Below are 57,671 nucleotides of genomic sequence, written 5' to 3'. Positions count from 1 at the left end.
ACAACAAATAGTAAGAAGAGAAATAATGGATGGAAACGCTGTTGGAGACCATACATTCACTCACATTTACTCTGAATTATATCCAGATAATAAGATTGATGTTCCTTACTTCATGAACCAAATTCAAGAAACTCAACACTTACTTACTGAAGTATTAGGACCAAACTTCCATACTGGAATAGTTAGATTACCTGGTGGATATATGTCAAGAGCATTCTACCATGATCCAAACTTAATTAAATTTAATGAAGCATTAGATAAAGACAAAGATACTGCATTAGATTGGACAGCTGAAACTGGAGATGCTGGTACTACTAAAGCATTAGATATTAATCAATTAATTCATACAATGGATGGAGATATTCACAATCAATCTAACCCTAACCAAGTTATCTTATTAATGCATGATGCTGGTGCTAAGGTTGATACTGTTAAAGCTCTACCAACAATTATCCAATACTTCAAATCACATGGTTATGCATTTAAAGTAATAGAAAATCCAACTCCAGAATCATTCGTTGGAATACCTGCAAAAACTGATACTTATTCAAACCAAGGTGAATCATTAACAACTAAAACAGTAGTTAAAGATGGTAAAAAAGTAACTGAAAAAGTTTCTGATTATAAAGGTAAGGGATACCAATATAATTAAAAATTTATCTCATATAAATTTAAATTAGAAAAAGCAAACCTTAAAAGGTTTGCTTTTTTTCATATATAAAAATATTCAAATAATAATTTTAATATAAATATATAATAAATAAGTTTGCTTTTTTCATATACAAAAATCTTCTCACTTAACTAGATAGAATTTTTAATTCTAGTTTTTTATAATATAAACTTATTTAATAAAAAAAGTCTATAATTTTAAATTCTACTTAGTTATAGCCCCGTTATTTTACTATCTTATAATAAATTTTAGATGTTAAATTATAAACTATAGAATATACTATTAAAAATATTACAACTGTTCCTATTGTCATTAAAATAAAAATACTATCTTGTCTTAGGTTTAAAGTATATAATATTTTTTTAATCATAGGATATGCAAAGAATAAATGAATACTAGCAAGGGCAACTGGTGATAAAAATACTATTGAAACTTGTTTCTTTATAATTTTTCTAATTTCCTTATCTTCCATTCCTACTTTTTTCATTATATTAAATCTTTCTTTATCTTCATATCCTTCACTTAATTGCTTATAATAAATAATTAAAATTGTAGCAAAAAGAAATACTGACCCTAAAAGTAATCCTATAAATAAAAAGCTTCCATATAAACTATCAAAATCTTTTTTAGCTATTATAACATTATCTACTAATACATTTATTTTATCTTTTTTTAACTGACTTTTTATAAAGTTACTTTCACTTAATATATTGTTTTTATTAGCAACATCAAACTTATAGATATAAGTAAATTTATCACTTAAATCATTATCATTTACTATTAATATATAAGTTGGGACTATATCTATTTCTGCATCTTTATCATAAAATTTTCCTACATTTTCTAGAGGTTTTACATCATATTTTTCTCCGTTAATTTCTATATCTTTATAAGAAAATTTTTCTCCATCACTAAAAATTAAAGCTTCGTTTTTATTTAATGTTATATTCTTATTTTCAAATTTATTATAGTCACTTAAAGGAATTTTTACTATAATTGAACCATTATCAATTGATAGATTACTAGTTTCTTTATTTTTGTTATTAAATCTATTTCCTTCTCGTATATACATATTATTTTGATATTTATAATTTAATATAGAGCTCTTATCTACATCAGCTTTATCTATGATTTCATCTATTTTTTTAACTGTTTCTAAATTAGTTTCTCTTGCATATACCTCTATATCACTACTATATCTTTTATTAAAATAACTTTCACTTCCTATATAAAGAGAAAGTGTAGATGATAAAATTATTATTACAGCTGTACTTAAAATACATATATTAGCAAGTCCAACAGCATTTTTCTTCATTCTATAAATCATAGTTGATATTGAAATAAAATTATTTGTTTTATAATATATTTTTTTATTTCTTTTTAGCATTTTTAATATAAATATACTTCCCCAAAGAAATAAATTATAAGTTCCTATCATTACTAAAATAACTGCTATAAAAAACATGTTTATAGCATTAATAGGATTATCTACATTAAATGCTAAGAAATATCCTCCAACTAAGCATATTACTCCTAAAAAAAGAGAGAGCTTTTTAATCTTAGGTTCTTTTTCCCCAACATTTTTACTTTGTAATAAAGAAATTGTTTTTGCTCTTATTATTTCAAAGCTATCCCATAAAAATAAAATTATATTTAAAACTAAAAATAAACTTACTGTATAAAATATTGCTTTACTTGATATATCAAACCCTAGTTTTACTCCTTCTCCTATAAGCTTTAAAAATACTAAATAAAGAATTTTATCCATTGCAATTCCTAGTATTAATCCACCAATTATAGTAATAAAACTAGTTATAACTCTTTCTAAAAATATTATTTTTATTATATGCTTTTTATCTAAACCTAAAACATTGTATAAACCAAGCTCTGTTTTTCTTTTCTTCATGATGAAACTATTAATATAAAATAAAAATATTACTGAAAAAATTGCTGTAACTAAATTTCCTAAGCCTAACATGTTTTTTATATTTACACTTCCAACTAAACTATCTATGCCGCTATTATTTCTAACAGATTGCATAATATAAGCCACTAAAACAATAAAACTTGTAATAATTAAATATGGACTATATACTCTACTGTTCTTCTTTATATTATTTTTTGCAAGGTTAAAATAAAACATTTTATTCACCACCTCTATGAAGAACTGTCAAAGTATCTAAAATCTTTTCATACATTTCATCATCTCTCATGTTTCCTTTATATATTTGATGAAATACTTCTCCATCTTTTATAAACAAAACTCTCTTTGCTGTACTTGCAGCTCTTGCACTATGAGTAACCATTAATATAGTTTGTCCTGAATTATTTATATCAGAAAATATATTAAGTAATTGCTCTGATGATTTAGAATCTAATGCTCCTGTTGGTTCATCTGCTAATATAAGCTTTGGTTTTGTTATTAAAGCTCTACATACAGCAGTTCTCTGTTTTTGCCCTCCTGAAATTTCATAAGGATATTTTTCTAATAAACTTTCTATATTTAACCTTTTAGCTAAAGGCTTTATCCTTTTTTCCATTTCTTTATAATCCATTTTACTTAAAACTAATGGAAGAAAAATATTATCCTTTACTGAAAAAGTATCTAAAAGATTAAAATCTTGAAAGACAAATCCTAAATTATTACGTCTAAACTCTGAAAGCTTACTTTCTTTAACCTTTAATATATTCTCTTCATTTAAATATATTTCTCCACTAGTTTGCTTGTCTAATGTTGCTAAAATATTTAAAAGAGTTGTTTTACCAGACCCAGATTCCCCCATTATAGCAACATATTCTCCTTCTTCTACTGAAAAAGTTATATTATTTAAAGCTTTAACTTTGTTTCCACCAAATCTTGAAGAATATATTTTTTTCAAATTATTTACCCTTAATAAACTCATAATCTCCTCCTTAATCTTCTTTATGAGTTAATTATAAAAAATCTCTAATCCTTAAACCATAACTCCAGCTTACATACTGTCTTTTAATCTTACATTTTTGTAATATATCTTAAAATTTCAAATTTTCCCCTATAAACTTTTATAATATTCTCTTTTGCCTTTACATTTTATAATATATCGTAATAGTTCGATTCTTTTGATAAATCTGATTCAACAGCAAAAACTTTGGATTTTAATAGTCCAACATAATATCCATATTTAATTTTATTTTTACGGTAGTTCCTATATTTTCTTTAGATTCAACTTCTAATTTATATCCTAACTTTTCAAATATTTTTTTAGATAAATATAAGCCTATTCCAGTAGATTTCTTGTCCATTCTACCATTATAGCCAGTAAATCCTTTTTGGAATATTCTTGGTAAATCTTCTTCCTTTATTCCTATTCCTGTATCCTTAATGTATATAGTATTATCCTTAACATAAATACTTATCTTCCCCTTCTTTGTGTATTTAATGCTATTAGATAATATTTGTTCTATTCCAAAAGAAAGCCATTTTTCATCAGTTATTATCTTTAAATCACATTCTTTATATTCTAAAATTAATTTTTTTCTTATAAATAATTTAGAATATTTTTTAATTGAATTTTTAAGTATTTTACCTAAACTTTCTTCCCTAATTATTAAATCTGATTCCCCATCTACAAATCTCAAATATCCTAAAACCATTCCAACATATTCTTCAACCTTAAATATTTCTTCTAATAAATCTCCTTTCTCTTCTGAATTAGAATTTTGAAGTATAAGATTTATCCCTGCTATAGGATTTTTAATTTGATGTGCCCAAAGAGTGTAATAATCTATCATTTCACTTTTATCTAAATCTAATTTAGTCTTTAATTTTGTATTTTCTTTATATAGCTTTTCAATTATAGCTAAGTAATTCCTATCAATTAAAGTTTGTTTTATTTCTATATTTTTTAATTCAAGATTTTCTTCTATAAACTTCAATTCATTGTGCTTATTTTTATATCTTTTAAAATCAATAAAAGAAATTATAATTAAAAATAATATTACTAATCCACTAGAATATAATATAGGTTCTAAATTAATATCATATAAAAATAAAACACTAGAAAACATACCTATCATAATTAAAACAATAATTCCTTCTAAGAATTTATCTTTTATATAATTTTTAATCATTTATTCCACCATATATCCCATACCCTTTTTTGTTTTTATTAAATCATTTATCTCTAAGCTTTGTAGCTTTTTTCTAAGCCTAGCTATATTTACAGTTAATGTATTATCATCAATAAAGCTATCACTATCCCACAATTTAATCATAATATCTTCTCTTGAAATTACTTTTCCTGCATTTTCAAATAATATCTGTATAATCTTAAATTCATTTTTAGTTAACTCTAATTTATTTTCTTTATATGTAATACTACATTCTTCAATATTTAAAATTACATTTTTATTTTCTAAAATATTAGTATTCCCTCTAAATTCATAACTTCTTCTAATAAGTGCTTGAATTTTAGCTACTAAAACATTTATATCAAAAGGCTTTACTATAAAGTCATCTCCCTCCATATTCATAGCCATTATTATATTCATGCTATCACTCATAGAAGAAATAAATATTATTGGCACTTTAGATATTTTTCTTATTTCTCTGCACCAATGATATCCATTAAAAAAAGGTAATCCTATATCTAACAAAACTATATCTGCCTTAAATTCTATAAATTCATTTAAAACATTTTTAAAATCTTCAGTAATTTTAGATTCATATCCCCAATTATCTAAAGCCTTTTTTATCTCTCTACTAATTATCAAATCATCATCAACTATTAAAACCTTATACATTTAACCACCTCTTCAATATTATACCATCTCAAAAGTAAAATTTTGTATATTTATCTTCTTAACTCTTATATATATTTTTCATTAAATAAAACATATAAAACTAAATATCTAATAAACAATAGACAACCTAATATAAATTTATATGAAAATTTTAATTGTCTATTAGTTTCAATCAACTAATTCAAAATAATATAAAAAGGATACCAATATTGGTATCCTTTCTTTTTAATCTATAACTTTTCTAAAAAAATAATATTATAATTTAAACTTTTTATTTATTATCTCAATAATAAACTTTATGTTTTTACTCCTCATTTATTATTTCAATAACATTTAGCTTAGCTGCTTTTCTAGCTGGAATTATACCTGCAATAGTTGATACAACTACAGTTACAATAAATCCAAGCCATAAGTTTGCCCATGTTAGAATTATATGAAAATCCTTTCCTGAACTACTTAGATATATATTAACAAGCCATATTCCTATAACTGCTAATATACAACCAACTATTCCTCCAATTATTCCTATAAATACTGCTTGTGCTAAGAATATTGTTACTATATTTCCTTTTTTAGCTCCAATACTTCTCATAATTCCAATCCATTTTTTCTTTTCTTGAATTGTCATAGTCATAGTATTTATAAGCCCAACACTTGCAACAATTATTACAATTATTGCACCAATATCTAAAACTCCACCTACAAAGCTAGTAAATATACTTGCAAGACCTACAACTTCACCTAAGTTAAAAGTTGTATATCCTAAATTATTATTTATATCATTCATAATAGGATTTATATATTTTTTAGCAGTTGTATTTAAAGTTACCATAGAATAATTTGGAGTAACATCTTTAACATTTTTTCCTGTATAATAAGCTTGCATTTCATTTGTCATACTTTCAAGTCCCATTATACTTCCTGGATAATAAGAATTTTTATTTTCATATACCCCTTCAATAGTTTTTTCTATTTTCTTTGAAGGCATAGTAATTCCATCTATACTTGGCATTGAAAGTATTAAAGTTATTTTCTTTCCTATTACAGAATTAAAATCTTTTACTCCCATTTGCTCTAAATATTCTTTTTTAACTAAAACACCATTTTGATTTCCTGTTAAATCTTTTCCTGCTATTACTTTTACTTGGTCTGTGTATTTATAATTTGAGTCATAGCCTAAAACTACAACAGATTCACCATCTTTTTTAACACCATCTATTTTTACTTCTGATGCACGACTAGCTTCATAAGCAACTACATTTTTAACTCCTTCTATTTTGCTTAAACTCTTTAAAGTATCATCTGTTATTTTCTTTTCATTACTTTTTTCTTTTGGATTAAGCTGAACATTTTGAGTATAAGGTAATAGTTGCATTCCATTATTTGATTGCTCCTGAAATTGAAGTGCAAAGTTATTATTCTTATCATATTTTTGTGGAAGAACCATAACTTGACTCATATCTCCAAAGCTTTCTATAAAACTAGATGCTGTTTTATTTATAGTATCTCCCATTCCTTGCATAGCTACAAGTAACATACATCCAACTGCTATAGCTATTCCTGTAAGAATACTTCTTGTTTTTCTTTTTCTAACATCTTGAATTCCTATATTTATTCCATCTAATTTTTTCATAACTATCCCCTCCTATTCCCTTAATGCTTCTATTGGGTCTAATTTAGAAGCTGTGCTAGAAGGATAGATTCCTGCAATTACAGATACAATTACAGAGAATAATATAGTTGCTAAAACAAGCCACCAAGGAGCAAATTTCATTAGCTGTACTGAAGTTCCTTTTTTGATAAGCCCATCTATAATAGCTCCACTTATTATTCTAAATAAAATACAGCTTATTATAGCTCCAATAACTCCACCAACAAATCCTATAGCTCCTGATTGTACTATAAATATTTTTCTTATTTCTGAACTACTTGCACCAACAGCTTTCATTATTCCAATACTTTTCTTTCTTTCATGAACAGCCATTATCATAGTATTAACTATACCAATACCAGCAACTATAATTACTATTACTCCTAATATTGAAAGAACAAAAGTTATGTTGTTAAAGCTGTTATTTATTTCTGCTGTTTTATCACTAGTTGATTGAGCAAAATATCCAATATTTTTAACATTATCTACTATACTATCTAAATCATTTATATTTTTTCCTTCAATAGTTACACCATTATAACCATAATCTTTAAAGAATTTATTAGTATATTGCATAAATCCAGCTATCTTTTCTACATCTTCTGTATTCATAACTAATTTATTACCATCTGGCATATACTTACTCATAACCCCTACTACTTTTAATTTCATTTTTAGAGGTTTTACAGGTGTTCCATTAATATTATTTATGTTTATTGTTATATCTTTTCCAACTATATCATTAGGATTATTTATTCCTAAGTCTTCTAAAAGACTTTGCCCTACTAAAACTTCATTATTTTCTCCCTTTTGAAGAGTTTTACCTGCAATAATAGGTTTAAAGTTTATATCCTTTGAAGTTGTCTCTGCATTTTTAACATCGCTATTAAAATATATATCATAATTTAAGTTATATCCTTTAATACCAAATGTTCCATAATAAGTTTTTCCATCTCTTATTATTTCTGCAACCTGTGCTCCTATATATGCTTTAAGCCCTTCAACTCCATTTATTTTAGACATCTTTTTAATTGCTTCATTATCAATTCTTTTAAAATTTTTCTTCATCCAATCTGGCATATCTTGAATTGCTTGTTTAGGATCTTTTGGCATTTCTGCATTAGCCTTAACAGCATTTATTGTTATTGTTTTAGTATTGCTCCCACTGTTAACTGTACTAACTAAAAATTGATTTAAAAGAAGTCCTAATGAAACCATTAATATTATTAATATAGCACCTAAAGTTATTCCAAATGAAGTTAAGATAGTTCTCTTTTTTCTTCTATTTAGGTCTTTAAATGCCATAGATATATTATCACTAAGCTTCATTAGCTAACCCCTCATTTCTTTCATCACTAATAAGATTTCCATCTTTTATCTTAATAACTCTCTTAGCTTTTTCTGCTTCTTCCATATTATGAGTTACCATGATTATTGTATAACCTTTATCATTTAGCTTATAAAATAAATCCATAATATTATTTCCTGTTTTAGAATCTAAGTTTCCTGTAGGTTCATCAGCAAATATTATTTTGGGATTATTAACTAAAGCTCTTGCTATTGAAACTCTCTGTCTTTGTCCACCTGACATTTCACTTGGTCTATGATTAGCTAAATGTCCAAGTTCTACTTGTTCTAATGCTTTTAAAGCTTTTTCTTTTCTTTCTTTTTTACCCATTCCTGCAAATATTAAAGGCATCATTACATTTTCTAATGCTGTTTGAGTATTTTCTAAATTAAATGCTTGGAATACAAATCCAATATGAGAATTTCTAAACTTAGACATTTCTTTATCTTTATATTTTGAAATATCTTTTCCATCAAAAAGAACTTCTCCACCAGTTGGAGTATCTAATCCGCCAACAATATGCATTAATGTAGTTTTTCCTGAACCAGATGGTCCAACAATTGCTAAAAATTCACCATCTTCAATTTTTAAAGATACATTATCTAAAGCTATTACCGTCTCTTTTCCCATTTTATACTTTCTAGTAATGTTTTTAATTTCTATCATTTTGCTATCCTCCTTTATTTAATTATATTATAAAAACAAGCTTATTTTTTCTTCTTGTACATTATTTTTTTATATTATTTATAACTTTCTTATATAAAACTAATTTATTTCTATATTAAAAGGTTTTTATTTTATTAATATACACATAATAATTATTTTATCTCATTTTTTCCTTTTTATTCTAGTTATTATCTTTTTTTTAATATTACTTTAAAAGAGGTTAAAACCTTAATTTCTGTGGTATTATAAACCTGTACTTTAAATAATTATAGGAAGTGAAAGAAATGAAAAAAATCTTTAAGCTTTTTCTTACATTCTTTAAAGTAGCTATGATTACTCATGGTGGCGGTTATGCCATGATAGGAGTTATACAAGACGAAATTGTTACTAAACAAAAACTTTTAGATGATGATGAATATATGGAGCTTATAGGGCTTTGTCAAACCTTCCCAGGTCCTCTAGCAATGAGTTCCTCATTGTTTGTTGGATACAGATTAGGTGGAGTTATTGGTGCTTTTGCATGTCTTTTAGGAGCACTTTTACCACCATTTATTATGATTTTTATCCTTGCAAATTTCTTTATGAATTTCGAACATAACATCTACGTAAGATACATTCTTGATGGAATTGATGCCGTAGTTCCAATGATTGTCCTTATGGCAGTAATCAATTTTGGAAAGAAATTACCTAAAACTCTTCATAATGGAATAGTTGCAGTTATTGCACTTATTGCTCTTGAAGTGTTTCATGTAAACCCAGCATTTATAGTAATTGTATCTGCATTATACGGAATTATAGTTTTTGGAATATTTAAAAGAGAGGTGCCTAAGAAATGATACTTTTAAGATTATATTTTGGATTTCTTAAGATAGGTGCTCTTGCATTTGGAGGCGGTTATGCAATGCTTCCATATATAAAAAAAGTCGTAGTAACTAATAACCACTGGATTACTAGCTCACAATTTACATCATATATAGGTCTTGTACAAATTTCTCCTGGAGCAGTTTCTTGTAATCTTACTGCCTTTATTGGTTTTAAGCTTGCTGGAATCTTAGGAGGAATCGTAGCAATAGCAGGTTTAGCTACAGCTCCAATAATCTTAGTTACAATAGCTTATTTCGCTTTTTCAAAAGTAAAAAATTCTAAGCTTTGGAACGCAGCTCTTGTTGGAATGAAACCAGCATTAATAGCATTAATAATAAGTGCTTTTATTAATCTTAGTATATCTGCTTATAAAGATTGGAAAGAAATAGTTATTACAATAGTTGCCGGGATAATGTTATTCTCTAAAAAGGTTAACCTTATCTTTATAATAATTATTTGTTCTATTTTAGGGCTTCTATTGAACTTAGGAATACTATGGAAATAAGATTTAAAGGTGAAAACTATAACTAAAGTTATAATTTTCACCTTTCAAAAAAATTTTCTTTTAACATAAAAAAAGTCTAGATAAAAACGTTTTTATCTAGACTTTTCATATTTGTTAACCTTTATTTTTGTTAAATTTTCAATTTATATTCTAGCAACACCAGTTTTTCTAGCTGCTTCTGCTACTGCATCTGCTACTTTAATTGCAATAGTTTTATCTAATGATGATGGAATAATATTTTCATCACTTAAATCTTTATCATCAATTGAATTTGCTATTGCCATAGCTGCTGCTATTTTCATTTCTTCATTTATTTCTGAAGCTCTTACAGATAAAGCACCCTTAAATAATCCTGGGAATACTGAAACATTGTTTACTTGGTTTGGTAAATCTGATCTACCTGTTCCTATAACTCTTGCTCCACCTTTTTTAGCTTCATCTGGCATTATTTCTGGAACTGGATTTGCCATTGCAAAAAGAATACTATCTTTATTCATTGTTTCAACCATTTCTGTTGTTACAATTCCTGGAGCAGAAACTCCTACAAATATATCAGCACCTTTTAATGCATCTTTTAAAGTTCCTGTAATTTTTTTAGGATTAGCTATTCTAGCTAAATCTCTCTTAGCATAATCTATTTCTTCCATATCTTCAGTTATGATTCCAACTTTATCACATGGAATTAAATTTTTAACTCCAGCTGACATTAATAGTTTAGCTATAGCTGTTCCTGCTGCTCCAACACCATTTACAACTACTTTAACATCTTCAATATTTTTATTTACTAATTTAAGAGCATTTAAAACTCCAGCTAAAACTACTATTGCAGTACCATGTTGGTCATCATGGAATACTGGAATATCTAATTCTTTTTTAAGTCTTTCTTCAATTTCAAAACATCTTGGAGCTGAAATATCTTCTAAGTTTATTCCTCCAAAACCTGGTGCTATAAGTTTAACTGTATTTACTATAGTATCTACATCATTTGAATCAATACATATTGGGAATGCATCAACTCCACCAAATTCTTTAAATAATATAGCTTTTCCTTCCATAACAGGAAGACCTGCTTCTGGTCCTATATTTCCAAGACCTAATACAGCTGAACCATCAGTTACAACTGCAACCATATTTCCCTTTGAAGTATATTTATAAACATTTTCTTTGTTTTCTTTTATCATTTTACAAGGTTCTGCAACACCTGGTGAGTACGCAATACTTAAATCATCTCTTGATTCAACGTTAAACTTTGAAATTACCTCAATTTTTCCTTTTTTGTTTTCGTGCATTTTTAAGCTTTCTTCAAAAAAATTCATAACTCTTCCCCCTACCTACTTTTTTTGTATATTAATTCAAAGCATACACATTCAAACATTGTTTGCTTCAATGTATATGCTTTGAATATTTATTTAAAAAAAGTCTTTCCTTTACATGAGAATATTATACTTTTTATCTAATAAAATTTGAAATATAGTTTTTTTATTTACTTATAAGTTTTACTTATGAGCTATAATAAACATTTTTAAACTAATTTTATAAAAAGCTTAAAAATAATTTAATATAAAAAGTTGAATTATTATTCATAATAATATATAAAACTTAATATTTGTTAAGAAGTTTTAGCTATGTATAATCCTAACATTAAAAAATACAAGTTGCTCCTCTTTATTAAAAATTGCTATTATTCCATGCAATAAAAATAATCCAACTAGAGTAAATTGAATATAACTCAATTTAATATTTTTAAACAAATTCCCTTCCCCTTTCTATCCCTTTTTAATTTTGTATAATAATTATATATTTAATACAATATTTTTAAAATAAAGAATTTTATTGAAATATATTTTATTGATTTATATTAGTAATATTTTTTATTTATTTTTCTTATCATTAATAAGAAGTAGTCTAATTATAGACAGCTTTAGATATTAATTTAAAGTTTAGCTTTTAATAAAGCTTGTTATATCTATATTTATTGAGAATGGAGGGGTAAAAATGCCTTGTGAAAAACGCGAAGGTAATATTGTAAAATCAACTGTTAAGAAAGGAATTTCTTTTGGCTCTTGTTTAGCAATAGTTATTTCTTATACTGCATGGGAGTCTATTCCCTGGGCTATTTTACATGGATTAATGAGTTGGGTTTATGTGTTTTATTATTGGGTTAAATATCTATAGGTTATACTAATTAATATTTAATATTATAAGAATTAAAAAATATAATAATAAAAAAGTGAATAAATTAACTTGTTCACTTTTTCTTATATCACTATTTAAATCAAAGTCTAAAATAAAAATAATTTATTATTCCAAAATATCAATACTAAATCATTTTAATATTTTCTAATTATTTTTATCACCTCTATCAGATAAATCTCCACCACTTGCTAAAAATCATTTTAATATATATTAGTTATTTTTCCATAATATAATTAATTAACTTTATTCCTTTTCTTTCAACCTCTTGTTTTTTTATCACTTCATATCCTCTCTTCTCAAAAAAAGGTTTTGCAGTAATCGAAGCATGAGTTGTAATTTTATCTCTCTCAAAGGCTTTTTCAAGTTTATCACAAAGTGAAGTAGCAATTCCTCTCCCTTGATAATTTTTATGAACATAAAGTCTATCTAAATAACCAGTACTATCAATATCCCCAAAACCAACAATAATCTCATCTTTAATTGCAACTAAAGTATAATGTTCTAAAAATGATTTATTCCACTTTTCAATATCTACATTTCCTGAAGCCCAAGCATCTAATTGATTTTTTGTATAATCTTTTTTATTAATAAAATGTACTGTATCATAAAATAATTTTGCTAATTGAACACAATCACTCTCTATGTATTCCCTTATATACATTTATAAATTCCCCTCTAATTCTTCATTTTTATCTACTATAATCTTAATTATGTCTTTTTCAATTTTAGTTAAATAATGCTCTTTTTTAGTAGCAATTGATATATAAAAATCTATTTTATTTTCTAACTCAATTGTAGATATATCCTGCATTTTCTCTACAGCCATCTTAATCATTATTCCAACTCCTAAATTAGCAGCTATTAATGATTTTGCTGTTTGAATTTCATGTGCATAATACACCTTTTGAGGTTCAATCTTATCTCTTTTTAATAATCTCTTTAAAACACTGTTATGTAAATACCCATCTTCCAAAACTATAAATTGCTCATCTTTAAGTTTTGAAAAGTTTAATACCTCATTATCAATTAAATGATTATCTTTTCCTACGCATATAACAAAATTATCTTTTTTTAGAAAATGACTTCTTATGGCTTCATCATTTATAGGTTCTAATGAGCCCATTAAAGCCATATCAATTTGTCCTGTTAAAAGAAGTTCTTTCATTTTTAGTGAGCCAGCTTGTACAAACTCAATATTTTCAATAAAACCATTTTGTATTAATTCACTAATAAATTTAGGAAAAAAATATGCTCCTATAATAGGAGGTATTCCAAGCTTTATCTTTTTACTATCTAACTTTTTAATTTCTAGTTTTACTTCATTTATTTCATGTAATATATTTTCAGCTCTTTTTCTTAATATATGTCCACTTTCTGTTATTTGTATCTCTTTATTTGAATGACTTCTAATTACTAATTTTGAACCCAATTCTTTTTCTAATCTATTTATAGCTAATGTAACTGAAGGCTGAGATATAAATAATTTCTCTGCTGCCTTAGTAAAGCTCTTTGTTTCACACAAACAATCAAAATATTCTAAATCTCTTATATTCAATCTATCCCCTCCTTTTTATTATCATGATATTAAATTCTTCTCTTTCATCAATACACTTATAGCATAATAAATCCCACAAATTTCATACCCTTTATCTTTTAAATCTTGAAGTCTTTTATCTAAATCTCTATATTCCTTTATACTTTTCATAATAGGTCTATTAGTCTTGTCTTCTTGTATATTAGATATTGTTGCAAAAGCTGCATCTTCCCTTTTATTAAAAACAACTCTAAAAGCTTTTATTTTATTTTCAATTTCCATTAATTTATCTAATGGAAGTGTAAAGCTAAGACTTTTTGTAAAAAGTCTCCACATTGTATCTAAATTTAGTTCACTTTCTCTTATCAAAATTTCTCCTGCTGGAATTTTGATAGCCATTTTTTTATTTCTAAAAACGTGAACTGATTCAATTGTAAGCCTTATTATTCTATCCTTCATTTGTATCACCTTATATTTAATCGATATAAAAATTATAATACTTAATGTATTTTTAAGTAAACCTCTATAAGCATTATTTCTCTCTATTAAACGATTATTAAATCTATTTTTATTTGATAAAAATTTTTTACTTAATCAATTTTTCAATGTTTTATCTGTTTATCTACTAAAATCCATAATTTTCTACGTATATTCACAGCCAGTTAAACAAATTATGTTATTATATAGAAAAATTTTATTAGGAGGGATTCTTATGAAAGATAATAAAAATACAGAAAATTTTTCTTCTGAAGAATTAAATGAGAAAGTTGAAGCTTCTCATTTTGAAGATTTAAATGAATCTTCAGATGAAGACAGAGAAGAAACTACCCAAATATTCTCTTCTGAAAAAAATGTAATAACTGAAAAAGACCTATTCACATTTATAGGCCCTAAAAACTTAGATTATTATGCTAAAGTTTTTAGAAAGCATTCCACTACAGAGAATTTTGCTTCTTGGAACTGGGCATCATTCCTATTCACTCCATTCTGGGCACTTTACAGAAAATTATATGTATGGTTTGTTGTATATGTGATTGTAATGGGAATTGTTGAATCTATAACTTTTATGTCTCCTATCCTTGGATGTATCTTAATGATAGTTTTACATGCTTTATATGGAGTTTTCGGTAACTGCATGTATTTATACAATTGCAGAGGTAATATAAATAAAGTTAATTCATCTTTAAGTGACTATTCAGATAAAAAATCAGTATTAGCTGCTAATGGTGGAACATCTGTTGTAGCACCTTTTGTATACTTCTTAATATCATTACTATTCTCATTTGTAATAGTAGGTATTATAGGTGCAATAGCTTCAGCAGGATTTAATGCTTTATTATCACCATTTATGAACTCTGGAATGCCATTTCCATTTTAAATAACAAAGGAATGTCTTTATTAAGACATTCCTTTTCTATATATCTAAACACATATTCTTTTCATACTTTTAAATCCAACTTTATTTATCAATATAAAATAACTTATTTTATTGATTATTCTTTTAAATTATTATATTATCCTAATTTTATTCTTAATATAATTTCAGATGTCTTAATTTTACGCTTTCTATAATTTTAAACATAAAAAAAGCACTTAATAAAAATCAAGTGCTTTGGCAGGGGCAGTAGGACTCGAACCCACAACCAATGGTTTTGGAGACCACTACTCTACCAATTGAGCCATACCCCTTCAGAACATGTACTATTATATTATAAATATCTAAACTCGTCAATATCTTTTTTATTTATACACGCTCAATATGCTATTTATATTGTTTTTTAATAACTCCATATAGCTTATACTTTCATTATAGCTTTGAAGGGAAATTGTTCTTAACCCCTCTGTATCTTCTTTGCTTCCAGAATTTTTTATTACCACTACATTATTTCTATCTAAATTATTGTCTTTTATATACTTATCAAATGAAATATTTTCACCTACAACAGTATATTGAATTCCTAAATCTGATAATAGATATTCAAAGTCTTTATTTCTAGTCAAGAAAGTTATCTTTTTATTTGACTTTTGAACTACTGTTGAAAAGTTGTTAGTTAATTTATTTATTTGACCTACCATATTATTATAATTCTTTTCATAAAATTCTCTGTTTGCTGGATCTTTTTCTTGTAAAGCTGATTTTGCATTATACAGCATTATTTCAAATTCATTTGGCCCAGTCCAATAATAAGGATTTATTACTTTTTGTCCTTGTTCAGTAAAGTATCTTGACCTTATTCCTCTTGATAAATCAACTACACCAACATTTAATTTATTTAAATCACCTAAAAAGTCATTTACCCAAGGCTCATATCCATTTCCTGTATAAAAGAAAAGATTCATATTAGAAACATTGTTAACTGCGTCTTGAGTTGGCTTATAATCTTTATTTTCTTTTTCATTGCTAAACATATATTCAATATTATGCCTTCCATCTGTTAAAGAATTTAGCATATAATATTCTGACTTTGTTGAAGCCATTATATTTAAGTATACACCTCTATTAGTTTTATTGACATCACCTGTCTCTGCTAAAAGTGGTTTAGAAAAACCTCCTAGCCCTATAAAAAAAGCTCCTGTCACTATAATCATAATAAAAGTTAACTTTTTCACATCTTCACCCCCACGGAGTTATTAAATTATCTATTTTAAACCGATCTTGTTTTAAATTTTGTAAAATTTTAGTCTATTGTTATTTTACACTCTCTAAAACTTTTTTTCAATATAAAGAATTTTCTAAGTCAGTATAGCTTTTCTTTTTTTTATTTTTTGGATAGAATAAAAGGTAAAGACTAAATAATTAGAAAGGAGACAACATATGATTTTTGAAGTAAACTCTATTGAAGAAACTAAAGCTATTGGTTACAATCTTGGAAAAGCTTTAAATTCTGGAGATATTATTTGTCTAACTGGTGACTTAGGAACTGGTAAAACACATATTACTAAAGGTATAGCTGAGGGATTAGAAATAAATGAACCTATTACAAGCCCTACCTTTACTATTGTTAATGAATACCACAGTGGAAGATTAACTCTTTTTCACTTTGATGTATATAGAGTAAATGACCCTGATGAAATTTATGCAATTGGATTTGATGATTACATTTTTTCAGATGGAGTATCAATAATTGAATGGGCTAATTATATAGAAGAAATTCTTCCAAAGGATTATATACATATTTTTATAGAAAAAGATCTTTCTAAAGGTGAAAACTACCGTAAGATTACTATTAATACTTATGGAGAAAAATATGATTATGTAAAAAATATAAATTTAGCTTAATTAATGAAGGAGATTTTTAAATGTTAGTTTTAAGTGTAGATTCATCATCAAAATGTGCTACTTGTGCTATTGTAAATGATGAAGGTGTAGTATCTGAATATACTTTAAATAATAAGCGTGAACATTCTGTTCTTATAATGCCAATGATAGAACAATTATTAAAAGATTCAAACTTAACTATTGATGACATAGATGGTTTTGTTGTTTCTAAAGGACCAGGTTCTTTTACTGGACTTAGAATTGGAATGGCAACTATAAAAGGACTTAGCTTTGGTTTAAACAAACCTTATGTAAGTGTTTCTACTCTTGATGGATTAGCTTTATCTCTTTCTTCTTTTAATGGAATTATATGTCCTATAATGGATGCTTTAAGAGACACAGTTTACACTAGTTTCTATAAATTTAAAGATGGAAAGCTAGAAAGACTTATGGATTACACATCTTTATCTCTTGAAGAACTTAAAGATTCCTTAAATGAAAAAGGAGAAAATGTTATCTTTACAGGAGATGGAGTTTTTAAGCATAAAGAATTTTTACTTGAAAACATAAATAATTGCTCATTTGCATCTAACCATGTAAATGTAGTAAAAGCTTCTTCTATAGGAGAAATAGGCCTTGAACTTTTAAAAGAAGGTATTAAAGATGATGATAACTCTTCACCTCTTTATATAAAGCAACCACAAGCAGTTCGTGAATTAAATCAAAGGCTACAAATGAAAAGTGAAGCACAATAGTATCTTTATGGAAGAAAAGCACATTGATGAAGTTCAATATATCAGTGAGGTTAGCATAAAAGATTATTGGAGCGTTGATGAGCTTAAAAAAGAATTAGATAATAAAGTAGCAAAATATTTTATTCAAGAAATAGACGGCAAAGTAGTTGGATTTGCAGGAGTATGGGTAGTTTATGATGAAGGTCAAATAACTAATATTGCTGTACATCCTGACTATAGACGCAGAGGAATTGCAACTAAACTTTTAGAAGATATGATTGAACATCTTAAAACATTAGATTGTTCAATTATTACTTTAGAAGTTAGAAAATCAAATACTAAAGCATATGATCTTTACGCTTCTCTTGGTTTTACAGATGAAGGAGTAAGAAAGAGATTTTACAAAGATGGCGAAGATGCAATTATAATGTGGTATCGCTATGAAGATTTTGAATAAATTTATAAAACTCCTATTAGAATAAATTATTGTTCTAATAGGAGTTTTTATTTTATGAAAATTTTTATATTCATTTTTTATAATCTATATTTTTGTTTATAATATTTCATTTAAATTATATATAAATTTTCTTATCTATATTCATAATAAATATAATTTTTTAATTCATATAAAACTTTTAATGTATATTAAATTGATTTTCTTAATGGCTTAAAATGATTTTTAAATCTAAATGCTAATATACCTAAAGCTGCATAGATAATTGTTGGAATTATTACTGTTCCCATATTATAGAATAAAGAAATACTAAAAATAATACTATAGGCTGATAAACCCATTCCCCAATATAAATCTCTTTTATTATCCACAATTAATCCTTGTATAATAAATATAAGTGGGAAAAATAAATAAATTCCTACGAGAATATTTTTACTGTATTCATTTTGTATATCTATAAGTATAAATAATAATATTATTATTCCTGGCAAAGCCCTTTTTAAATAATTCTTAAAGCCATATTTTTCTAAATAATTCATAATTCTCACCCTTTATTTTTCTCTTAATTTCATTTTACCATATTTTGTATTATATATACACTTAAAGCCTCATTTTCTTTCATAAAATAACTTTAAAATTATTTATTATTTAAATTTTATAATACTCCTTAATTTTTTATTATAAATAAAAAGATGACTTCTAATAAATACTAGAAATCATCTTTAAATAATTATTTTTGTTTTAACCTTATTTTATCAAATTGTACTAATTAGTAACTTCTTTTAAATTTTCTTTTTTTGTAAGACCTGACTCAACTTTAAACAATGAATGAGATAGCTTTTTATATAATACATAAGTTATTCCACTAATTATTAATCCCTTAATTAAGTTAAAAGGTATTAATCCCCAAACTATATATTCTGTAAGCTTAGCTCCTACCATCTTCATACCGTATAAAGGTAATAAAATATATACATTAGCTAATATACCAACTATTATCATTAAAATTATTCCAATTAACATACCTAAAACAGCAGTTTTTTTTGATTTACTTTTAAAATAAATAAAGCTAGCTGGTAAAATTAATGATAATCCAACTAAAAAGTCTGCAAGCTCTCCAACTCCTCCTGATTGGCTACCTGTTAAAAAGCTTAAAAGGCATTTAAGGAATTCAAGTAAAATTCCTGTTACTGGTCCAAAAACAAAAGCTCCTATTAATATTGGAACATCACTTAAATCAACTTTAAGCCAAGGTGCTATTGGAATTATTGGTATTTGGATAAAGCCTAAAAGAAAGGCCATAGCCACTAAAATTGAGATTTTTACCATTTTACCGGTATTTCTTTTTTTGTTTGTGTGTGTCATTTTCATACCCCCAAAATTAATCTTCTTTTGGGTAAGGTCTTAGATTTTTTCATATAAAAAAGCCCTGACATATATTTATATCAGGGCATAAAATTCTATACAAAAAAAGAATCTAAATCTTACCTTCTTTCATCCAGACTATACTGTCGGCCTCGGAATTTCACCGAATCATGCTAAAAACTTAGCTCGTGGGCTATAACCACCGGTGGGGAATCACACCCCGCCCCGAAGATATTATTATTTAATTTACTCTTTAATTATAATAAATTAGTTATTCTAGTGTCAATATTATAATTTAAATTATATTTATATAGATGTATTATCCCCAATATTAGTTTATTTAGCTAAAAATGCTCTTGGATATTAGGCAAATATATTAAAAAAATAATTTATATAAAAATAAAAAGCATCTATTTTAAATAGATGCTCTTTAATAAATAAATCTATATAATTAACTAAAAAAATTTATGCTTTTCCATTACTTCCACATAAAAGAATTTTATGCTTAACTACCTCTTTCATTGCTTCTTTACCAGGTGTCATGTATTTTCTTGGGTCATTTGCATTTGGATTATCATTGAAATATCTTTTTACTGCATCTGAAAAAGGTATTTTTAAATCAGTTGCTATATTAACTTTACAAATTCCAAGTTCAATTGCTTTTTTAACCAATTCATCTGGTACATCTGATGCTCCATGTAAAACAAGAGGAACATCTACTTTAGCTCTTATTTCTTTTAATCTATCAAAATCAAGCTTTGCTTTACCTTTATATAATCCATGAGCTGTTCCAATTGCTACTGCTAATGAATCTATTCCTGTTTTTTCAACAAAATCTCTTGCTTGTTCAGGATTTGTATACATTGCATCTTTTTCATCTACAACTAAATCATCTTCTTGTCCACCAAGTCTTCCAAGCTCAGCCTCAACTGTTGCATCAAATTTATGAGCATATTCAACTACTTCACTTACAGTTCTAATATTATCTTCATAAGCTTCATGAGAAGCATCAATCATAGTTGAATTAAATCCTTCTCTTACATAACCTTTTATTTTTTCAACATCTTCAAAATGGTCTAAGTGAATTGCTATTGGAATATCATATTTCTCTGAAGCAACTTTTGCCATTGAAACTAAATAATCTCCTCCTGCATATTCAATAGTTGATGGTGTTCCTGCTAATATAACAGGTGATTTTAATTCATTAGCTGTTTCTACTACTACTTGTAAAGTTTCTAAGTTGTGTATATTAAATGCAGGTACTGCATATCCTTCCTTTTGAGCTTTTTTTAACATTTCTCTTGTTGATAAAATTTTTTTCATAATTTTTTCTCCTACCCTTTAATTTTATATTCCATCTTCACAATCTTCTATTTCTTGTTTAGCTTTCATTTCAAATTCTTGAATTGAAGTAACTCCAGATTCTTTAGCAAAAGCTAAAACTTCTTCTAAGTTCTTTCCATCTCTTAATAAAGCTGTTTCTATTATCATTCCTAAGTTTGTCCCAGATAAAACTTTTATATGTTTATCTGAACTAACTCCTATAGTTGCTGAAACTTTAAATGGAGAACCTCCTGCTAAATCTGCAAGAACAAGTATTTCTTCTGTACCTAATTCTTCTATTCCTTTTTTGATTTTTTCTTCTAAAGTTTCAACAGTATCATTTTCTGTAAAATCTATTCCTATTAATTTTTCAGGAGTACCTGCAATTAATTTTGCTGCACTTAAAACTCCTGTTGCAAAATTTCCATGTCCAGTTACTATAATTCCTACCATATTAACCTCTCCTATTTATTATATTCATGTATTATTACACCTTTTACTACTCTATTAACAGTTCCATCTGGTCTAGGATTATCAGGTGATATACCTAAATGAAGTGAACTAAATAACCCAAATATTTGTCCATATAACATGTAATTAAATACAGTGTATACTTCATCTATATTAGCTCCACCTATTTCTAAATATTTGTCACTTATTTGCTCAATTTCTTTATTTTCTTTATAGCTTATAACAGCTAATTTATGTCCTCCTTCATCTCCATGAATTTCTCTTATTAAATCCATATCATAAAGATTTGTATAGTCATTAGTTGAATTCATAAATATTACTAAAGTGTTGTCATCAATAATTGATTTTGGACCATGTCTAAACCCTAATACAGATTCAGTTACTGTAACAACTTTTCCACTAGTTAATTCTAAATTCTTTAAAGCCATTTCTTTACAAAGTCCTTTTAAATAACCAGAACCTAAATAAACAACTCTATTACAACCAAGTTCAACTAACTCCTTAACTTCATTCCATTTATTATCTAATATATCTTGTCCTTGATTAGCTATAACTTCCACAATTTCTTTATTATCCTCAATATTTTCAATATCAAATGTTAATATTGTTGAAAGAAGCATACAACTAAAAGAACTTGTCATTGCAAAACTTTTATCATTAGACTCTTTTGGCATTAATAAACATAAACTATTTGAATCTTCACTAGCTTTTTTTGCTAGTTCCCCATTTTCATTACATGTAATTACCAGTTGGGCTATATTTTTAACATTATCTTTAAAAAGATTATATGCACCTACACTTTCTGGACTGTTTCCTGATCTAGCATAAGAAACTAAAATTGTTTTTGTATCCTCTTCTATAAATTCTGATGGATTTGAAACTAAATCAGTTGTTGGTATAGCTTCTACTCTAACTTTTAGTTTTTTTGCTAAATATAAATAAATTGTTTGACCTACATAATCTGATGTTCCTGCACCAGTTAAAATAACTCTAGTTTCTTTATCTAAATTTTCACTTAAAAATTCTTTTATTTTTTCTTTATTTGTTTTAACTATTTCATAAGTCTCTCTCCAAAGTTTAGGTTGTTGGTTTATTTCTTTACTTGTAAACTCAGCTCCTAAATTTATTAGTTCATCTTTTTTAATTCCAAAAATCATTTAAATTATCCCCTCTCATTGTTTTGTAGTCTTACTACATATTTAAATTTATCTCCACGAGCAACCCCAACTGTATACTCTATTAATCTATTACCATCATAAGCAAATCTTTCTATATTCAAGCTTGGACTTCCTTGAGGTATTTTTAAATATAAGCTTTCTATCTTTTCTGTTAAAACAGGTTCAAAATATTCCTCAGCAAACTTAACTACAACACTATATTTCTTTTTTAAAACTTCATACATTGGCATTTCTTTTAGAAGTTTTTTAGTTAAATTTTCAAACATTTCAAATGGAAGATATGTTATTTCATGAATCATAGGAACATCATCAGCTTTTCTTAATCTTGTTATCTTGTAAAAAAGATTATCTTCATTACAATTAAATTTTTCTTTTAAAATCTTTGTAGCCTCAATTATTTCAAAGCCTAATATTTCTGATTTAGGTGTTTTTCCCAGCTTTCTCATTTCATTTGTAAAAGAATAAAAACTATCTAAATGTTGCTTTACTCTTTTAGATGAAATAAATGTTCCTTTACCTTTTACTTTATATATATAGCCTCTTTTCTCTAATTCCCCCATTGCTTGTCTAACAGTTGTACGACTAACATCATATAAATCACATAATTCTCTTTCAGACTCTAATCTGTCATCTTCTGATAAACTTTTTTCTATTTTCTCAATTAAAATATCTACAAGCTGTAGATATTTTGCTTTTTCTGCATCTTTATCTACTTGCTCCACTTGTTATTACCACCTCACTTAAAGATAATTGCTAGAACTTATAACTTTAGCTAGTAAGTCCTAGCAATATCTATATTTTTATAATATTTCAACTAATAAAAAGGTTTCTTTATTTATTTATATTAAATAATATTTTTTAATAACTACTAGCCAAATCTTATAATATTTCAAAGAATCTTCCTACTAATCCAATAACTATAGTTAATCCTATTAACTTAACTGGTGAATATCCTTTTTTAAGAAGTTTATATATTAAGAATGTATATCCTAATGGTAATAAATTAGGCATTACAGCATCTAATATACTTTCTTGAATTTTTAAAGTTGCTTGTCCTATAGTTGGTTCAGCAGTTATTTTTAAGCTAACCATTGAAGCTATAAGTCCACCAACAACAGTTAATCCAACTATTGAAGCAGCATGTGATATTTTCTTAGTTTGCTCTTTAAGATTAGCAATTGCTTTAACACCAGTGTTATAACCATAATTCATTAAGAAAAATCTTAAGAAGAAATGTAAAGCATTAAATAATATTAAGAAAACTATTGGCCCTGCTATATTTCCTTGACCTGCAAGTTCAGCTCCAATACCAACACAAATTGGAAGTGCAGTTAACCAGAATAACGCATCTCCTATTCCTCCTAAAGGACCCATTGTAGCTACTTTTATAGCTCTAATTGTGTTTCTATCTTCTTTTCCTTCTTCCATAGCAAGGATTAATCCCATTATGAAAGTTACTAGGAATGGATGTGTATTAAAAAATTCTAAGTGATCTTTCATTGAATTTGATAAATCTTGTTTATTTGTATGAATCTTTTTAAGACCTGGAAGTAAACTATATAACCATCCACAAGCTTGCATTCTTTCATAGTTAAAGGAAGCTTGTAAAAATAATGATTTCCATGCCATCTTTGTTAAATCGCTTTTAGTTAATACCTTTTTTACACTTGGGTCTGCATATCCAGTATTATTAGTTTGAGTAATTGGTTTAGTTTGTACTTTAGATGCCATCTTCAAAATCCTCCTTTACTACAACTACTTCTTTCTCTCCATTTTTAGAATTATAATCATAAAGAGCTATACAAAGTCCTATTAATGCTAATGCTAATATTGGGATTTGGAAATAAGTTACTAATAAAAATCCTCCTATTAAGAAAGCAACATATTCTTTTTTAAGCATGATTTTTAATAACATTGCAAATCCGATTGCTGGCATCATTCCACCTGCAACTGATAATCCTCCAATAAACCATTCTGGTATTGCTTGAACTATTGCTTGTGCTTTATCTGCTCCAAAGTATACTGGTAAAAATGCACATAAGAAATATGAAACAAATAATATTGCCATTCCAAGATAGTTTATATTGTCTATTCCTTTTGTATTTGCTTCTTCAGCATATTTATCAGCTGTATGCATTACAGGTGAGAATGCTGTAAATAAAAGAGTTATTCCTGCTTGAGCTGCAACTGCAAATGGTATTGCTACCCCAACTGCTGCTTGAGCATCTAATTTTGTTATAATTGCTATACTTGTACCAATAATTCCTCCAATAACAACATTTGGTGGTTGTGCTCCTGCTAGTGGTACCATTCCAGCAAAAACTAATTCTAATGCTCCCCCAACTATAAGTCCTGTTGTCATGTCTCCAAGAATAAGTCCTACGATAGGTCCTGTTACTATTGGTCTGTGTATGTGAGTAAGTCCATCAAACATATCGATACCCGCTATACCAGCCCAGATTCCAATTAATAGTGCTTCAATTAACATGTGTTTAACCTCCCATAAATTTTATTTATTTAAACATTAATCTGTTTATACAAACTTCTTAATGTCTATTTCAACTCTTTCATCAGGAACTCTCCTAACCTCTACTTTTATACCTAAATCTAATAATTCTCTAATTGTTTTTTTATCATCTTCATCAACAGAAACTGTAGATGCAATTTGTTCTTTTCCTTCACTAAAATGCATATTTCCAATATTTAATTCTTTTATTGGAACTCCACCTTTTACTAGTCTTAAAGCATCTTGTGGTGTTCTACATACTAAGAAAATCTTTTGTCTATCAGCTGCTTTGTGTATTACTTTTATTGTTTTATCAATGCTGAAAAATCTTGTTTGTATTGCATCTGGAACAACCATATCCATTAAACTTTGTTGAACTGGGTCTTCTGCTACTTCATCATTCGCTACTAAAATTAAATTAGCTCCTAAATGATTTACCCAAGTAACCCCTACTTGTCCATGTATTAATCTGTTGTCTACTCTTGTTAATAAAATATTTGGCATTTTAATCTCCCCTTTTATCTTTTATTTATAAAATTTAAATTGATAACCTTTTCATAAAGTGGTCTATTTTTTATTTTTATTGTGTTACACTTTTTCGTTTTCCAAAGCTCATTCCTAAAACATAAGCTATTAATGTTACTATGGATAATAATGCGATAAATATTAATCTTGCCTCTATTCTCATTATTGAAAGTATCACTAAATAACATATCATATTTATAATTCCCATAATAACTAAAGATATTTTTCTATACTTTTCTTGAATTTTAGTTACTATATTAAATTTTTCTTCCTCACTTAACTCAATTTCCTTATATTTTTGAAATAATTTTTTAGCTGCAATTTCTGCTACTATTTTTTTACTTAATATTTCTCCAGAGAATATTATTATAACTCCAAGCATTGATATTATAAGCAAATTAAAGTTATTGATATCAACTCCCATAATTGACTTTATAATTATAAATACTAAAAACAATATACAACTAACAATTGAAACTATTGGTAATATAAAGCTTAATAACATCATAGAAAATTTAATTTTACTTTTCATATTTTTATCTTTATTAATTACACTTGAAAAAATCATAGTTCCCAGAAATGTTATAATTATAAAGCTTATAAAGAAAAATAAATATCCCACATTATCCCTTCTTTCTTTTAGTAATAAATAATTGAATTAATCACTTGTTACTACCACTTTATTCTTTATATTTTGATTTTAACACCAGTTTTAACTATATTTCTATAAAAAGTTAAAATATAGCAATATATTATATTTTTCTGTGTTTTATATAGTATTGTTGCTAAATTTTATATAATATTTATATAAAAAAACCTATGGCAAACTTAATTACCATAGGTTTTTATGTGAAAATTTTTAATAATTCTATTTATTAAAATCAATTTTTCAATAATTTTATAAAATAAATTAATAATCTTGTAGTTACCATATATAAAACATTTAATAGTAAAATTATCTTTTTAATTAATTTATTTTAAATCTATTTTTCTATATCAAAATTAGTCATTATGTTAATATTAATATTTTTATAATTTAAAATTCTCTTTTAATTTTGATCAAATATATAACTATCCCAAAATCAAATTAATATCTAATTTAATCCCTTCATAGTAAGACTAATTCTATTTCTTTTTTCATCTATTTCTAAAACACTAACTTTAACAACATCTCCAACTTTAACAATGTCTAAAGGATGTTTTACAAATTTATCTGCCATTTGGCTCTTATGAACTAATCCATCTTGGTGAACTCCAATATCTACAAATGCTCCAAAGTCTGAAACATTTCTTACTGTCCCCATAAGTTCCATTCCTGATTTTAAGTCTTTAAGTTCTATAACCCCAGTTTTTAATATTGGTTTTGGCATTTCATCTCTTGGGTCTCTTCCTGGTTTTTGAAGTTCTTTAACTATATCACTTAAAGTCATTTCTCCAACTTCTAATTCTTTAGCTAAATTATTTAATCCAATCTTTTTAACTCTTTCTTCAATGTCATTTAAAGCTTTATTTTTTAAGTCTTCCATAGTGTATCCAAGTTTCACTATTAATTCTTCTGCTGCTTTATATGATTCAGGGTGAACTCCAGTATTATCTAATGGATTTTTACTTTCCATAACTCTTAAGAATCCTGCACATTGTTCATATGCTTTTTGTCCTAATCTTTTTACTTTTAAAAGTTCTTTTCTAGATTTAAACTCTCCATTTTCTTCTCTATAAGCTACTATATTTTCAGCAATTCCACTGTTTATTCCTGAAATATAAGTTAAAAGACTTGGTGTTGCAGTATTTAAATCTACTCCAACTTTATTAACTGAATCTTCTACAACTCCTTGAAGTGATTCTGAAAGTTTCTTTTGAGCAACATCATGTTGATATTGACCAACTCCTATAGCTTTAGGATCAATTTTAACTAATTCTGCAAGTGGGTCTTGAAGTCTTCTTCCAATTGATATAGCCCCTCTTACTGTAACATCTAAATCTGGATATTCTTTAGTTGCAAGTTTAGATGCAGAATAAACTGATGCTCCAGCTTCTGAAACTATAACATAAGCTACTTCTTTTCCAGTTTCATTTTTTATTTCTTTTATCATTTCACTTATTACTTCTTCTGATTCTCTTGAAGCCGTACCATTACCAAGTGATATTACATCAACATCATATTTCTTTATAAGTGCTTTAAGAGTTTTCTTTGTTCCTTCAATATCCTTTTTAGGAACAGTTGGATAAACAGCAGTATTTTCTAGGAATTTTCCGTTCTTATCTAAAATTGCAATTTTACATCCTGTTCTGAAACCTGGATCATATCCCATTACAACTTTACCTTTTATAGGTGCTTGAAGTAATAATGCTTTTAAATTTTCTTTAAAGATTTTTATTGCTCCTTCTTCACCTTTTTCAGTTAATTCACTTCTTATTTCTCTTTCAATTGAAGGATAGATAAGTCTTTTTAATGAGTCTTTAATTCCTTCACTTAAATATTCATCTGTATCTTTATTTCCCTTTAATATATTTTTTTCTAAATAAGTTATTAATTTATCTTCATTTATAGTTACTTTTACAGAAAGAATTTTTTCTTTTTCTCCTCTATTTATAGCTAATATTCTATGTGGAGGTATTTTAAATACTTGTTCACTGTATTCATAGTACATTTCATAAGGTGTTCTTTCTTCACTGCTACCTTTTGTTTCAATTACACCTTCTCTAAAAACTAAATCTCTTATCCATTTTCTATATTTAGCTTCATCAGATATTTTTTCTGCAATTATATCAAGTGCACCTTTTATTGCATCTTCTACAGTTTCAACACCTTTTTCTTCACTTATATATTTCTTTGCTTCTTCTTCCACATCACCTTTAAACTTTCCTTCTAAAATAAGTTCTCCAAGTGGTGCTAAACCTTTTTCTTGTGCAATTATTGCTCTAGTTCTCTTTTTAGCTTTATATGGTCTATATAAATCTTCAACCTCAGTTAAGGTTTGAGCCTTTTCTATATTTCCTTTTAACTCTTCAGTTAACTTTCCTTGTTCATCTATAAGTCTTATAACTGCTTCTTTTCTATCATCTAAATTTCTTAAATAATTTAATCTCTCTTCTAAATTTCTTAAAACTTCATCTGATAATCCGCCAGTTCTTTCTTTTCTATATCTTGAAATAAAAGGAACAGTATTTCCTTCATCTAACATTTCAATAACATTATCTATGACATTTAATTTTAAATTTAATTCTTTAGCTAATCTTTCATTTATGCTCATAAAAAAACCTCCAACCTTTATTCTACTTAATTATTATACCCTTTATTCCTCTCTTATCAATATTTTTTGAATTTTTTTCATTTTTTTCTATATTTTATATTGAATATATTGTATAATTTAATTGGAAATATTTTACAGGAGGTTTTTATGAACAATATAATTCAAAAAATATTATCTTTGACGCTTTTAATATTAATCACTCTGTTAACTTTTGACTATTTCAAAGTAATAGAATTTGATAAAGTATTAAAAAATTGTTTTACATTCATAATAGTTATATCTTCTGTTATATCTTCTATGGGAGTTATATTAAGTAAAGCACCAGGGTTTATGAAATTCATAAATTATGTAATTATACTTTCCTTATTACTTGGAGGAATGCTTATAATAACTCAAAATAAATTAAATTTATTTGTTGCGATATTTTTAGTTTTTACAATTTCTTATTCCCTCATAGATATGTTGTATAAAAGTGCCTAGAAATAAAGTCTGTTTAGTAGTTATCATTAATAATTCATATTAAAAGAAGTTTATTAATAAATATTAATAAACAATATTTTAAGGAGTTTATATGATAAAAAAACTTTACAGACTTTTTTTCTTTTTATCAGCTTTAGTATTTATTCTGTTATCATTTATCTACATACCATTTCACGATTTTGATAGCTTAGAACTAAAAGAAAACATATCCTATCTAGCATCTGATAAAATTGGTGGAAGAATTTGTGGTTCAGAAGAAAATGATTTAGTAGCAGAAGAAATAGCTAAAAAGTTAAGCGAATTAGGGCTATCTCCTCTAAGCCCAAATTATAAAGAGGGTTTTCAAATTACAGTACCTTATAAAACAAATGACAAAGGGGTTTTAAAAATAAGAGATTTTTCTTCTAAAAATGAAATAAAAACTTTTTCCTATGGAGTTGATTTTAAAGAAGACTTATTAAACTTTAAGGAAAATTCTATTTCTTTATCTAAAGAAGATGATTTAAAAGTCTTTGAAAATGCATTAACTTTTAAGAAAAATGGTAATCTATTTTTCTTCTATGTTCCTAAAGAAAATAACTTTGATTTTAGAAGCTCATTTATTAATGACTCAAAAATATCTTTTTCAGTAGCATTAAATAAAAATACTTTTACTGAAATAGTGTCTTCTTTAAATTCAGGTAATGAAATCTTCGTAGAATTACCTTACTCTACAAAAGTAACTGAAGCTTTTAATGTAGCTGGAAAAATTGAAGGAAAAGATTCATCTTTAAAACCATTAATTTTAACTGCTCACTTTGACCATTTAGGAACAGATTGCTTAAATAATGTTTATTGTGGTGCCTTAGATAATGCTTCTGGTTCTTGCTTTCTTTTAGAAGTTGCTAAAGTATTTTCATCTCTAAAAGTTAAACCAGAAAGAGATATTATTTTTGTATTTTTAAATGCTGAAGAATTTGGGCTTATAGGCTCAGAAGAATTTGCTAAAAAACACTCTTCTTTAGTTTCAGGTTCTCAAGTAATTAATATTGATATGATTGGAGCTCCAAATACAGAATTATCAGCAGTTCGTAGTGAAAAGGACAAGTCTACTGCTTCAGAAAATTTAGAAGATATAAAAAATTTAAAAGAAAACTTAGAAATTAGTTATGAAGACTCTAGTGATCATGCTAGCTTTTCAAAATATGGTGCAGATTCTTTAACTTTAACTCATAATGATACAAGTAAAATCCACACTCCAGATGATAAACTTGAATTTATCTCAACTAAAGCTTTAGATAAAGGATTTAACCTTTTAAGTAAAAAGGTATCTAATTATTGTTACTCTCCTTTTTCTAGAATATTATTTAATAGCCGTGTTTATATTTTATCTTTCTTAATATGTTTAGTTTATATTTTTTATAAAAGTGTAAGCTCAATAAAACACAAAAAGAAAAACTAAAACAGAATTATATAATTAAAAAAAAGGATGCAATTTTGCATCCTTTTTAATTCTTAAAATAAATTCATAAAAGTAATAGTCAGGGGGGATAACTTATTACATCTTATAGTTTATATTATTCTTTTCTATTTAATTCTGCTACTATAAATTTATCTATATCCCCATCCATAACAGCTTGAACATTTGATGTTTCTTCACCAGTTCTATGGTCTTTTACCATACTATATGGATGGAATACATAAGACCTTATTTGACTCCCCCATCCCATATCTTTTAGCTCACCAGTTAAATCTTCTATTTTTTCTTTATGAGCTCTTTCCTTTAATTCAATAAGTTTTGATTTTAACATTGCCATAGCTGTATCTCTATTTGAGAATTGACTTCTCTCACTTTGACATTGAACTACTATTCCTGTTGGCAGGTGAGTTATTCTTACTGCTGATTCTGTTTTATTAACATGTTGACCTCCAGCTCCACTTGCTCTATAAGTGTCTACTTTTAAATCATCAGGTTTTATATCTATGTCTTGCTCTTTAGTAAGCTCTGGTAAAACCTCTACTGAAGCAAATGAAGTTTGCCTTTTTCCATTTGCATTAAAAGGTGATATTCTAACTAATCTATGGATTCCTTTTTCAGCTTTTAAATATCCATAGGCATATTCACCTTTTATTTCTAAAGTAACACTTTTAATTCCAGCTTCTTCTCCTTGAATTAAATCTAAAGTTTCAACAGAAAATCCTTTCTTTTCACACCATCTTGTGTACATTCTAAGAAGCATTTCTGTCCAATCATTTGCATCAGTTCCACCAACACCAACATGAAGAGTAAATATAACATCATTTTTATCATATTCTCCTGATAAAAGATTTTGTATTCTATATTTCTCTACTTCCTCTTCAATGTAATTTATTGAACTTATTATCTCTTCAATAGATTCTAAATCATCTTCATCCATCATCTCTTGAAGAACTTCTACATCATCAATAGCAGTCTCTAATTTATTAAAATTCTCTAATTTATCTTTTAACCCTTTACTTTCTTTTGTTACTTCTTCTGCTTTTTTTATATCATCCCAAAATCCTGGAGTTTGCATAACTAAGTCTAGCTCTTGTATTTTTTTATCTAAGCCATCCTTGTCAAAGTAAATTCCCCATTTCTTGCACTTTTTCTTTTAAACTTGGGAATTTAGCTAATGCTTTTTCTAAGTCTACCCTCATGCTTTCACCTCTTTCATAATTTAAAAATAGCAGTGAGTAATAACCCCACTGCTATTATCTATTTATTAAACTTCTCTTCCACAGCAGTTTTTAAACTTCTTACCGCTTCCACATGGACATTTTTCATTTCTACCTACACTAATTTCTTTTCTAATAGGCTCTTTTTTCTTTGGCTCTTCATTATTTGAACCATGAGTTTCAGTAGTCTTTTGAACTACTCTTTCTCTTTCTGGAGCTCTCTCCATTTGAACATGGAATAAGTACTTAACTGTATCTATTTTTATAGATTCAATCATTTCCTCAAACATGTCACTACCTTCCATTTGGTATGCTTGAACTGGGTCAACTTGCTTAAATGCTCTTAATCCAATACCTTGTTTTAAGTGATCCATAGCATCTATATGATCCATCCATTTCATATCAACATTTTTTAATAGAACAACTCTTTCGATTTCTCTTATTCTTTCTTCACCAAATTCTAATTCTTTGCCTGCATATATTTCAATAGCTATAGTTTCTAATTTTTGTTTTATATCTTCAGGCTCAAGATTCATTAAATCATCTATAGTTATTCTATTTGCAGGAATACAAATTTCATCTAAATAGAATATTAATTTCTTTAATGCTTCTTCGTAATCTTCTTCTACACCTGCTAAGTGACTATCTACAGCTGATGATATAACATCTTTTATCATATCAACAATTTGTTCTCTTAAGTTTTCACCTTCAAGAACTTGTGCTCTTTGCTTATAAATAACTTCTCTTTGCATATTCATAACATCATCATATCCTAGAAGATTCTTTCTTATGTCAAAGTTATGTCCTTCAACTTTCTTTTGAGCACTTTCTATTGATTTAGTTATGATTTTACTTTCTATAGCATCATCTTCTTCAAGTCCTAATTTATCAACCATAGCATGAGTTTTTTCAGACATGAATATTCTCATTAAATCATCCTCTAATGAAATATAGAATGTTGATTCTCCTGGATCTCCTTGTCTTCCTGAACGTCCTCTAAGCTGGTTATCTATTCTTCTTGATTCGTGTCTTTCAGTACCAATAATCTTAAGACCACCAACTTCAACAACACCTTCTCCAAGCTTGATATCAGTACCTCTTCCTGCCATGTTAGTTGCTATTGTAACTGCATTAAGCTCTCCTGCATTACTAATTATTTCTGCTTCTTGTTCATGGAACTTAGCATTTAATACTTTATGAGGAATCTTTTTCTTTCTTAAAAGTCCAGAAATAATTTCTGATTTTTCAATACTTGCAGTACCAACAAGAACTGGTTGACCTTTTTCATGTGAAGCTATTATTTCATCTATAATAGCATTATATTTTCCTTTTGCTGTTTTATAAACAACATCATGATTATCTACTCTTTGAATTGGTTTATTTGTTGGAACAACTATAACGTCTAATCCATAAATTTCTCTAAATTCATTTTCTTCTGTTAAAGCTGTACCTGTCATACCTGATAATTTATTGTACATTCTAAAGTAGTTTTGGAATGTTATTGTTGCTAATGTTTTTGATTCTCTTGCAATTTTAACATTTTCTTTTGCTTCAATTGCTTGGTGAAGACCATCTGAATATCTTCTACCTTCCATAAGTCTTCCTGTAAATTCATCAACAATTATAACTTCTCCATCTTTAACCATATAGTCTTTATCTTTTTTCATAAAATAGTTAGCTTTTAGGGCTTGAGTTACATAGTGTTGTAATTGCATATTTTCTGCATCAGCATAGTTTTCAACATTAAATGTTTTTTCTGCTTTCTCTACCCCATTTTGTGTAAGCATAACTGCATTTGCTTTTTCATCTATAGTGTAATCTTCTTCAGCTACTAACTTTTTAACGAAGAAATCAGCTACTTTATAAAATTCAGTTGATTTTTCTCCAGCACCTGAAATAATAAGTGGTGTTCTAGCTTCATCAATAAGAATTGAGTCAACCTCATCCACAATAACAAAATTAAGTTTTCTTTGAACTCTTTCTTCTTTATAGATTACCATATTATCTCTTAAGTAATCAAAACCGAACTCATTGTTTGTTCCGTATGTTATATCACAATTATAAGCAGCTCTTCTATCATCATTATTTATGTCATGAATTACAACTCCTGTTGTAAGTCCTAAGAATCCATAAAGTTCTCCCATTTGCTCTTTATCTCTATTTGCAAGATAGTCATTTACTGTGATTACGTGAACACCTTCTCCTGTAAGTGCATTTAAGTAAGCAGGAAGTGTTGCAACAAGTGTTTTACCTTCCCCAGTTTTCATTTCTGCTATTCTTCCTTGATGAAGAACTACTCCTCCAGCAAGTTGCGCTCTATAATGCTTCATTCCAAGAACTCTCCATGAAGCCTCACGAACAACAGCAAATGCTTCAACTAATAAATCATCAAGAGTTTCTCCATTTTTAAGTCTTTCTTTAAATTCATCTGTTTTAGCTCTTAGTTCTTCATCACTTAAAGCCTCCATTGTTGATCCTAATTTGTCTATTTTATCAACTGTTGGTTGTATTCTTTTTACTTCTCTTTCGCTATATGATCCAAATAACGCTTTTAAAAATCCCATATTTTCTTCCTTTCAAATTTTTAAAAAATTACTAATTTAAAATTAGCTAAACGATTATACATTATTAAATTATACCATTTACTAGTATATTTTTTCAACTTTTAGCCTTTTTTATTTATTTATTTTTTAATTATATATATTTTTTTATTTAATAATCAAAAAAAGCCCTGTAGAAATTTCTACAGAGCTTATATTATTCTCTATTTATATTCTGGATCTAACAATCCATAATTTCCATCTTTTCTCTTATATAGAACACTAATATTATTTGTATCTGTATCTTGATATACAAAGAAATTATGTCCTAAAAGTTCCATTTGAAGTACTGCTTCCTCTGAATTCATTGGCTTCACAGCAAATGTTTTAGTTCTTACTATTTTTCCTTTAGTTTCTTCTACTTCTTCTAAATCAGTTGCTATTTCTGCAAATCTTAATGATTGGTTGTATTTTCTACTTAATTTAGTTTTTTGTTTTCTTATTTGTCTAACTAACTTTTCTTCAACCATATCTATTGACTTGTACATATCTTCTGTAGCCTCTTCAGCTCTTAACATTATTCCACTGAAAGGAATTGTGACCTCTACAATATGTCTGTTTTTTTGAACTGATATCGTAACTTTTGCATCTACTTCTTTTTCAAAGTACTTATCTAACTTTGAAATTTTCTTCTCTATCACTTCTCTTAACGCAGGTGTTATCTCAATATTTTTTGACATTACTGTTACTTTCATAAAGTCCAGCCCCTTTCTATATTAGAACTAAATCTAACGACTTATTTTTAAAAGAAATATTATGTTTTCTTCTTGTTTATATTATACCAGTTTTAATAATCGTTTTCAATAATTTTCTGAATTTACTGAATATTATTTTTTATAACTTTAAATATAACTAAATATTTTACATATAAAAATCCATAATTTAATTTTTATTTTCTCACAAAATTTAATTTTACATATAAAAAAATAAGCATCACAAAACATAAAATTTTATGCTTTATGATACTTATTTTTTCATAAAGTTAGCTGACCTGGTTTTTGCCCCCACACTCGCCTACTGGAGATTTCGCTACCCGGAATTAACCTCTCACTACTAACCCTCTCAGATTTTCTGGTAGGACTTACTTCTATACCGCACCATGCTCACTAGAACTTTGCCTAGGTTACGTGGATCGTTTCGCCTGCGACTGGCATCGACTTTCAACCACAGACCTAACTTTACATTAATATTATATATCACTTTTCCCAATAGTCAATAATTTTATTTTATTAACACCACATTTTTTTAAAATTCTCTCACATTCTCTTATAGTTGCTCCAGTTGTTATAACATCATCTACTAAAACTATATTTTTTCCTTTTATTTTTTCTATATTTATAGCTTCAAAAGCATTTAAAATATTTTTTTCTCTTTGCTCTTTATTTAAAGTTTTTTGTGCTCTTATTTCTTTTACTTGTTTTAATGTTTCTAAAACATCAACATTTAGCTTTTTACTAGCCTCATTACATAAGTATTCACATTGATTAAACCCTCTATTTTTCAACTTATTTTTACTTATAGGCACATATGTTAAAATATAATTCCTATCTTCATTTTTTAATTTTTCAACTATAAAATCACTTAACAATTCTCCAGAATTAAAATTCTTTCTAAACTTAAAGTCTAGAATAAGCTTTTTTAAAGTTGAATTATAATAAGCATAACTTATCTCATTTTCATTGCACTTTTTTATGTCTTTTCTGCATTTTTCACAAATGCCTTCTACTTCCTCTTCTTCACATACTAAACATAAATATTTTTTAGGATATATAACTTCAAATATTCCATCTTTTATACCTTCTATAAACTTAAATAATGTTCCTCCCATAATTTCTTATTAAACTCTCTAGTTAGTTTGCTAGCTTTTTCCATCTCTTCAGTTATCTCTTTACAAACTAAAATAACTTCTGAAATATTATCATTATTAGTAGTTAATTTACCGCACATATAAAGTATTTTTTTATAATCTATTTTATCATTATCTGCAAATAGGGTTACTATACCATCTAACTGTGAGATTTTACAAACATCCTCCATATTATTAGTTATTATAAATATTGCCCTATCTTTTATATTTAAATCATTTTTGTAGTTTTCCGCCTTTATAACTTTTACGCCTTCTATTTTAATTTCTTGCACATAATAATTATATAAATTTTCTATATCTTCATAGTAAGGTACAAAAAATGCTATTTTACTTTTTCTTTCTTTAAACCAAAGAATATAATCATAAAGGCTATATGGAATATCTTTATTTAAATCTATTCTTGTAGTTATTATTCTAGGTTCTAAAAATCTATTAGTAATCTTAAAATTGCTAATATCTATTATTCTATTTACAAATGAACAGCTTTCAATTCCATATACTATAATCTTTTTAGAGTGAATTCTGCATTTATTATATAAGCTTTCTAATCCAAAAGAATTTATTTTAAAATAGGTTGAAATATCATCTATTATTACTAAGTCATAATTTTTTATTATGTTATATGTGTATTTTAAACTCATAAACACAAGATTTGAATTACTTAACCCATCTTTAGAATAAGATATTTTTTTTCCTTTTTCTAAACTTAAGCCTTTAACTATCTCTGAACTAACACCTTCGTATCCCCATAAATATAAAACTTTCCCATCATTTTTTATAACTTTTCTTATAATATCTATAAAAATAGTATTACTTTGAAATGGTCTTCCATACATAAATAATAAATTTTCATTACTAGCTAACCAATTTTCCATAGCTTTATTTAAATTTTTTAATTCTTTATTTACAGTTCTTTTCAAAGTATCCCTCCTATCTTTACATTACTATTCTAAAAATAAATTTTAGTCTTTTACTAAAATTTTAAAATTAATCTTCTACAAATTCATGTTGTGTTATCTCTTTTATCTTATGTTCTAAAGCCGAATATCTTTCCATACTTTTTGTATTTTTAACCATATAATTAAGAGCCTTTGGCATTCCCACTACTACAACTAATTTTTTAGCTCTAGTTATACCTGTATATAATAAATTTTTATTCATTAAAAGTGGTGAACCCATAAATGCTGGTATTATTACAACCTTAAATTCACTTCCTTGACTTTTATGAATAGTTATTGAATATGCAAGTTCTAATTCATCTACATATACATAATCATATTTTACTCTTCTTTCATCATCAAATATTACAACTACTGTTTTTTCTTCTTCATTTATAGTTTGAATAAAGCCCATGTCTCCATTAAAAACACCAACGCCTTCTTCTTCACCTTCACCTGAAACTCTGGTCCATTTTAGAGAATAGTTATTTTTTGTTTGCATAACCTTATCACCTTCTCTAAAGGTAGTTTCTCTGACCTTCTTTTCCTTTTTATAATTTTCTTTAGGATTTAATACCTCTTGTATTTTCTCATTCATATTTTCTACTCCAAGTACACCTTTTCTCATTGGAGTTAAAACCTGAATATCTCTTAATTTATCCCAATCTTTATTAAATTTAGGCAATCTTCTATTAACTAAATCTATTATTGTATTTAAAATATCCTCACTATTTTCACTTCTTATAAAATAAAAATCATTTCCTTTTTTATTTAAATGAGGCATTTCTCCATTATTTATTCTGTGGGCATTTACCGTTATTAAACTTTCTGCTCCTTGTCTAAAAATCTCTCTTAATCTTACAACTTTAATAAATTCACTGTTTATTAAGTCATTTAAAACATTTCCTGCTCCAACTGATGGAAGTTGGTCTACATCTCCCACTATTATAAGTCTTGTTCCAAGCTTTATTGCTTTAAGAAGACTATTCATTAAATTTACATCTATCATTGATGCTTCATCTAATATTATTACATCACCTTCTAAAGGTTCTCCATCTCCTTTTAAAAATGTAGTTTTTTCTCCTTCTTCATCTGATACTCCCATTTCTAAAAGTCTATGAATAGTTTTAGCTTCTCTTCCAGTAGATTCAGACATTCTTTTAGCAGCTCTACCTGTTGGTGCTGCAAGAAGTACCTTTAATCCATTTTTCTCATAAATATCAATAATACATTTTATTATTGTTGTTTTACCTGTTCCAGGTCCTCCTGTTATTATTTCTATTCCTTCTGAAAATGCATTTAAAATAGCTTCTTTTTGCGAAGGAGCAAATGTTATTCCTTGACTTCTTTCAAACATTTTAACTTCATGTTCTACATCTGTATTTATAGTTTGGAAATTTTCTATTCCAAGCTCTATTATTTTTTTTGTTATACCAATTTCACTATAATAAAATGGAAGAGAAAATACAGCTTCTACTCCATTTATCTTTTCAACTATAATTCCTTTTTCAAGATACAAATTATATATATTTTCTTCTATTAAGTCTTTTTTTACAACTAAAGTTTCTGAAGCTTCTTCAATTAACCTTTCCTTTGGCATATATGTATTTCCATTTGCGCAAAATCTTCCTAAAACATAGTCAATTCCACTTTTTATTCTATAAGGAGATTCAGATATAACTCCCATATTCATTGCAATTTTATCAGCAGTTTTAAATCCTATTCCTGATATATCTTTGCATAATCTATAAGGGTTTTCTTTTATCAAATCTTTTGCTCTATCTCCATATTTTTTATAAAGCTTTATACATTGATTATTACTAAGTCCATACTCAGTAAAAAATAATATTATATCTCTTAATCCTTTTTGTTCTTGATAAGAATCATATATTATTTTAAACTTTTTATCTCCAATTCCTTCTACTTCTTTTAATCTCTCTATATTATTATCCAATATATCTAAAGTTTCTTCTCCAAAATATTCAACTATTCTTTTTGCTGTTACAGGTCCTATTCCATAAATAACTCCTGCACTTAGATATCTTTCAATACCATCTTTAGATGTTGGAAGTATTTCTTTAAATTCATCTATTTTAAACTGTTTTCCAAATTGCTTGTGAATAATCCATTCTCCAGTTAACTTTACACTTTGACCTTCTTTAGCAAAAGGCACAGCTCCAGTAGCTGTAATAGTTTGATTATTAACATTTACCTTTAAAACTGTATAACCAGAATCTTCACTTTTAAATACTATCCCTTCTACTAAACCAACTATAGTTTCCATTTTTTCTCTCCAAATCTTGCCTTAGTTATTTTTATTTTCAATTATATATTATATAATTATATCATAAGACATTTAAGTAAAATTATTTATGTCTACTAAACTATTTAAAATTTTGGAGGTGTTGTAATGTTAATAGAAAATTGTAATATAATTTTCCTAGATAGAATTGAAAAAGGTTCAGTTTTAATCGAAAATGGAAAAATAAAAGAAATTAACCCTAAGAATGTAACTGATTCAGAAGTTATAGATGCAAAAGGTATGTATTTATCTCCTGGTTTTATTGATGTTCATATTCACGGTGCTGGTGGACATGATACAATGGATGGAACATTTGAAGCTATAAATGAAATATCAAAAACAATATGTAAATTTGGTACAACTTCTTTTACTCCAACTACAATGACTGTTGCAGTTGAAGATATAAAACAATCAATGAAAGTTATAAAAGAAGCTAAAGAAAATGGTACAGATGGTGCAAATGTTCTTGGAGCTCACCTTGAAGGACCATTTATAAGTCCTAAAGCTATAGGTGCTCAAAATCCAAATTTCTTACAAGTTCCTTCAATAGCTACTTATGAAGAAATGGTTGGAGATTGCGCTGATGCTGTAGTTTCTATTACTGTTGCTCCAGAAGTTGATGGTGCTAAAGAACTTATAGAATATTTAAGTAAAAAAGGTATTGTTTGCTCAATAGGTCACACTAAAGCTAATTACGAACAAGCTATAGAAGGAATAAAATGTGGTTGTTCACATGCAACACATCTTTTCAATGCAATGACAGGATTTGCTCATAGAGAACCCGGAGTAGTTGGAGCTGTTTTCGATTCAGATATAACAACTGAAACTATCTCAGATGGAATACACATATCATTCCCATCATTAAGAGTTGCTTATAAACAAAAAGGAACAGATAAAGTTCTTCTTGTAACTGATGCTATGATGGCTTGCGGAATGCCTGATGGAAAATATTCTTTAGGTGGACAAGATGTTTTTGTTAAAGAAGGAGCAGCAAGACTTGAAGCTGGTTCTTTAGCAGGTTCAATCTTAACACTAGATAAAGCGGTAAGAAATATTTATAAAAATTCGGATTATCCATTATATGAGGTAGTTAAAATGGCTACTTATAATGGAGCTAGACACTGTAAAGTTGAAGACAAAAAAGGTCAAATAAAAGAAGGGTTTGACGCAGATTTAATTTTATTTGATGAAGACATAAATATAAATAAAGTAATAATAAACGGAAAAATTATACACGAAGCTTAAAAAAAGAGGATGTACTTCATCCTCTTTTTTTATTTAAATAACATTACTAATCCTAATATTATAGCTAATAGTATAATAGCAATTCCTATAACTTTATAATCATTATATTTATTATCTTTTTCTAATTGATAATCATACTTATCTTGATTACCTTCTTCTAATTCATATTCTATTGGCTCTTTATCTTTTTTTTCTGAAGTTTCTTTAACTTTAGAATCATTTTCATTAATCTCAGTTTCTTTTTCTATTAAATCTTCTTCAATGTATTCATTTTTTTCTTCTACTTCTTTTAATTCTCCACCATACACTTCATCAACTTCTATATTTCCTATCTCTACATCTTCAACTTTTTCTAATTCAACTTCGTCCTTTACATCCTCTCGTAATTTTTCCTCTTCAGTATTTATATTTTCTTCTTCAAAATCTAATCCACAAAATGGACATGAGTCCAAATCATCTTCTATTAAGTTTTTACACCTCTTACATAACATAAGCTTTCCTCCTATATAATTATATGGAAATCTAATATATTATATTTAAAAGCTATACCTATTGACACAAAAAAAACTATAAAAGCTTTTAAATATGCTTTTATAGCCTTAAAATTAATAATTAAAAAAGAAAATTCCTACTCCAGTTAATCCAACATGACTTCCTAAAACACTTCCTATTTTATTTATCATAAATTCTTTTTCTCCAAACCTCTCTGCTATACCTTTCTTAATATTATCAACAATAGATAAATCTTCAGCATAACTAATCCCTATTAAATTATTGTTCCTTATTCCTCTCTCTTCTAAAATATCCAAAATATAATTTAGAGTTTTCTTTTTCCCTCTTATAGATTTTATAAGATTTACTTCTCCATCCTTAAGATCTAAAACTGGTTTTATATCTAACATAGTTCCAACAAATCCTTTTGTTTTTCCTATTCTTCCTCCTTTAACAAGCCAATTTAAATCACCTAAAGTAAGGATATGTTCTATATGAGTTATTTTTTCTTGTAATCTATCTACTATTTCAAAAAATTCTAAATTTTCTTTGTTCATTTTTATACATTCTAAAACTAAAAGCCCTATAGCTGTAGAACCTGATTTAGTATCTATTATCTCCATATTAATGTTTTTATATTTCTCTTTAAATTCATTTAATATACTTTTTCCTAAATCATGAGTTCCTGAAAGCTTACTTGAAAACGCAAGATAAATAAAATCTTCTCCATTCTCACACATCTCCTCAAAAGCTTCATAAAAACTTACTGGTGATACTTGAGAAGTTTTAGGAACCACCCCTTTTCTCATATATTCATATACTTCTTCTAATTCTATAGTAACTCTATCATAATATTCTTTATCTTCAATTAGAACTTTAAGCGGTAAAACTTTAATATCATATTTTTTTATAATTTCTATTGGTAAATCACATGTACTATCTACTATTATCCTCATAACAATTCCCCTTTTTCTAACCTCTTTTTTCCATTATATAACATTTAATTATATTTATATATCTAAATTTTTATAATTCCTGCAATAATTAAATAAATTTATCCCCACTTAAATATTATATTAGTTATAAAGTTCTTTAATTATTTAAAAATTCTCTTCTCTATATCTTTTTTGAAGTATATATTCTATAATTTTATTTTATTTATAAAAAAAGACCCTTTCATTTTAGAAAAAGTCTTTTTTACAAAAATAAAAGGAGTTGAATAAATCAACTCCTTTTATAATTATTTCATTAATGCTTTTATTTCTTCTACTTTTGATAATTCTTCCCATGGAAGTTTAACATCAGTTCTACCAAAGTGTCCGTAAGCTGCAGTTTGTTTGTAGATTGGTCTTCTTAAGTCTAAGTCTCTTATTATAGCACCTGGTCTTAAGTCAAATACTTTTTCTACTATTGAAACGATTTGTTCATCTGATATTTTACCAGTTTTGAATGTTTCAACTCCAATTGAAACTGGTTTAGCAACACCTATAGCATAAGCTAATTGTATTTCTAATTTATCTGCAACACCAGCAGCAACTAAGTTTTTAGCAACCCATCTTGCAGCGTAAGCAGCTGATCTATCAACTTTAGTTGAGTCTTTTCCTGAGAAAGCTCCACCACCGTGTCTTCCCATTCCACCGTAAGTATCAACTATGATTTTTCTTCCTGTTAATCCACTATCTCCTTGTGGTCCTCCAACAACGAATCTTCCAGTTGGGTTTATGAAGTATTTAGTTTCTGCATCTAATAATTCTGATGGAATTACAGCATTTATTACATGTTCTCTTATATCAGTTTGAATTTGTTCTAAAGTTACTTTTTCACTGTGTTGAGTTGAAATAACTATAGTATCAATTCTTACAGGTTTTTCATCTTCATATTCAACAGTAACTTGAGTTTTACCATCTGGTCTTAAGTATGAAAGAGTTCCATTTTTTCTTACTTCAGTAAGTCTTCTTGAAAGTCTGTGAGCCATAGCGATTGGAGTTGGCATATATTCTTCAGTTTCGTTTGTAGCGAATCCGAACATCATTCCTTGGTCTCCAGCACCTACTGCTTCAACTTCATCTTTTTGACCTTCTTTTGATTCAAGAGCTTCATCAACTCCCATAGCAATATCAGCACTTTGCTCATCTATTGTAGTCATAACTGCACAAGTATCACAGTCAAATCCATATTTAGCTCTATCATATCCAATTTCTCTTATTGTTTCTCTTACAACCTTTGGAATATCAACGTAACAGTTAGTTGTTATTTCTCCCATTACCATTACCATTCCAGTAGTTACAGCTGTTTCGCAAGCAACTCTTGCGTTAGGATCTTTTGCTAAAATTGAATCTAATACTGAATCTGAAATTTGGTCACAGATTTTATCTGGATGCCCTTCAGTAACTGATTCTGATGTGAATAATCTTCTCATATCATTATTCTCCTTTCAAATCTATAAAAATTTTTTTATAATAAAAAAACTCTTCGATAAGAAGAGAACTAGTTGCCTATTCTTCTCATCTTGTAGATAAAATCTACAGGAATTAGCACCACACATATTAATTAAAATTAATTACTGTAGGTTGCTGGGTTTCACAGGGCCATTTCCCTCCACCTCTCTTGATAAGAGTTTAGTTATTTATTTTGCTTCATTTTCTTTGAAAATTGTAACACACTAAAATATAATAAGTCAACACATTATATATTTAATAAAATTCTATTTTAAAATATGAATTTTTTCTTAAGCAAGATAAACATAGAATATATCTTAGTAGTCAGTTTTTAACATTTATTTCATTTATATATTTTTAATGTTTTTAATATTTTCTCTTTAATATATAGTTTTGAATTTCTTAAATTTATTCACTATATTTATTTATTATTATGATACTAATATTATTATATTTATTAAAAAATTCTAATAAAAAAACGCTAAGATAATTCTTAGCGTTTGGTGGTGGGAGAAGGATTCGAACCTTCGAAGCAAGTTGCAACAGATTTACAGTCTGCCCCCTTTGGCCACTCGGGAACCCCACCTTATTTGGAGCTGGCAATAGGAATCGAACCTACAACCTGCTGATTACAAGTCAGCTGCTCTACCGTTGAGCCATGCCAGCAAATAAGTGATTTGAAATTTTTTAAAAATAAAATGGTGGTGGGAGAAGGATTCGAACCTTCGAAGCAAGTTGCAACAGATTTACAGTCTGCCCCCTTTGGCCACTCGGGAACCCCACCTAATGGAGCTGGCAATAGGAATCGAACCTACAACCTGCTGATTACAAGTCAGCTGCTCTACCGTTGAGCCATGCCAGCGCACGTTTTCATTTTATTTTTAATGGTGGTCACAACAGGGATCGAACCTGTGACCCCCTGCTTGTAAGGCAGGTGCTCTCCCAGCTGAGCTATGCGACCTTAATTAAATGGTGGTGGGAGAAGGATTCGAACCTTCGAAGCAAGTTGCAACAGATTTACAGTCTGCCCCCTTTGGCCACTCGGGAACCCCACCAAAACTTATTTAATTTACGGAAGACCAACGGCCAACCGACAATAGTTAGTATATATTCATAAAGGATTATTTTCAACCTTTAAATTAGGCTATTTAACAAAATTATCATTATTTTTCTATGTTTTTCTCCAATTATTTAACTTTTATACTTATATGTGATTTATTTCCCTTATTTATATCTGCCAATGATTTCAAAAAATAACTTACTATCCTCTAATAACAATCTTTCGCTTATTAAAGCTTTAACACTATTTAAATCTCCACTTAATATTCCTTCTTCTATTTTCATCAAATCTATTGTAGATAATCCATTCAATAATTTATCTACATTTTTTTTATCTTCAATAGACATATTTTCATTTATTTTTTTTACAATCAATTTGTTATTTTCTTTTTCTTCTTCTAATTTCTTAGCTATTTCCTCTTCAGCTTTTTTGGACTCCTCTTCAATCTTTTTAGCTTCTTCTTTTTTCAAATCTTTTTCTATTTTATCTTGTTCTTTTTTAGAGTCATCTAATTCTTTTTCTACATTTGTATTATCTTTCATATTATTATCAGTTTCAATAACATTTGAAGTATTTATTACTTGATTATTTTTTTCAGTTGGTTGCCACCAAACTAAAAAATACATAGTTAAACTCGTCATTATAAAAATCATAAAAACCAATATCTTCTTCATTATTATATCACCTCTTATTTGAATTAATGTCCACTTTAAAGAATTTTATTCAAACATAAGCTTTTTCGTATATATACAAACTCTCGTGAATATATTATCTAGGGGGTGAAATCTTTGAAAAAAATAATTCCTTTTAATTATCCAACTGCTACTAATTTAATTGGTGAATATTTAAAAGAACATATAAAAGAAAATCTCGTTATAGTATGTATTGGAACTGACAAATTTATAGGTGATGCTTTAGGTCCTATAGTTGGAAGTATTCTTAAATTCAACAATTTCCCTTATCCAGTATATGGAACTTTACATGAACCAATACATGCTCTAAATTTAAATAAATTTCTTTCCTCAATAAATGAAAAACATCAAAGCTCTTACATAATAGCAATTGATGCATGCTTGGGTACTAATGTTGGTGATATATGTATTAGAGATCATCCAATTTATCCGGGAAAGGGTGTTGGCAAAATTTTAAAAGAAGTAGGAGATATATCTATAGTAGGTATAGTTTCTAAAGGTGATTCCAATAATTTTTTAACTTCTAATTCTATTAGGCTTTCATTTATATATGATTTAGCTTGTATAATTGCTAAAGGAATTCTAAACGCATACAATTATAATCTTTCTGATATTTTAATAAAGGAATTATACTCAGATGATATATAATAATTAACTTTTATATTGGTGCTATTATAGTAATTAAATTTTATAATGTTTAATTACTATACGCCTTCTTCCAATTACTAAATGTCTATTAAATGAATAATATTTTATATTAGAAAATGTTATAAATTTTATTTTTTATTATTAAAAAAAATAAGTGCTAAAAAGCACTTATTAATCAATTAATATAACTTCTCCATTATTTACTGAAGTATCTAATTTATCTATGTATCCTAAAACCATTCCAGTTCCTTCAGCAACAGCTTCAACGGAGTTTTCTGCTATTTTAACTTCTAATCCAGTTTCTTTTTGAATTAATTTATCTAATCCATGTATTAAAGAACCGCCACCAGTCATTAAAATTCCTTGCTCTATTATATCAGCAACTATTTCTGGTGGAGTTTTTTCTAATACTCCTTTTACACCTTCGATTATAAGGTTTATTGGTTCTTTTAAAGATTCTCTTATTTCAGCTGAAGTTATAGATAAATTATCTGGAAGTCCTGTTAACATATTTCTTCCTCTAACAACTGCTTTTGAATCATTGTCATCTTCATATACTGATCCAATAGATATTTTCAACTCTTCAGCTGTTTTCTCACCAATCATTAGTTTATATTTGTTTCTTATATATCTAATGATTGCATCATCAAATTTATCTCCAGCAGACTTTATTGATGTTCTTATAACAATACCACCTAAGGAAATAACAGCTATATCGCATGTACCACCGCCAATATCTACTATCATGCAACCATTTGGTTTTGTTATATCTAATCCAGCCCCTATTGCCGCTGCTAAAGGTTCTTCTATAAGATGTACTTCTTTTGCACCTGAATTTCTTGCAGCATCTATAACAGCTCTCTTTTCTACTTCTGTTGCCATAGATGGTATGCAAATCATAACTTTTGGTGTTGTAATTTTTTTATTGCCACAAACTTTATTTATAAGTTCTTGTAACATTTTTTCTGTAACATCATAATCAGATATAACTCCATCTTTTAATGGTCTAACTGCAACTATATTTCCTGGAGTTCTTCCTATCATTTTTCTAGCTTCTTCTCCAACTGCCAATACTTTGCCAGTATTTTTGTTCATAGCAACTACAGAGGGCTCTTTTAGTACTATTCCTTTGCCCTTCATATATACTAGAACAGTAGCAGTTCCTAAATCTATTCCTAGATCATTGCCTCTATTCCATTTCCAAAACCACATCACTATTCCACCCTTTTCTTTTTTTTGAAAAAATTCTATTTTTTTCTACTTATACTTTAAATTATATATGGAATAGCTTATTCTTTCAACATTATTCAGCAGTTTTATACTTCATTTTAGTAGCTTTTCCACCTCTTATATGTCGTTCTGATTTATTAATTTCTAAAACAGTATGAGTTTGTTCAGCTATTGCAGGGTTTATCTTTGGTAGTCTTTCTGTCATATCCTTATGGATTGTACTTTTACTAACCCCAAAAACTTTTGCAGTTTTTCTTATTGTTGCTTTTGAATCAATTATATATTGTGCAACTTCTAATACCCTTTCTTCAATATAGTCTTTCATTTTGTACCTCCTTAGAGAATTCATCATTGTTATTAGTATTTTTATTAATCAGCCATTTTATTCAAATGACTGATTAATTTGATAACTTACTTTTTAAATGAAAAGTATTTTCCTGGATCAATTTCTTTATATTCTTTATCTTTAAGTTCATACATTCTTATGTGTAAAAATTCACATTTTAATGAAGCACCTAAACTTTGAGCTGTTTTACCAACTTTTCCTATAACTTGACCTTTTGTTACGTTATCACCTTTTTTCACTTTTAAGTTTGTATCTAAGTTACAGTATTCTGTTTTAACTCCATTTGTATGCTTAATTACTACAGTAGTCCCAAACATTACGTCATTATTTTTAACTTCATCAACAACTCCAGCTTCACCAGCTTTTACTTCTGTACCAATTTTTGCAGCTACAGAAATACCACCATACATTTCACTTCTCATTTTGTCTCCTGAGATTATTGCATCATCATAACCTTTGACAATCTTACCTTCAACAGGATTTATAAAAGAAAGTTTTGGTGTACTTACTGGTTTAGTAGAATCTGCTTTTTCCTTTTCAACTCTTTCTGAGTTCTCCATAGCTTGTGAATTTGCTGTATCATTTGGAACATCTAAGCTAACTTCTTTTTCTATTGGTTCTTTAGCCTCATTTCCTTTATCTGCATTTACACCTTTTAAAACCACTATTCCTGAAATAAGAATTACACATATACCAGTAAATATAGCTATGTATAAGCCTTCTTTTTTACTGATTGAGCTATTTCTAAAGAATCCTTTTATTTTATTAGTTATTTCTTTGATTTTTTGTTTCATTAAATCAACACCTCCTAATTTAAATTGTGTCCTTTTTTTACATTTTTAATCATTTAATCTATTTTTTACATAAATTAAGCAAATAAAAAGGTGATATTTGAGTAATCTCCCAAATATCACCTTTTTATACACTATTTATATTTAATTTTTTTAATTTCTACTCCACTATAATAATGCTTTAGTATTTCATCATATTTTTTTCCTTCTTTAGCCATTACATTAGCTCCCCATTGGCTCATTCCAACTCCATGTCCACTTCCTTTTGTTTTTATTTTTACTTTATCTTTAAAAAATTCTAGTTCACAATTTGCTGAACTTAAATCATATAATTTTCTGAATTCAGTCCCTTTTATAATTGCCTGTCCTATTTGTATTTTTTCTATAGATCCACCTTCTGTTCTTCCTAACACTTTTACATTAGATTGTACATTTGATGAATTAATATTAGCTCCATAAGTTTTATTAGCTAAACTTGCAAATTGTAAATTTGTAATTTCTTTTTCTCCTGTAAACTTAGGAGAAATCTCTTCTCCCTTACTTTCTATAGATTTTAAATAAGGAACAGCTGAAACAAAAACATCCTCAGAATTTTCTGTTTTTCCAGAGCTAGTTGAGAAAAATTGTGGATACTTTATTATTTCGCCATTATAAGCTAGTACTTTTCCTTCTGTTTCTTTAACTGCTTTTTCTAATTTTTTATAATTACTATCTGCTACTTTTTTATCCCATTGAGCTTTTCTCTCTTTTTTATTCATGTAAACTTGGCAATGTATTGTATCACATATATCTCCCTTTTTAGCTATATCACACTTTTCTTCTCTTTTAGTAAAATAATACGTTCTAGCTGCTACAGCTTGTGCTTTTAAAGCTTCCTCTTCAAAACTTATTGGCATCTCTCCTGAAACTACTCCTATTATATAATCCTCTAAATCTATTTTTTCTGTTTTTCCTGTATTGCTTCTATATACTTCTACTTTTTTATTACCTTCTACTGTTATATAAGGATTAGTCTTTTGTGAAATAGTAGTTCCTTCTTCATTTAAATTATCTATGTCTATACTTTTTCCTAGCAGTAATTTAGGTAATATTATTAGACAAACTACTATAACTAAAGTTGTTACTCCTATAGTCATTAAATTTTCTCTAAGGTCTTTACTATTCATAAAACCACCTCCAAACTTCATACATCTATATATATGTCCTTTCTAATTATTTATTCTTACCTTTGATAATTTTATGTAAAGCAAAAAAAAACTAGTACAGCTTATAAACAGCTGTACTAGGCTTTATATAGTAACTCTTTCTATATTAACTCCAAGTTTTCTAAATTTTTCTTCTATATTTTTATACCCTCTATCAATGTGATATATTTCTCCAACTCTAGTTTCTCCTTCTGCCACTAATCCTGCTAATATAAGAGCTGCACCTGCTCTTAAATCAGTTGAATTAACATCACATCCTGTTAATTTAGGACATCCTTCTATAACAGCAGTTCTTCCATCAATCTTTATGTTTGCACCCATTCTTAATAGTTCTGGTACGTGCATAAATCTATTTTCAAATACTGTTTCTGTTATTAAACTTGTTCCTTTTATAGTTGATAATAATGCCATCATTTGTGGTTGCATATCTGTTGGAAATCCTGGATGTGGTAGGGTTTTTATATCCGCTGTAGATTTATCATATCGACCATCTACTATTATTCCATTTTCTTCTTCTGTTACTACAACTCCACATTCTTTTAATTTTTCTATTATAGGCATTAGATGTTCTTCATTTACATCATTAATTTTTATCATACTATTTGTAATGGCTGCTGCAACCATAAAAGTTCCAGCTTCTATCCTATCATAAATAGGTTGATGAGTAATTCCATGTAAATTTTGAACTCCTTTTATTATAATTTTTCTTGCTCCACCACCATAAATATCAGCTCCCATTTTATTTAAGAAATTAATTAAATCCCAAATCTCTGGTTCATCTGCTGCATTTTCTATTATTGTAGTTCCTTTTGCTAAAACTGATGCCATAATTATATTTTCTGTAGCTCCTACTGATGGAAAGTCTAAATAAATTCTATTTCCTATAAGTTTTTTAGCAGTTGCTTCTATATAACCATGACCTTGTTTTATATTTGCCCCTAGAGCCTTAAATCCTTTTAAATGAAGCTCTATTGGTCTACTTCCTATGTTACATCCACCTGGAAGAGATATTTTACATCTTCCAAATCTAGCAAGCATAGGTCCCATTATAAGAAATGAAGCTCTCATCTTTCTAACTAATTCATTAGTTTCTTCTAACGGATTTATATTATAAGAATTTATAACTAGATCATTTGTTATTTCTGAATATTCAACTTCACTGTTTAATTCTCTTAATAAACTAGTTATAACTTGAACATCTTCAAGCATTTTTACATTTTTCAAAACTATCTTTTCAGGACACAATATGCATCCAGCTATAATTGGTAAAACTGAATTTTTAGCTGAACTTATATCTACTTCACCTTTTAATTCCTTTGTTTCTTTTACAATTATTTTTTCCATATTTTCCTCCATAATAAATTTTTAGTATGTTGTAAATATTACTGGAGTTCCAATTATAAGTTGTAGCCCTGTATCATAATTGACTAACCCAAAATTCACATTTTCTTTACCTAACTTTATATTTCCTGTATACCCATTTTCAATTTTTAAAATTTTTGCATTTTTAGATTCTATTTTTTTTAGTATCTCATCAATATTTCCGTTAAAGCTTCCTTTATAAAACTCAAAATATTCATATTTACTTGAATGTTTATCTATTATTTTATTAAGTTCTTCTTTTATATCTTCTGTTAGAATATTTTTATCTTTATTTATAACTGTAGAACATACATAAACCATTGAACCCTCTTGCCAAACTCTAATTTCTATATGAATCTTTCCATATAAATATAAGTTGTTATTTTGTTCATTAATATTATAATTACTACCTAAAATTTCTTTAATTTTTTCTTTTTCTTCTTCTACAGTTAAATTAGAAATATATTCTAGTCTAACCCCATTTTCTATAAATTCTGTTTCATTCATTGTTTCTTTCTTAACTATATAATATGAATCTTCTTTATAACCACCTAAGCCTACAATACTAAGGACAACTAAAAGAAGAATTATAACTTTTTTAAGCATTATATTCCCCTACCTTTCCTCTTAATTATTGTCCTTTTTGTATTTTTTATACATTTTTTACATTGTTTTTATATTTTAATATATCCTTATTTTTATTATTTTGTTACTATTTAAATTTACTTCACAAAATTCTATTTTTTGTTTTTTTGCATAAAAAAAGATGCATTGTAAAAATACAATGCATCTTAAAATTTATATATTTTAATTATTATCTTTCAACTATTACAGCAGTTCCAAGTCCACCACCAATACATAAAGTAGCTAGACCTCTCTTAGAATCTCTTTTTTCCATTTCGTGTAATAATGTTACTAATATTCTAGCTCCTGATGCTCCAACTGGATGTCCTAAAGCTATAGCTCCACCATTTACGTTAACTTTGCTCATATCGAATTTTAAATCTCTAGCAACAGCTATACTTTGAGCTGCGAATGCTTCATTAGCTTCGATTAAGTCTAAGTCTTTAACTTCTAAGTTAGCTTTTTCTAAAGCAACTTTAGTTGCATGGAATGGTCCGTATCCCATTATTGCTGGATCTAATCCTTTTGAACCATATGAAGTAATTTTAGCCATTACTTTTAATCCTAATTCTTCAGCTTTTTCAGCACTCATGATTACGAAAGCAGCAGCTCCATCATTGATTCCTGAAGCATTACCAGCAGTAACTGTACCATCTTTTTTGAATGCAGGTCTTAATTTTCCTAATCCTTCTAAAGTTGAACCGAATCTTGGGAATTCATCAGTATCAAATATTTTTGGTTCACCTTTTCTTTGTGGAATTACAACTGGTACTATTTCATCTTTAAATCTTCCTGATTTTATAGCAGCTTCTGCTTTATTTTGAGAATTTACTGCGAAGTTATCTTGATCTTCTCTAGTTATTCCCCATCTTTCAGCAATGTTTTCAGCTGTTATACCCATATGGTAATTGTTAAATGCATCCCATAATGCATCATTTATCATAGAGTCAACCATTTTTCCGTCTCCCATTCTTTGACCCCATCTTGAACTTTTTAATACATATGGAGCTTGAGACATGCTTTCCATACCACCAGCTACGATTATATCAGAATCTCCAGCTTTTATCATTTGAGCTGCTAAACTAACTGCTCTTAACCCTGAACCACAAACTTTGTTTATTGTCATTGCAGAAGTTTCAACTGGTAAACCAGCTTTTAAAGTTGCTTGTCTAGCTGTATTTTGTCCTAATCCAGCTTGTATTACATTTCCCATTATTACTTCTTCTACTAATTCAGGTTTTATTCCAGCTTTTTCAACTGCAGCCTTTATAACAGTTGCTCCTAAATCAACAGCTGGAACATCTTTTAATGAACCTCCAAATGAACCTAATGCTGTTCTTACAGCACTAACTATTACTACGTCTCTCATCTTAATAACCTCCAATTTATATATAATAAAATATTTTTGCTTTTAAACCTTTGTTAAACTCTTAACATACTTTTATTATAACCATTCTTGGAAGATTAATCAATAGTTTTTTGTTAAAACTTAGACAAACTATTTAATATATTCGTTAACTTTTTTATCACTTAATCCAAAATATACCTCTATTGCATCACAAATTCTTTTTGAAGCTAATCCATCACCATAAGGATTTACAGCTTTACTCATGATTTCATAAGCTTTTTCATCTCTTATTAATAAATTTGCTTCACTTGTTATTTTAGTAACATCTGTTCCAACTAATTTAACAGTTCCATGTGATACAGCTTCTGGTCTTTCTGTAACATCTCTTAAAACTAAAACTGGTTTTCCTAAGTGTGGAGCTTCTTCTTGTAATCCACCGGAATCTGTCATTACCATAAAGCATTTGTTCATTAAATTGTGAGTTTCTTTAGTATCTAATGGATCTAAAAGATGAACTCTTTCTTTTCCACCTAATCTTTCATAAACCACTTCTTTAACTATTGGGTTTAAATGTACAAGATAAACTAATTCAACATCTTCATTTTCTTCTACTATTTTGTTTAAAGCTTCACAAATATTTTCTATTCCAGCACCCCAGTTTTCTCTTCTATGTGCAGTTATCATTATTACTTTTTTGTTTTCAAAGTCTATTTTATTTAATTCTTCTGTTTCAAATACAAAATCTTGCTCTACTGTATGTTCCATAGCATCAATAACAGTATTTCCTGTTATAAATATATCTTCCTCTTTAATACCTTCTCTTAAAAGGTTATTTTTTGAACCTTGAGTTGGTGCAAAATGTATATCTGCTAAAGCTCCTGTAAGCTTTCTATTCATTTCTTCTGGGAATGGAAAATATTTGTCAAAAGTTCTAAGTCCAGCTTCTACATGCCCAACTTTTATTTGTTGATAAAAAGCTGCAAGTCCTCCTGCAAAAGTAGTTGTAGTATCTCCATGAACTAATATCATATCAGGTTTTTCTTCTGCAAAAACTTCTTCTAATCCCTCTAAAACTCTATTTGTTATGCCAGTTAAAGTTTGTTTGCTTTTCATAATGTTTAAATCATAATCTGGCGTTATATCAAATTGTTCTAGAACTTGATCTAACATTTCTCTATGTTGAGCAGTAACGCAGACTTTAGATTGAATTCTTTCTCTTTTTTCTAGTTCTTTAACTAAAGGTGCCATTTTTATTGCTTCTGGTCTAGTTCCAAATATAGTTATTATTTTTTTCAATTTAGTTTCCTCCTGGTTATCTATAGTTAATTTATTTTTTATTTAAACTTAATATAAATTATTTCGCTTTTTCCTCTATTTTATTATAATGTACTTATAACCTAAAAACAATTAAAGCAATAATATTTAAGGAGTGATTTTATGAAAAGATCTGACTTCATATCTTGGGATGAATATTTTATGGGGCTCGCTCTTTTATCTGCAAAAAGAAGTAAAGATCCAAGTACTCAAGTTGGTGCATGTATAGTTAGTCAAACTAACAGAGTTTTATCAGTTGGATATAATGGATTTGCTTTTGGGTGTTCAGATGATGAGTTCTCTTGGGAAAGAGAAGGAGAATTTTTAGAAACTAAATATCCATACGTAGTTCACGCTGAATTAAATGCTATTTTAAATAATAGAGGTGTTTCTTTAGAAGGAGCAAAATTATATGTTGCATTATTTCCATGCAATGAGTGTGCAAAAGCCATAATTCAAAGTGGAATAAAGCAAGTTATATATTTAAGTGATAAGTATGCTGATACAGATATAGTTAAAGCTTCTAAAAAAATGTTTACTGCTGCTGGAGTTAGATTAACTCAATTAAAACCATCAATTGAAAAAATAGAACTTTCTTTTAATGTAGATGATATTTAATTTAAATAGACCTCATATATTTAAATATATGAGGTCATAATTATATATTATTGATATTTAACTCAAATTTTAAGTAACATAATATTTTAATAAAATTTATACTATCTATTTTTTTAATATAAATGACAAGCTACAAATTGTTTGTTCCCTACTTCTTTTAATCTTGGAATTTCTTTAAGACATTTATCCATACAATAAGAGCATCTATTTGCAAATTTACATCCTTTATAATCTTCCATTGGATTACCTACTTCACCTTCTATTTTAACTTTATTTCTTTTCTCTCCTCTCATTGAAGGAATTGCTGATAAAAGCAATTTAGAATATGGATGAAGTGGATTTTTATATAATTCATCACTTGGTGATAATTCTATAAGATTTCCTAAATACATAACTCCAACTCTATCTGAAATATGTCTAACCATTGATAAATCATGAGCAATAAAAAGATATGTTAATCCTAATTTATTTTGTAAGTCTATTAATAAATTCACAACCTGAGCTTGGATAGATACATCTAATGCTGAAATAGGTTCATCACAAACTATAAATTGTGGTTCAACTGCTAATGCTCTTGCTATTCCAATTCTTTGTCTTTGTCCCCCAGAAAATTCATGTGGAAATCTTGAAGCATGACTTTTATTTAAACCTACTAAATTCAGTAATTCATAAACTCTTTCTTCTCTCTCTTTTCCTTTATAAAGTTTATGTATATCTATTCCTTCTGCAATTATATCCCCAACAGTCATTCTAGTATTTAATGATGCATAAGGATCTTGAAATATCATTTGTGCTATTCTCGCTTTTTCTTTTCTATCTTTTAAACTTTTATTTTTTAATGGCTTTCCATTTAAATATATTTCTCCATCTGTTTTTTCATATAGTCCTATAACAGTTCTTCCACAAGTAGTCTTTCCACATCCAGATTCCCCAACTAATCCTAATGTTTCTCCTTTTTCTATATAAAAGCTTACATCATCTACAGCTTTTAAGACTTTATTTTTTCCTACATTAAAGTGTTTTTTTAAATTTTTAACCTCTAATATTTTTTCTGCCATCTTTATTGCCCCCTTATTCTACACTTTCGGCATACTCATGTGTTAACCAACAATATGTAAAATGTGTAGTTGATAAATCTGTTCTTTCAGGCATTTTTTCCTTACAAATTTCCATAGCATATTCGCATCTTGCACAAAACGGACATCCTATTGGCGGTTCTAATAAATCAGGTGGAGTTCCTCCAAGTGAATATAACTCACTTTTTATATCACTATCTAAAGTTGGCATTGATTTTAGTAAAGCCCATGTATAAGGATGTTTTGATTTTTTAAAAACTTCCTCTACTGTTCCACCTTCTATTATTTTTCCTGCATACATTACATTTATTCTATCTGCAAATTCTCTAACTACTCCTAAGTCATGAGTAATTAAAATAATTGATGTTTCCATTTCTTCTTTTAATTCATGGATAAGTTTCATAATTTGAGCTTGTATAGTTACATCTAAAGCTGTTGTTGGTTCATCAGCTATTATAATTTTGGGATTACAAGCAATTGCCATAGCTATAATAACTCTTTGTCTCATCCCTCCTGATAATTCAAAAGGATATTGATTTATTCTTTGCTCAGGATTAGTTATATGAACAGCTTTAAATAATCTTATAGCCTCTTCTTTCGCTTCTTTACTATTCATATTTCTATGAATTTTTAAAACTTCTGAAATTTGTTTTCCTAATTTCATTGTTGGATTAAGAGAAGTCATAGGATCCTGAAATATCATACTTATCTCTTTTCCTCTAAGGCCTCTTAATTCTTTATTAGAATATTTTAATATATTTTTTCCTTCAAAAAGTATTTTTGAATTTTTATCTATAGATGCAATTTTTTCTGGTAAAAGGCTCATTAAAGATTTAGCTGTTACACTTTTTCCTGAACCTGATTCACCTACAATTGCTAACATTTCTCCCTTATCTAATTCAAAATTTACTCCTCTTACAGCTTTAACTACTCCTGCATAAGTATTAAAATTTATATTTAAGTTTTTAACATCTAATAATTTTTCCATAAGAACACCTACTTTCTTAATCTTGGATCTAATGCATCTCTCAACC

57 protein-coding genes, 7 tRNA genes and 2 riboswitches (2 of these 66 cut by a window edge) are annotated in these 57,671 nt (G+C 27.4%); of the genes, 13 read left to right on the top strand and 51 right to left on the bottom strand.

The annotated features are described in order from the left end of the window. Positions 1-652, top strand: the 3' portion of a protein-coding gene (locus tag CLTHE_RS04325) for a polysaccharide deacetylase family protein (protein WP_080022151.1). It extends 491 nt beyond the left edge of the window; 652 of the gene's 1,143 nt are visible here — the last part of the coding sequence; its start codon lies off the left edge, out of view; the stop codon is at positions 650-652. A 241-nt stretch (positions 653-893) separates the two neighbouring features. Here CLTHE_RS04325 and CLTHE_RS04320 read toward each other — a convergent pair whose 3' ends face one another. The 7 genes from CLTHE_RS04320 to CLTHE_RS04290 form a co-directional block, all read right to left on the bottom strand. Continuing rightward, positions 894-2,813, bottom strand: coding sequence for an ABC transporter permease (locus CLTHE_RS04320; protein ID WP_080022150.1), 1,920 nt, complete (start codon positions 2,811-2,813; stop codon positions 894-896). A gap of 1 nt (position 2,814) precedes the next feature. Next, complete coding sequence (locus tag CLTHE_RS04315) at positions 2,815-3,573, bottom strand: ABC transporter ATP-binding protein (protein ID WP_080022149.1); 759 nt, start codon at positions 3,571-3,573, stop codon at positions 2,815-2,817. Positions 3,574-3,805: 232 nt separating this feature from the next. Beyond that, entirely contained in the window at positions 3,806-4,780 is a 975-nt protein-coding gene (locus CLTHE_RS04310; RefSeq protein ID WP_080022148.1) for a sensor histidine kinase, read from the bottom strand. Next, positions 4,781-5,452 carry a response regulator transcription factor gene (locus CLTHE_RS04305; protein ID WP_080022147.1) on the bottom strand — a complete coding sequence of 224 codons (672 nt, stop codon included), beginning with the start codon at positions 5,450-5,452 and terminating at the stop codon, positions 4,781-4,783. A 304-nt stretch (positions 5,453-5,756) separates the two neighbouring features. Beyond that, positions 5,757-7,085, bottom strand: a complete 1,329-nt coding sequence (locus tag CLTHE_RS04300; protein ID WP_080022146.1) for an ABC transporter permease — start codon at positions 7,083-7,085, stop codon at positions 5,757-5,759. Between the two features lie 12 nt (positions 7,086-7,097). Further along, a complete protein-coding gene (locus CLTHE_RS04295) occupies positions 7,098-8,432 on the bottom strand; it encodes an ABC transporter permease (protein WP_080022145.1) in 1,335 nt (444 codons plus the stop codon). After that, positions 8,422-9,117, bottom strand: coding sequence for an ABC transporter ATP-binding protein (locus tag CLTHE_RS04290; RefSeq protein WP_080022144.1), 696 nt, complete (start codon positions 9,115-9,117; stop codon positions 8,422-8,424). The genes CLTHE_RS04295 and CLTHE_RS04290 overlap by 11 nt, the downstream gene beginning before the upstream one ends. Positions 9,118-9,401: 284 nt before the next feature. Between CLTHE_RS04290 and CLTHE_RS04285 the strand changes: the two genes are divergently transcribed. Further along, positions 9,402-9,953 (top strand): chromate transporter, encoded by a 552-nt coding sequence (locus CLTHE_RS04285; RefSeq protein WP_080022143.1) that lies wholly within the window; start codon positions 9,402-9,404, stop codon positions 9,951-9,953. Continuing rightward, on the top strand, positions 9,950-10,486 hold the full coding sequence (locus CLTHE_RS04280; RefSeq protein WP_080022142.1) for a chromate transporter: 537 nt from the start codon (positions 9,950-9,952) through the stop codon (positions 10,484-10,486). The genes CLTHE_RS04285 and CLTHE_RS04280 overlap by 4 nt, the downstream gene beginning before the upstream one ends. Positions 10,487-10,629: 143 nt before the next feature. Here CLTHE_RS04280 and CLTHE_RS04275 read toward each other — a convergent pair whose 3' ends face one another. Beyond that, entirely contained in the window at positions 10,630-11,802 is a 1,173-nt protein-coding gene (locus CLTHE_RS04275; RefSeq protein WP_080022141.1) for an NAD(P)-dependent malic enzyme, read from the bottom strand. Between the two features lie 679 nt (positions 11,803-12,481). Here CLTHE_RS04275 and CLTHE_RS04270 point away from each other — a divergent pair. Next, positions 12,482-12,661: a hypothetical protein gene (locus tag CLTHE_RS04270; protein ID WP_080022140.1), complete on the top strand. Its 180-nt coding sequence runs from the start codon at positions 12,482-12,484 to the stop codon at positions 12,659-12,661. A 235-nt stretch (positions 12,662-12,896) separates the two neighbouring features. On the opposite strand, the gene CLTHE_RS04265 is transcribed toward CLTHE_RS04270, so the two are convergent. Genes CLTHE_RS04265 through CLTHE_RS04255 form a run of 3 tightly spaced genes read right to left on the bottom strand, consistent with a single transcriptional unit; the run spans position 12,897 to position 14,675 of the window. Next, positions 12,897-13,343, bottom strand: a complete 447-nt coding sequence (locus CLTHE_RS04265; RefSeq protein WP_080022139.1) for a GNAT family N-acetyltransferase — start codon at positions 13,341-13,343, stop codon at positions 12,897-12,899. Continuing rightward, positions 13,344-14,237, bottom strand: a complete 894-nt coding sequence (locus tag CLTHE_RS04260; RefSeq protein WP_080022138.1) for a LysR family transcriptional regulator — start codon at positions 14,235-14,237, stop codon at positions 13,344-13,346. It abuts the gene before it with no gap. Between the two features lie 21 nt (positions 14,238-14,258). Beyond that, positions 14,259-14,675 (bottom strand): hypothetical protein, encoded by a 417-nt coding sequence (locus CLTHE_RS04255; RefSeq protein WP_080022137.1) that lies wholly within the window; start codon positions 14,673-14,675, stop codon positions 14,259-14,261. Between the two features lie 253 nt (positions 14,676-14,928). Between CLTHE_RS04255 and CLTHE_RS04250 the strand changes: the two genes are divergently transcribed. Beyond that, entirely contained in the window at positions 14,929-15,594 is a 666-nt protein-coding gene (locus CLTHE_RS04250; RefSeq protein ID WP_158082655.1) for a DUF2628 domain-containing protein, read from the top strand. A 235-nt stretch (positions 15,595-15,829) separates the two neighbouring features. Here CLTHE_RS04250 and CLTHE_RS04245 read toward each other — a convergent pair. After that, positions 15,830-15,905 (bottom strand) — tRNA-Trp (locus CLTHE_RS04245). Between the two features lie 51 nt (positions 15,906-15,956). Then, positions 15,957-16,826, bottom strand: a complete 870-nt coding sequence (locus CLTHE_RS04240) for a metal ABC transporter substrate-binding protein (protein WP_080022135.1) — start codon at positions 16,824-16,826, stop codon at positions 15,957-15,959. 205 nt (positions 16,827-17,031) lie between these two features. Here CLTHE_RS04240 and tsaE point away from each other — a divergent pair, with 205 nt between their 5' ends. The 3 genes from tsaE to rimI are packed head-to-tail and all read left to right on the top strand — an operon-like array spanning position 17,032 to position 18,666. Further along, the gene (tsaE, locus tag CLTHE_RS04235) at positions 17,032-17,496 is read left to right on the top strand and encodes a tRNA (adenosine(37)-N6)-threonylcarbamoyltransferase complex ATPase subunit type 1 TsaE (protein ID WP_002598631.1); all 465 of its coding nucleotides are present in this window, start codon (positions 17,032-17,034) and stop codon (positions 17,494-17,496) included. 20 nt (positions 17,497-17,516) lie between these two features. After that, positions 17,517-18,230 (top strand): tRNA (adenosine(37)-N6)-threonylcarbamoyltransferase complex dimerization subunit type 1 TsaB, encoded by a 714-nt coding sequence (tsaB, locus tag CLTHE_RS04230; protein ID WP_080022134.1) that lies wholly within the window; start codon positions 17,517-17,519, stop codon positions 18,228-18,230. 7 nt (positions 18,231-18,237) lie between these two features. Beyond that, a complete protein-coding gene (gene rimI, locus CLTHE_RS04225; protein WP_080022133.1) occupies positions 18,238-18,666 on the top strand; it encodes a ribosomal protein S18-alanine N-acetyltransferase in 429 nt (142 codons plus the stop codon). A 188-nt stretch (positions 18,667-18,854) separates the two neighbouring features. On the opposite strand, the gene CLTHE_RS04220 is transcribed toward rimI, so the two are convergent. From CLTHE_RS04220 to CLTHE_RS04170, 11 genes are all read right to left on the bottom strand, one after another. Beyond that, positions 18,855-19,202 (bottom strand): hypothetical protein, encoded by a 348-nt coding sequence (locus CLTHE_RS04220; protein ID WP_080022132.1) that lies wholly within the window; start codon positions 19,200-19,202, stop codon positions 18,855-18,857. A gap of 226 nt (positions 19,203-19,428) precedes the next feature. Continuing rightward, positions 19,429-20,028, bottom strand: a complete 600-nt coding sequence (locus tag CLTHE_RS04215) for an ECF transporter S component (protein WP_080022131.1) — start codon at positions 20,026-20,028, stop codon at positions 19,429-19,431. Positions 20,029-20,145: 117 nt separating this feature from the next. After that, positions 20,146-20,265: riboswitch (FMN riboswitch) on the bottom strand. Between the two features lie 228 nt (positions 20,266-20,493). Then, positions 20,494-21,351: a tagatose bisphosphate family class II aldolase gene (locus CLTHE_RS04210; RefSeq protein WP_080022130.1), complete on the bottom strand. Its 858-nt coding sequence runs from the start codon at positions 21,349-21,351 to the stop codon at positions 20,494-20,496. A 24-nt stretch (positions 21,352-21,375) separates the two neighbouring features. Then, positions 21,376-21,804 carry a PTS galactosamine/N-acetylgalactosamine transporter subunit IIA gene (gene agaF, locus CLTHE_RS04205; protein ID WP_080022129.1) on the bottom strand — a complete coding sequence of 143 codons (429 nt, stop codon included), beginning with the start codon at positions 21,802-21,804 and terminating at the stop codon, positions 21,376-21,378. An 11-nt stretch (positions 21,805-21,815) separates the two neighbouring features. Further along, on the bottom strand, positions 21,816-22,979 hold the full coding sequence (locus tag CLTHE_RS04200) for an SIS domain-containing protein (protein ID WP_080022128.1): 1,164 nt from the start codon (positions 22,977-22,979) through the stop codon (positions 21,816-21,818). Between the two features lie 5 nt (positions 22,980-22,984). After that, the gene (locus CLTHE_RS04195) at positions 22,985-23,722 is read right to left on the bottom strand and encodes a GntR family transcriptional regulator (RefSeq protein ID WP_080022127.1); all 738 of its coding nucleotides are present in this window, start codon (positions 23,720-23,722) and stop codon (positions 22,985-22,987) included. Between the two features lie 157 nt (positions 23,723-23,879). Next, on the bottom strand, positions 23,880-24,731 hold the full coding sequence (locus CLTHE_RS04190) for a PTS system mannose/fructose/sorbose family transporter subunit IID (protein ID WP_080022126.1): 852 nt from the start codon (positions 24,729-24,731) through the stop codon (positions 23,880-23,882). Continuing rightward, positions 24,721-25,488, bottom strand: a complete 768-nt coding sequence (agaW, locus tag CLTHE_RS04185) for a PTS N-acetylgalactosamine transporter subunit IIC (RefSeq protein WP_002598641.1) — start codon at positions 25,486-25,488, stop codon at positions 24,721-24,723. Before agaW ends, CLTHE_RS04190 begins: the two co-directional genes overlap by 11 nt. 45 nt (positions 25,489-25,533) lie before the next feature. Then, positions 25,534-26,010, bottom strand: a complete 477-nt coding sequence (gene agaV / locus CLTHE_RS04180; RefSeq protein WP_080022125.1) for a PTS N-acetylgalactosamine transporter subunit IIB — start codon at positions 26,008-26,010, stop codon at positions 25,534-25,536. Between the two features lie 76 nt (positions 26,011-26,086). Further along, positions 26,087-26,653, bottom strand: a complete 567-nt coding sequence (locus tag CLTHE_RS04175) for a hypothetical protein (RefSeq protein WP_080022124.1) — start codon at positions 26,651-26,653, stop codon at positions 26,087-26,089. A 472-nt stretch (positions 26,654-27,125) separates the two neighbouring features. Further along, positions 27,126-29,285: a Tex family protein gene (locus CLTHE_RS04170; protein WP_080022123.1), complete on the bottom strand. Its 2,160-nt coding sequence runs from the start codon at positions 29,283-29,285 to the stop codon at positions 27,126-27,128. Between the two features lie 147 nt (positions 29,286-29,432). Between CLTHE_RS04170 and CLTHE_RS04165 the strand changes: the two genes are divergently transcribed. Both CLTHE_RS04165 and CLTHE_RS04160 read left to right on the top strand, forming a co-directional pair. Beyond that, the gene (locus CLTHE_RS04165; RefSeq protein ID WP_080022122.1) at positions 29,433-29,765 is read left to right on the top strand and encodes a hypothetical protein; all 333 of its coding nucleotides are present in this window, start codon (positions 29,433-29,435) and stop codon (positions 29,763-29,765) included. 91 nt (positions 29,766-29,856) lie between these two features. Then, a complete protein-coding gene (locus CLTHE_RS04160) occupies positions 29,857-31,206 on the top strand; it encodes a M28 family metallopeptidase (protein WP_080022121.1) in 1,350 nt (449 codons plus the stop codon). A 115-nt stretch (positions 31,207-31,321) separates the two neighbouring features. On the opposite strand, the gene prfB is transcribed toward CLTHE_RS04160, so the two are convergent. The 6 genes from prfB to recD2 all read right to left on the bottom strand — a co-directional run bounded on the left by prfB (position 31,322) and on the right by recD2 (position 40,130). Next, a protein-coding gene (prfB, locus tag CLTHE_RS04155) for a peptide chain release factor 2 (protein WP_207651190.1) occupies positions 31,322-32,423 on the bottom strand; the annotation gives its coding sequence in 2 pieces (ribosomal slippage) (positions 31,322-32,344 and positions 32,346-32,423; 1,101 coding nt in all). Positions 32,424-32,488: 65 nt separating this feature from the next. Beyond that, positions 32,489-35,005 carry a preprotein translocase subunit SecA gene (secA, locus tag CLTHE_RS04150; RefSeq protein WP_080022119.1) on the bottom strand — a complete coding sequence of 839 codons (2,517 nt, stop codon included), beginning with the start codon at positions 35,003-35,005 and terminating at the stop codon, positions 32,489-32,491. A gap of 200 nt (positions 35,006-35,205) precedes the next feature. After that, the gene (gene hpf / locus CLTHE_RS04145) at positions 35,206-35,736 is read right to left on the bottom strand and encodes a ribosome hibernation-promoting factor, HPF/YfiA family (RefSeq protein ID WP_080022118.1); all 531 of its coding nucleotides are present in this window, start codon (positions 35,734-35,736) and stop codon (positions 35,206-35,208) included. Positions 35,737-36,230: 494 nt separating this feature from the next. Continuing rightward, a complete protein-coding gene (locus tag CLTHE_RS04140) occupies positions 36,231-36,869 on the bottom strand; it encodes a ComF family protein (RefSeq protein WP_080022117.1) in 639 nt (212 codons plus the stop codon). Beyond that, positions 36,842-37,828, bottom strand: coding sequence for a hypothetical protein (locus CLTHE_RS04135; protein ID WP_080022116.1), 987 nt, complete (start codon positions 37,826-37,828; stop codon positions 36,842-36,844). Before CLTHE_RS04135 ends, CLTHE_RS04140 begins: the two co-directional genes overlap by 28 nt. Before the next feature lie 67 nt (positions 37,829-37,895). Continuing rightward, the gene (recD2, locus tag CLTHE_RS04130; protein ID WP_080022115.1) at positions 37,896-40,130 is read right to left on the bottom strand and encodes an SF1B family DNA helicase RecD2; all 2,235 of its coding nucleotides are present in this window, start codon (positions 40,128-40,130) and stop codon (positions 37,896-37,898) included. Positions 40,131-40,256: 126 nt separating this feature from the next. On the opposite strand from recD2, the gene nagA reads away from it, so the two are divergent. Beyond that, positions 40,257-41,393 (top strand): N-acetylglucosamine-6-phosphate deacetylase, encoded by a 1,137-nt coding sequence (nagA, locus tag CLTHE_RS04125; protein ID WP_080022114.1) that lies wholly within the window; start codon positions 40,257-40,259, stop codon positions 41,391-41,393. A gap of 29 nt (positions 41,394-41,422) precedes the next feature. Here nagA and CLTHE_RS04120 read toward each other — a convergent pair whose 3' ends face one another. From CLTHE_RS04120 to CLTHE_RS04075, 10 genes are all read right to left on the bottom strand, one after another. Next, positions 41,423-41,884 carry a hypothetical protein gene (locus CLTHE_RS04120; protein WP_080022113.1) on the bottom strand — a complete coding sequence of 154 codons (462 nt, stop codon included), beginning with the start codon at positions 41,882-41,884 and terminating at the stop codon, positions 41,423-41,425. Positions 41,885-41,998: 114 nt separating this feature from the next. Next, entirely contained in the window at positions 41,999-42,841 is an 843-nt protein-coding gene (locus CLTHE_RS04115; protein WP_080022112.1) for a DegV family protein, read from the bottom strand. Between the two features lie 284 nt (positions 42,842-43,125). Beyond that, entirely contained in the window at positions 43,126-44,304 is a 1,179-nt protein-coding gene (gene metK / locus CLTHE_RS04110; protein WP_080022111.1) for a methionine adenosyltransferase, read from the bottom strand. Between the two features lie 82 nt (positions 44,305-44,386). Then, positions 44,387-44,502, bottom strand: a riboswitch (SAM riboswitch). Between the two features lie 322 nt (positions 44,503-44,824). Continuing rightward, a tRNA-Tyr gene (locus CLTHE_RS04105) sits at positions 44,825-44,909 on the bottom strand. 5 nt (positions 44,910-44,914) lie between these two features. After that, positions 44,915-44,989: transfer RNA gene (locus tag CLTHE_RS04100), tRNA-Thr, on the bottom strand. A 33-nt stretch (positions 44,990-45,022) separates the two neighbouring features. Further along, positions 45,023-45,107, bottom strand: a tRNA-Tyr gene (locus CLTHE_RS04095). A gap of 3 nt (positions 45,108-45,110) precedes the next feature. Then, positions 45,111-45,185: transfer RNA gene (locus CLTHE_RS04090), tRNA-Thr, on the bottom strand. Between the two features lie 23 nt (positions 45,186-45,208). Then, positions 45,209-45,284, bottom strand: a tRNA-Val gene (locus CLTHE_RS04085). Positions 45,285-45,293: 9 nt separating this feature from the next. Then, positions 45,294-45,378, bottom strand: a tRNA-Tyr gene (locus tag CLTHE_RS04080). 169 nt (positions 45,379-45,547) lie between these two features. After that, positions 45,548-46,057 carry a hypothetical protein gene (locus tag CLTHE_RS04075; protein WP_080022110.1) on the bottom strand — a complete coding sequence of 170 codons (510 nt, stop codon included), beginning with the start codon at positions 46,055-46,057 and terminating at the stop codon, positions 45,548-45,550. Between the two features lie 114 nt (positions 46,058-46,171). Between CLTHE_RS04075 and yyaC the strand changes: the two genes are divergently transcribed. Further along, complete coding sequence (gene yyaC, locus CLTHE_RS04070; protein ID WP_002598658.1) at positions 46,172-46,723, top strand: spore protease YyaC; 552 nt, start codon at positions 46,172-46,174, stop codon at positions 46,721-46,723. Positions 46,724-46,894: 171 nt separating this feature from the next. Here the strand turns inward: yyaC and mreB are convergent, their stop codons facing one another. From mreB to wecB, 8 genes are all read right to left on the bottom strand, one after another. Continuing rightward, on the bottom strand, positions 46,895-47,935 hold the full coding sequence (mreB, locus tag CLTHE_RS04065) for a rod shape-determining protein MreB (RefSeq protein ID WP_080022109.1): 1,041 nt from the start codon (positions 47,933-47,935) through the stop codon (positions 46,895-46,897). A 91-nt stretch (positions 47,936-48,026) separates the two neighbouring features. Beyond that, the gene (gene spoIIID, locus CLTHE_RS04060) at positions 48,027-48,278 is read right to left on the bottom strand and encodes a sporulation transcriptional regulator SpoIIID (protein WP_002598660.1); all 252 of its coding nucleotides are present in this window, start codon (positions 48,276-48,278) and stop codon (positions 48,027-48,029) included. A gap of 86 nt (positions 48,279-48,364) precedes the next feature. Next, a complete protein-coding gene (locus tag CLTHE_RS04055) occupies positions 48,365-49,093 on the bottom strand; it encodes a M23 family metallopeptidase (protein ID WP_080022108.1) in 729 nt (242 codons plus the stop codon). A 131-nt stretch (positions 49,094-49,224) separates the two neighbouring features. Continuing rightward, positions 49,225-50,256, bottom strand: a complete 1,032-nt coding sequence (gene spoIID, locus CLTHE_RS04050; protein WP_080022107.1) for a stage II sporulation protein D — start codon at positions 50,254-50,256, stop codon at positions 49,225-49,227. 123 nt (positions 50,257-50,379) lie between these two features. Continuing rightward, positions 50,380-51,639, bottom strand: coding sequence for a UDP-N-acetylglucosamine 1-carboxyvinyltransferase (gene murA, locus CLTHE_RS04045; protein WP_080022106.1), 1,260 nt, complete (start codon positions 51,637-51,639; stop codon positions 50,380-50,382). A gap of 21 nt (positions 51,640-51,660) precedes the next feature. After that, positions 51,661-52,263 carry a hypothetical protein gene (locus CLTHE_RS04040; RefSeq protein WP_080022105.1) on the bottom strand — a complete coding sequence of 201 codons (603 nt, stop codon included), beginning with the start codon at positions 52,261-52,263 and terminating at the stop codon, positions 51,661-51,663. A 208-nt stretch (positions 52,264-52,471) separates the two neighbouring features. Next, complete coding sequence (locus tag CLTHE_RS04035; protein WP_080022104.1) at positions 52,472-53,650, bottom strand: acetyl-CoA C-acetyltransferase; 1,179 nt, start codon at positions 53,648-53,650, stop codon at positions 52,472-52,474. 129 nt (positions 53,651-53,779) lie between these two features. Next, positions 53,780-54,925: a non-hydrolyzing UDP-N-acetylglucosamine 2-epimerase gene (wecB, locus tag CLTHE_RS04030; protein ID WP_195972807.1), complete on the bottom strand. Its 1,146-nt coding sequence runs from the start codon at positions 54,923-54,925 to the stop codon at positions 53,780-53,782. Positions 54,926-55,066: 141 nt separating this feature from the next. Here wecB and CLTHE_RS04025 point away from each other — a divergent pair, with 141 nt between their 5' ends. Further along, positions 55,067-55,561, top strand: a complete 495-nt coding sequence (locus CLTHE_RS04025; protein WP_002598667.1) for a deoxycytidylate deaminase — start codon at positions 55,067-55,069, stop codon at positions 55,559-55,561. A 113-nt stretch (positions 55,562-55,674) separates the two neighbouring features. Here the strand turns inward: CLTHE_RS04025 and CLTHE_RS04020 are convergent, their stop codons facing one another. The 3 genes in view from CLTHE_RS04020 to CLTHE_RS04010 are tightly spaced (at most 13 nt apart) and all read right to left on the bottom strand, a layout consistent with a single transcriptional unit that may run on beyond the window. Next, positions 55,675-56,619 carry an ABC transporter ATP-binding protein gene (locus CLTHE_RS04020; protein ID WP_080022102.1) on the bottom strand — a complete coding sequence of 315 codons (945 nt, stop codon included), beginning with the start codon at positions 56,617-56,619 and terminating at the stop codon, positions 55,675-55,677. Between the two features lie 13 nt (positions 56,620-56,632). Continuing rightward, positions 56,633-57,625 carry an ABC transporter ATP-binding protein gene (locus tag CLTHE_RS04015; protein ID WP_080022101.1) on the bottom strand — a complete coding sequence of 331 codons (993 nt, stop codon included), beginning with the start codon at positions 57,623-57,625 and terminating at the stop codon, positions 56,633-56,635. 8 nt (positions 57,626-57,633) lie between these two features. Beyond that, on the bottom strand, positions 57,634-57,671 hold the final stretch of the coding sequence (locus CLTHE_RS04010; RefSeq protein WP_080022100.1) for an ABC transporter permease. The gene runs 880 nt beyond the window's last position; only the last 38 of its 918 coding nucleotides appear in the window; its start codon lies off the right edge, out of view; the stop codon is at positions 57,634-57,636.

Origin of the sequence: Clostridium thermobutyricum DSM 4928 (assembly GCF_002050515.1) — a bacterium.
Classification (GTDB): Bacteria; Bacillota; Clostridia; order Clostridiales; family Clostridiaceae; genus Clostridium; species Clostridium thermobutyricum.
The sequence above is the reverse complement of the archived record's forward strand: the minus strand, read 5'-3'. Positions and strand labels throughout refer to the sequence as shown.

Excerpts from the sequence above, each read along its gene's own strand:
- tsaB (WP_080022134.1), top strand. The coding sequence starts at position 17,517 with ATGTTAGTTTTAAGTGTAGATTCATCATCAAAATGTGCTACTTGTGCT.
- mreB (WP_080022109.1), bottom strand. The coding sequence starts at position 47,935 with ATGTGGTTTTGGAAATGGAATAGAGGCAATGATCTAGGAATAGATTTA.
- CLTHE_RS04140 (WP_080022117.1), bottom strand. The coding sequence starts at position 36,869 with ATGGGAGGAACATTATTTAAGTTTATAGAAGGTATAAAAGATGGAATA.
- CLTHE_RS04310 (WP_080022148.1), bottom strand. The coding sequence starts at position 4,780 with ATGATTAAAAATTATATAAAAGATAAATTCTTAGAAGGAATTATTGTT.
- CLTHE_RS04200 (WP_080022128.1), bottom strand. The coding sequence starts at position 22,979 with ATGATTTTTGGAATTAAAAAAGATGAACTAATAAATTTAGGAGCTGAG.
- CLTHE_RS04265 (WP_080022139.1), bottom strand. The coding sequence starts at position 13,343 with ATGTATATAAGGGAATACATAGAGAGTGATTGTGTTCAATTAGCAAAA.
- CLTHE_RS04160 (WP_080022121.1), top strand. The coding sequence starts at position 29,857 with ATGATAAAAAAACTTTACAGACTTTTTTTCTTTTTATCAGCTTTAGTA.
- agaF (WP_080022129.1), bottom strand. The coding sequence starts at position 21,804 with ATGGTAGGAATTATAGTAACTGGACATGGAAATTTTGCAACAGGAGTT.
- spoIID (WP_080022107.1), bottom strand. The coding sequence starts at position 50,256 with ATGAATAGTAAAGACCTTAGAGAAAATTTAATGACTATAGGAGTAACA.
- CLTHE_RS04025 (WP_002598667.1), top strand. The coding sequence starts at position 55,067 with ATGAAAAGATCTGACTTCATATCTTGGGATGAATATTTTATGGGGCTC.
- murA (WP_080022106.1), bottom strand. The coding sequence starts at position 51,639 with ATGGAAAAAATAATTGTAAAAGAAACAAAGGAATTAAAAGGTGAAGTA.
- rimI (WP_080022133.1), top strand. The coding sequence starts at position 18,238 with ATGGAAGAAAAGCACATTGATGAAGTTCAATATATCAGTGAGGTTAGC.
- agaV (WP_080022125.1), bottom strand. The coding sequence starts at position 26,010 with ATGCCAAATATTTTATTAACAAGAGTAGACAACAGATTAATACATGGA.
- CLTHE_RS04280 (WP_080022142.1), top strand. The coding sequence starts at position 9,950 with ATGATACTTTTAAGATTATATTTTGGATTTCTTAAGATAGGTGCTCTT.
- CLTHE_RS04220 (WP_080022132.1), bottom strand. The coding sequence starts at position 19,202 with ATGAATTATTTAGAAAAATATGGCTTTAAGAATTATTTAAAAAGGGCT.
- CLTHE_RS04115 (WP_080022112.1), bottom strand. The coding sequence starts at position 42,841 with ATGAGGATAATAGTAGATAGTACATGTGATTTACCAATAGAAATTATA.
- recD2 (WP_080022115.1), bottom strand. The coding sequence starts at position 40,130 with ATGGAAACTATAGTTGGTTTAGTAGAAGGGATAGTATTTAAAAGTGAA.
- CLTHE_RS04270 (WP_080022140.1), top strand. The coding sequence starts at position 12,482 with ATGCCTTGTGAAAAACGCGAAGGTAATATTGTAAAATCAACTGTTAAG.
- CLTHE_RS04120 (WP_080022113.1), bottom strand. The coding sequence starts at position 41,884 with ATGTTATGTAAGAGGTGTAAAAACTTAATAGAAGATGATTTGGACTCA.
- CLTHE_RS04035 (WP_080022104.1), bottom strand. The coding sequence starts at position 53,650 with ATGAGAGACGTAGTAATAGTTAGTGCTGTAAGAACAGCATTAGGTTCA.
- CLTHE_RS04275 (WP_080022141.1), bottom strand. The coding sequence starts at position 11,802 with ATGAATTTTTTTGAAGAAAGCTTAAAAATGCACGAAAACAAAAAAGGA.
- agaW (WP_002598641.1), bottom strand. The coding sequence starts at position 25,488 with ATGTTAATTGAAGCACTATTAATTGGAATCTGGGCTGGTATAGCGGGT.
- CLTHE_RS04300 (WP_080022146.1), bottom strand. The coding sequence starts at position 7,085 with ATGAAAAAATTAGATGGAATAAATATAGGAATTCAAGATGTTAGAAAA.
- CLTHE_RS04305 (WP_080022147.1), bottom strand. The coding sequence starts at position 5,452 with ATGTATAAGGTTTTAATAGTTGATGATGATTTGATAATTAGTAGAGAG.
- CLTHE_RS04255 (WP_080022137.1), bottom strand. The coding sequence starts at position 14,675 with ATGAAGGATAGAATAATAAGGCTTACAATTGAATCAGTTCACGTTTTT.
- tsaE (WP_002598631.1), top strand. The coding sequence starts at position 17,032 with ATGATTTTTGAAGTAAACTCTATTGAAGAAACTAAAGCTATTGGTTAC.
- CLTHE_RS04315 (WP_080022149.1), bottom strand. The coding sequence starts at position 3,573 with ATGAGTTTATTAAGGGTAAATAATTTGAAAAAAATATATTCTTCAAGA.
- CLTHE_RS04190 (WP_080022126.1), bottom strand. The coding sequence starts at position 24,731 with ATGGCATCTAAAGTACAAACTAAACCAATTACTCAAACTAATAATACT.
- CLTHE_RS04320 (WP_080022150.1), bottom strand. The coding sequence starts at position 2,813 with ATGTTTTATTTTAACCTTGCAAAAAATAATATAAAGAAGAACAGTAGA.
- CLTHE_RS04165 (WP_080022122.1), top strand. The coding sequence starts at position 29,433 with ATGAACAATATAATTCAAAAAATATTATCTTTGACGCTTTTAATATTA.
- CLTHE_RS04285 (WP_080022143.1), top strand. The coding sequence starts at position 9,402 with ATGAAAAAAATCTTTAAGCTTTTTCTTACATTCTTTAAAGTAGCTATG.
- CLTHE_RS04040 (WP_080022105.1), bottom strand. The coding sequence starts at position 52,263 with ATGCTTAAAAAAGTTATAATTCTTCTTTTAGTTGTCCTTAGTATTGTA.
- CLTHE_RS04295 (WP_080022145.1), bottom strand. The coding sequence starts at position 8,432 with ATGAAGCTTAGTGATAATATATCTATGGCATTTAAAGACCTAAATAGA.
- secA (WP_080022119.1), bottom strand. The coding sequence starts at position 35,005 with ATGGGATTTTTAAAAGCGTTATTTGGATCATATAGCGAAAGAGAAGTA.
- CLTHE_RS04250 (WP_158082655.1), top strand. The coding sequence starts at position 14,929 with ATGAAAGATAATAAAAATACAGAAAATTTTTCTTCTGAAGAATTAAAT.
- CLTHE_RS04015 (WP_080022101.1), bottom strand. The coding sequence starts at position 57,625 with ATGGAAAAATTATTAGATGTTAAAAACTTAAATATAAATTTTAATACT.
- CLTHE_RS04020 (WP_080022102.1), bottom strand. The coding sequence starts at position 56,619 with ATGGCAGAAAAAATATTAGAGGTTAAAAATTTAAAAAAACACTTTAAT.
- CLTHE_RS04210 (WP_080022130.1), bottom strand. The coding sequence starts at position 21,351 with ATGAAAAAAATTTTATCAACAAGAGAAATGTTAAAAAAAGCTCAAAAG.
- CLTHE_RS04170 (WP_080022123.1), bottom strand. The coding sequence starts at position 29,285 with ATGAGCATAAATGAAAGATTAGCTAAAGAATTAAATTTAAAATTAAAT.
- CLTHE_RS04075 (WP_080022110.1), bottom strand. The coding sequence starts at position 46,057 with ATGAAGAAGATATTGGTTTTTATGATTTTTATAATGACGAGTTTAACT.
- spoIIID (WP_002598660.1), bottom strand. The coding sequence starts at position 48,278 with ATGAAAGACTATATTGAAGAAAGGGTATTAGAAGTTGCACAATATATA.
- CLTHE_RS04055 (WP_080022108.1), bottom strand. The coding sequence starts at position 49,093 with ATGAAACAAAAAATCAAAGAAATAACTAATAAAATAAAAGGATTCTTT.
- nagA (WP_080022114.1), top strand. The coding sequence starts at position 40,257 with ATGTTAATAGAAAATTGTAATATAATTTTCCTAGATAGAATTGAAAAA.
- CLTHE_RS04290 (WP_080022144.1), bottom strand. The coding sequence starts at position 9,117 with ATGATAGAAATTAAAAACATTACTAGAAAGTATAAAATGGGAAAAGAG.
- hpf (WP_080022118.1), bottom strand. The coding sequence starts at position 35,736 with ATGAAAGTAACAGTAATGTCAAAAAATATTGAGATAACACCTGCGTTA.
- CLTHE_RS04215 (WP_080022131.1), bottom strand. The coding sequence starts at position 20,028 with ATGACACACACAAACAAAAAAAGAAATACCGGTAAAATGGTAAAAATC.
- metK (WP_080022111.1), bottom strand. The coding sequence starts at position 44,304 with ATGAGAAGATTATTCACATCAGAATCAGTTACTGAAGGGCATCCAGAT.